We start from the raw sequence: 55976 nt of genomic DNA, 5'->3' as shown, positions 1-55976 counted from the left end.
ACCACGGCTTCGGCGCGGGCCATGGGCAGCCACAGGCTCATGCAGATACTGGCCAGTGCCGCGAGGAGGTAACCGCCAAACAGCGCGGCCAGCACCCGCGAGGTGACGGCCAGGCGATAGGAAACGGGGAGGCTTTTCATGTTTCGACCTTGAAACGAAAGGAAATCTGCGCGCGGTCCATGCCAGCGCAGGGTCAACGGAGGCCAATAGTAATGATAAATATTCTCATGTGCAAAAGACTCAGATGAAAAAGCCTGGCTCCGCTGGTCAGCGCTGATTGCTTGATTGCCAGCAAGGCCACTACAATGCGAACAATTCTCGTTATCTAACGCATTCAAATTCTCTCGCAGTGGTCACCTTGCAGCCCGCCAATACCCTCGAAGGTCTCTATCACGCCCACCACAACTGGCTGACCGGCTGGCTGCGGGGCAAGCTCGGCTGTCCCCATAGCGCCGCCGACCTGGCCCAGGACACCTTCATGCGGTTGCTGACCGCTCGGGAAACTGTGCCGCTGATCGAGCCGCGGGCCTTCCTTACCACCGTCGCCAAGCGGGTGCTGTGCAATCACTATCGCCGCCAGGACCTGGAGCGCGCCTACCTCGAGACCCTGGCGCAATACCCGCAAATGACCGCGCCATCGGAAGAAGACAAGGCAATCATCCTGCAGACCCTGATGGAGCTGGACCAACTGCTCGACGGCTTGGCGCCCCAGGTGAAACGTGCGTTCCTGCTGGCCCAGGTCGATGGCCTGAAGTACGCCGAGATCGCCCTGGAACTGGGGATTTCCATCGCCACGGTCAAACGTCATTTGCACAAGGCGGCCCTGCGCTGCTACTTCGCCCAGTGAACGCCAACCTGCACACCCCGACGCAATTTTCCCCACAGGTGGCCGAACAAGCCGTTTGCTGGCTGATCGAAATGCAAGAGGGAGCGCTCAGCCCGCGCCGGCAACAGGCCTGGCAACAGTGGCTGCATGCCCACAGCGAACATCAACGGGCCTGGGAACATATTCAACGGGTCAACCAGCGCCTGAGCGGCCTGTCCTCACCCCTGATGCATTCGACCCTCAATGCGCCGAAGTCCGCCAGCCGGCGCCAAGCCCTGAAACTGCTGCTGATTCTCGGCGCCGGCTCAGCCGCCACCTGGGGCCTGCGTGAGCACAATCCCCTGACCCCGCTGCTGGCCGACTACCGCAGCCCGATCGGCCAGCGGCGCAGTGAGCAACTGAGCGATGGCAGCCGGTTGATGCTCAACACCAACACCTCGGTGGATGTGCGGCCAGGGCTGGTTCATTTGCTCGAGGGCGAGATCCTCCTGACCCGCAGCCAAGGCGCCGGACCGCTACACCTGCAGACCGCCCAAGGTGTCCTGCGTCTCGCTGGCGCGCGCCTGAACGTGCGCCAACTGAGCACTCGCACCCAGGTTGCGGTGTTCGATGGCCAGGTCGAACTGAGCGCCAACAGTGGCGCGAGCCTGCTGTTGGAACCGCACCACCAGTTGAGTTTCACCGAGCGCAGCTGGGACACGCCCCGCGCCCTGGATGCCAACAGCGGCGCTTGGGTCGACGGCATGCTGGTGGCCGCGCACATGCGCCTGGCGGACTTTCTCGAAGAACTCGGCCGTTATCGGCGTGGTCAGCTCAACTGCGACGCTGCGGTCGCCGACCTGCTGATTTCCGGCAGCTACCCGCTGGACGACAGTGAACGCATCCTCGACCTGCTGGAGGTCAGCCTGCCGGTCACCGTCAAACGGTTTACCCGCTACTGGGTGACAGTGCAGGCACGGGTGTAGGTTTTTTTTCATTTCGCGTGAGCCGTTTTTCCGATCTGGCGTGACAGAGAAACAAAGCCACCTTGATTCCCTTCTCTCAGGATCGTCGCCATGCCCGCCCGCCCCACCTGCCTTACGCCCCTCGCCCGTTCGCTGCGTCAGCTCCTGCTCGGCGCCAGCCTGGGATTCGCTGCCGCACCCATGGCACTGGCCGCCGAGGCCAAGCCCTATCACATCGCCCCGAGCTCCCTGGAAAGTGCGCTGAACCAGTTCGGGCGTGAAGCCGGAGTGCTGATTTCGTTCGGCTCGCAGGTCACCCGCGATATCCACAGCCCAGGCTTGGTGGGTAACTATGATCCGCAAACAGGCTTGCAAGCGTTGCTCGAAGGCACCGGCCTGCAAGCCCGCTCCGAAGGCAACAACGCCTACAGCCTGCAACCGGTCAGTGCGCCGGCAGCAGCGCCCACCCTGGAGCTGGGCACCTCCAATGTGGTCGGTGACTGGCTGGGGGACGCCGCCGCGATCAATGTGTTCGAGCATCCGGGCGCGCGCGATGTGGTGCGACGCGAGGAGTTCCAACGCCAGGGAGCCACCCAGGCACGGGACGTGCTCAACCGGGTCCCCGGGGTCAACGCCCCGGAAAACAACGGCACCGGCAGCCATGACATGGCGCTGAACTTCGGCATTCGCGGCCTCAACCCACGCCTGGCGTCGCGCTCCACGGTGCTGATGGACGGCATCCCCGTGCCGTTCGCACCCTATGGCCAGCCACAGCTGTCGTTCGCGCCGATCAGCATGGGCAACATGGACGCCGTGGACGTGGTGCGCGGTGGCGGTGCGGTGCGTTACGGCCCGCAGAACGTCGGCGGCATCGTCAACTTCGTGACCCGGGCCATCCCCGATCAGCCGACGCTCAAGGGGGGCATGCAGACCGAGACCAGCCCGTCTTCCAGCCACGACGGCTTCAAGAGCAGCGCTAATCTGTTGGCCGGCGGTACCGCCGCCAACGGTATGGGTGGGGCGCTCCTGTACTCCGGCACCCGCGGTGGCGACTGGCGCGAACACAGCGACACGCAAATCGACGACCTGATCCTCAAGGGCAAGTACCAACTCGATGACGCCAACAGCTTTAATGCCATGGCCCAGTACTATGAAGGCAACGCCGACATGCCCGGCGGCCTGAATGTGGCTGACTACGCTGCCGACCCGTACCAGTCGACACGCCCCTACGACAAGTTCTGGGGTCGTCGGACGATGTTCAACGTCGGGTATCGCTACGAACAGGATCGCCGCGAATTCACCGTCAACAGCTTCTTCACCAAGACCCTGCGCAGTGGCTACCTGGACCAGGGCAGTTTCCTTTCGCTGTCACCGCGCGAGTATTGGGTGCGCGGCCTGGAAAGCCGTTTTGCCCAGGGCTTCGACCTCGGCCAGAGCAGTCACGAAGTCGGCGTCGGCTACCGCTACATCAACGAAGCCGGCCACGAGTTGCGCTACCGCACACCGATCAGCGCCGATCAGCAATTGCCCAGCACCGACAGCCGCAACGATCGCGACACCCGCGGCGGCACCGAGGCCAATGCGTTCTTCGTCGATGACCGGATCGATATCGGCAAGTGGACCATCACCCCGGGCGTGCGGTACGAAATGATCGATTCGCAACAGTCCAACAACCTGACCGACGTCCAATACAAAGGCGACTACAGAACCACGCTGCCGGCGCTGAATGTCATGTACCACCTGAGCGATACGTGGAACCTGTATGCCAACACCGAAGGTTCGTTCGGCAGTGTGCAATACAGCCAGATGCCCAACCGGGTGACCAGCGGCGAAGTCAAACCGGAGAAAGCCCGTACCTGGGAACTGGGAACGCGCTACGACAATGGCAACCTGCGGGCCGAGATCGGCGCGTTCCTGATCAACTTCGACAACCAGTACGAAAGCAACCAGACCAACGACTCGGTGATCGCCCGAGGTGAAACCCGTCACCAAGGCATCGAGACCAGCATCAACTATGCGCTGGAGGGCTTGAACCCGGCGCTGACCGGCTTTGATGTCTACGCGACCTACGCCTTCGTCGACGCCACCATCCGCGAAGACGGGCCGAACCAGGGCAACCGCGTGCCGTTCTCCTCCCGGCACAAAGGCACCCTGGGTATCGGTTACACCGAAGGCCCGTGGCAACTCAATCTGGACAGCAGCTTGCAAAGCGACCAATACGCCGACAACGCCAACACCCAGGCCGAAAGCGCCGATGGCAGCACCGGCAAGATTCCCGGCTACATGCTGTTCAGCAGCCGCGCGGGCTACGACTTCGGCCCGCAGCTGTCTGACCTGACGGTCGCGGTCGGCGTGAAAAACATCTTCAACACCCAGTACTTCACGCGCTCGTTCGACGACAACAACAAAGGCAAATACGTGGGTGAGCCGCGTACGGTGTATGTGCAGACGTCCATCGCGTTCTGATCAACTGCCCGCCAGGCACGACGGCGTGCCGGCCACCAAGGCGTCGATGGCACAGCGCGTCTTGGCCGGCATATGAACCGCCGTGGGCCAGATCACATGGATCGGTGAAGGCTGCTCACGGTAGCTGGGCAACACGGCTTCCAGTTGTCCACGCAGCACATAGTGCGCCACCAGCCAACTCGGCAACCAGGCCAGGCCCACGCCCGCGATAGCGGCGTCGGCCACGGCCTGGAGGTCGTCCATCAGCAGCGGCGAAACCACCCGGGAACGGTGTGGGGTATTGCAGCGGTAGGCGATGCCGCGGTGGCCGGCGAGGTCGTCGATCGATTCAATTGGCCCCACACGTTGCAAATACGCCGGTGCCGCCGCCAGGCACACGGACTGTTCACCCAGGCGACGCGCGCTGAGGCGGTCGGTGTCGGGCAGCGGGCCGATTCGCACGGCCACGTCGAAGCCTTCCTGGACCAGATCCACCAGCCGGTCGGCGAAGCAAATCTCGATTTCCAGCTCTGGATAACGCGCCATCAAGCCCCACAGTGCGGGCGCCGCGTAGTGATGTCCGAACGCCAGCGGCAAACTCACCCTCAAGCGTCCGCGTGGCTGTTGGCGGCCACTTTCCAACACCGATTCGGCTGCCTCCAGTTCCGCCAGTGCGCGCAGGCAATGTTCGTAGTAGGCCTGGCCGTCTTCGGTGAGCCGTTGGCGACGGGTCGAACGCTGCAACAGGCACGTGCCAAGCCGCGCCTCCAGCCGCGCCAGACCCTTGCCCACCGCCGAGCGCGTGAGATTGAGCCGTTCGGCGGCCTCGGTCAGGTTGCCGCTTTCGACGATCTGCAGAAAGAGTTCAACGCCATCAAAACGTGGTGTGGCCATGGTGCAATTGTCGCCCTTGAGTCCCCTATCAAAAGAAAATTTATCACGAATAAAGAACCAGGTTCCCGCGAGAATGACTCCCATCGTTTATCCACAGGAGAATCCCATGCCACCCGCCGCCAGCTTATCGGCCGCCAGCACACCCAGCACCGCCAGAAACAACCTGGCCCTCACCGCCGTGTGCCTGGTGGCACTGATGTTCGGCCTGGAAATTTCCAGCGTGCCGATCATCCTGCCCACCTTGGAACAGCAACTGGGCACCGGTTTCCAGGACGCCCAATGGATCATGAACGCCTACACCCTGGCCTGCACCAGCGTGCTGATGGCGGCAGGCACATTGGCTGACCGCTTTGGCCGTCGACGCATGCTGGTGCTGTGCCTGTGGGTATTTGCCGTGGCTTCGCTGGTGTGTGGGCTGGCCGGCAGCGCCTCCACACTGATTGTCGCGCGGTTTGTCCAGGGCATTGGCGGTGGGGCGATGATGATTTGTCAGTTCGCCATCCTCTCGCACCTGTTCCGCGACCCGGCAGCGCGGGCGCGGGCATTTGCCATATGGGGCGTGATTGCCGGCGTGGGCCTCGGCTTCGGGCCGATGGTCGGCGCATTGATCCTGGCCGTGGCGGATTGGCGCTGGGTGTTCCTGGTGCATGTGCCACTGACATTGTTCACCTTGGTACTGCTGCGCGTCAGCGTGGAAGAATCCCGCGACCCGAGCGCTCATCGCCTCGATATCGCCGGCATGCTGACGTTGACGCTGTCGGTGTTTGCCCTGGTCTACTTCATCACCCAAGGCAGCGAAAATGGCTTTGTACCGGGCTGGGCGGGCCTGGCGCTGGCTGCGTTGCTGTTGTTTATCGTGATTGAGCGCCGCAGCGCGCACCCGATGTTCGACTTCGCGGTATTTCGCATCCACCGTTTCAACGGTGCGCTGATGGGCTCGATCGGCATGAACTTCAGCTTCTGGCCTTTCATGATCTACCTGCCGTTGTACTTCCAGGCCGGCCTGGGTTACGACACCCTGACCACTGGTGCGGCCCTGCTCGCCTACACCTTGCCGACCCTGCTGGTTCCGCCGCTGGCCGAGCGCCTCGCCCTGCGCTACGGCGCCGAAGGCGTCATCCCCTTGGGCCTGGGACTGATGGCTATAGGGTTTCTGGCCATGGCCGCCATCAACATGGCCGAACACCCGGATATCGGGCTGATACTGGCTAGCTGCGTGCTGACGGGCGTGGGCCTGGCGCTGACCAACTCGCCCACTACCAACACCACCACGGGCTCGGTGTCCGCCGACCGCGCGGGCATGGCGTCGGGCATCGACCTGAGCGCACGATTAATTACCTTGGCAATCAACATCGCGCTGATGGGCCTGGTGCTGTTGCTGGGCATCAGCCATCAACTGGCTGAGGTGTTGCCTGCGAGCACTGCACTGGACTGGCCGGCCATCAGCCAAAACATTGCAGCGGGCAAGTTGGATTCGCCAGGGCTGGCACTCGACGATGCCCAGGCAGCACTGCGCCATGGCGCCGGTTGGGCCATGTTGTTTGCAGGGTTGGGGGCGTGTGGGCTGGCGCTGCTGAGTCGGTATTTTTTCCGACGCAGCTAAATGAAATCGGGCCTGCAAATGCAGGCCCGCTTGTAGAGGATGAAGAACCGGTCAGCCGTTGATCACAGCATTTTCGTTTTCCAGGAATTCCTGTTCCAGTGCGTCTTCATTCACTTTGTTGATTGGCTGGTTTTTCCCGGCAGCGCGTGGCTTGCCTTGCAGTCGACCAAACAGATGTTCCAGCGCGTGTTCCAGTTTGGTGGCTGCGCTGTCGATCGCCTGTTCCAGGGTATCGCCCTTGGCGGACACCGACAGTGGTTGATGGCCTTTTGGCCGTGCTTCCAGGCGGCAACTTAAATCGTGGGGACCGGGCTTGTCGCCGTTCTCATCCCGCAGGTAGACCTCAACGCGGGTCAGGTCTTCTTCATAACGTTCGAGCGTGCTCTCAATGGTAGTACGTACCCACTCCTCCAGTCGGATGCTGCTTTCAATATGGTTATCGCTGTTGACTTGGATTTGCATAGTTCATCCCTTATTTCAGCTAGCTCGCGAGAGGTCCGGTGTAGCGTTGAATCTTCAGTGACCGTGACCTCTTACTTACAGAGTTGGGCAGACGGTGAAACAATTCAACCCCTAAAAAAAGATAAATTTTCATTGCTGAAAAAGTCGGACAACGGACAAAAGCGCTGTTAAGGTCGGGAGTTGGGTCGCCTGGTAACACTGCAACAATTACTCACATCTGCCCCTCACCCAAAGGGTGCATTCCGCGAAAGATCTGCGCCTCTTCCACCAGCCAGTCGTGCACCGCGCGTACGCCCGGATGGCTCAGCGCACCCGGTGCATACAGCAGCACGTAACGTTTGTAGTTGGGCACCGCAACACCAAAGGGCACGATCAGGGTGCCGCGCTCCAGTTCATCATTGAGCAGCGTGCGCCGGGCAATGGCCACGCCCATGCCAGCAATCGCCGCCTCGATGGTCAGGTGGTTGCGATTGAACGTATGCCCACGCCGTACATCTGCACCGTCGAAGCCGATGGCGTTGAGATAGAACTCCCATTCCGCGTATTCGTAGCTGCCCCGCCAGGCGGTGATGTCGTGCAACAACGGAAAATGCACCAGGTCCGCCGGGCCGTGCAGCGGGGGGCGCCCACGCAGCAGGCTGGGGGCGCAGACCGGAAAAATCTGTTCATCGAGCAAGGCTGTGGATAACAGCCCCGGGTAGCTGCCATCGTTCAGGTCGATCGCCAGGTCGAAGTCGCCCTCGTGCAGGGCCACGCTGCTGTCCTCGGCCACCAGGCGCAACTGGATGTCCGGGTAGCGCTGTTGCAAGCGCGGCAGGCGCGGGGTCAGCCATTTGCCGAGGAAGGACGGGATCGAGCGCAGGCGCAGGATGCCGCTGATCATGCCGGCGTCCAGTCGGCGCAACTCTGCGTCGATGCTGCCATAGGCTTCGCCGACGGTGATCGCCAGGCGCTGGCCTTCGGCACTCAACTCGACGCCACGGGCGCGCCGATGGAACAGGCGGAAACCCAGGCGCTCTTCCAACTGACGGATCTGCTGGCTGACCGCCCCGGGGGTGATGTGCAGCTCTTCGGCACAACGGGTGAACGACAGGTGCCGCGCCGCACAGGAAAACACATGCAGCCAGACGTAGGTCTGGGCGTGAAATTGACGACTCATCGTTTAGTCCTGCTAAAGCCTGTCTTAGGAAGTTTCGTTGGTCACCGTGGACCGAGGTAGGCAGTATCGCCGACATTGCGCTCGTCCTACAAAAAATGGCAGCGATTCCTACTCCATTGCTTGTAAGGCTTTAGCATGGCTATCAGTGTTTTTGATCTCTTCAAGGTCGGCATCGGCCCGTCCAGTTCCCACACAGTCGGCCCGATGCGCGCCGCCGCCACCTTCGCCCAGGCGCTGTTCGACCAAGGCCTGCTGAGCCAGGTCTGGCGCGTCGAAGTCCGCCTGTATGGCTCGCTGTCTGCCACCGGCGTCGGCCACGCCACCGACCGCGCCTGCGTCATGGGCCTGATGGGCGAATGGCCGGACAGCATCGACCCCAACAGCATCGGCCCACGTATCCAACAGCTACGCGACAGTGGCGAATTGCAACTTGGCGGCCGCCTGAACATTGCCTTCGACTGGCAACGCGACCTGCTGCTGCTCGATGAGAGCCTGCCCTACCATCCCAACGCCATGGCGCTGAGCGCCTTTAGCGAAAGTGGCCTGCTGTTCGAGCAGACCTACTACTCGGTGGGCGGTGGTTTTATCGTCGAGGCGGCCGAGGTCGAGTCCGGCACAGCAGCAAGCGATGACGTGCAGTTGCCGTACGACTTTTCCAGTGCCGCCGAACTGTTGTCGTTGTGCAACCAGCACGGCCTGCGGGTTTCCGAATTGATGATGGCCAATGAACGGGCCTGGCGCAGCGACGCGGAAATCCGCCAGGGCCTGCTGCATATCTGGTCGGTGATGCGTGAGTGTGTCGAGCAGGGTTTGCGCCACGAAGGCATCTTGCCCGGTGGCCTGGATGTGCCACGACGCGCGGCGAAATTGCACCGCAGCCTGTTGGAAATCGGCAAGCCGAACGTCATCAGTTCGACCCTTTCGGCGATGGAATGGGTGAACCTGTTTGCCCTCGCCGTCAACGAAGAGAACGCCGCCGGCGGGCGCATGGTCACGGCACCGACCAACGGCGCGGCCGGGATCATTCCGGCGGTGCTGCATTACTACATGAAGTTCAACCCCGAGGCGTCGGATGACGATGTGGTGGCGTTTTTCCTCGCCGCCGCGTCCGTAGGCATCCTGTGCAAGAAGAACGCCTCGATCTCCGGCGCCGAAGTCGGCTGCCAGGGTGAAGTTGGCTCCGCCTGCGCCATGGCCGCGGCCGGCCTGGCCGATGTGCTGGGCGCCACGCCCGAGCAACTGGAAAACGCCGCCGAGATCGGCCTGGAACATAACCTGGGCCTGACCTGCGACCCGGTCGGCGGCCTGGTCCAGGTGCCGTGCATCGAGCGCAACGCCATTGCTGCGGTGAAGGCGATCAACGCCACCCAGATGGCCCTGCGCGGCGACGGCAAGCATTTCATCTCCCTCGACCGGGTGATCCGCACCATGCGCGATACCGGCGCCGACATGCATGACAAATACAAAGAGACTTCACGGGGCGGCCTGGCTGTCAGCTGGGTGGAATGCTGAGGAGCATTCCCTGCCGCCCGTAACACGTGAGCCTGAGCAAAAATAATAACGAGGCCAAAACGATGACCGATGTACGTACACCTGCTGCCGAAAACCCCGCTGTAGATCTGACCCACGCTACGCAAACAGCCCACAAGGGCTGGAGCAAACACGACAGCACCTGGATGCTCGGCCTTTACGGCACGGCCATCGGTGCGGGCACCCTGTTCCTGCCGATCAATGCCGGCGTCGGCGGCTTCTGGCCGTTGCTGGTACTGGCAGTGCTGGCCTTCCCGATGACCTTCTTCGCCCACCGCGGCCTGACCCGTTTTGTCTTGTCGGGGCGCTCCGGCGATATCACCGAGGTGGTGGAAGAACACTTCGGCGTCGGTGCCGGCAAGCTGATCACCTTGCTGTACTTCTTCGCTATCTTCCCGATCCTGCTGGTCTACAGCGTGGCGTTGACCAACACCCTGGGCAGCTTCATGGAACACCAGTTGCACATCACCCCGCCGCCGCGGGCGGTGCTGTCGCTGGTGCTGATCCTCGGCCTGATGGCGATCGTGCGTTGCGGCCAGGGCGTGATCGTCAAGGCCATGAGCGTGCTGGTGTACCCATTTGTCGCGGCCTTGCTGTTGCTGGCCCTGAGCCTGATCCCGAACTGGAACGGCGCGTTCTTCGCTTCCGCCAGTGAGGGCATGCCGCTGCCGGTGTTCTTCAAGACCCTGTGGCTGGCGATCCCGGTGATGGTGTTCTCGTTCAACCACTCGCCAATCATCTCGGCTTTCGCCGTCGACCAGAAGCACCGCTACGGTGCCCAGGCCGAAGCGAAAAGCAGCGGCATCCTCGCCGTCGCCCACAGCATGATGGTGCTGACGGTGATGTTCTTCTGCTTCAGTTGCGTGCTGGCCCTGTCCCCCGCTGACCTGGCGGCTGCCAAGGCGCAGAACATCTCGATCCTGTCGTACCTGGCCAACCACTTCCAGACCCCGGTCATCGCCTACGCCGCACCGTTGATTGCGCTGGTGGCGATCACCAAATCCTTCCTGGGCCACTACATCGGCGCCAGTGAAGGTTTCCAGGGCCTGATCGTCAAGAGCCTGCGCGGCCGTGGCCGGGTGATGTCGGCCAACTGGCTGAACCGTGCCACCGCACTGTTCATGATTCTCAGCTGCTGGGCCGTGGCGACTTTCAACCCAAGCATCCTGGGCATGATCGAAACCCTCGGCGGGCCGGTCATCGCGTGCTTGCTGTTCCTGATGCCAATGTATGCGATTCGTCGCGTGCCATCTCTGCGCAAGTATTCGGGCCAAGTGTCGAACGTGTTCGTGGTTGTGATCGGCCTGATTGCACTGTCTGCGATCATCTACTCCGTTCTGCCCTGAAACGGACCGTTGGAGGCTGAGCGGCTGATGCCGCTCATCTGCTCCATGTGGGAGCTGGTGCCCGCTTGCGGCTTGCCAGCGATAGCGCAGTATCAGGCGCCGCCGATGCTGGTTGTGCCGGCCCTATCGCGGGCGAGCCCGCTCCCACAGGATGGGGTCAGGCTCGCTGATCTTCAGGTGATCACCCCCGCGGGCATGCCCCTTGCTACGTCACTGCTATCTGCCGACGGTCCGGAACTGCGAACAATTGCGGGCGCAGTCGGTCAATGACTGCACGATCCAATCAAGCGGTGACGCATTATGGACAACCCCTTCCAACTGATTACCGACACCTTTGCCGCCGATTATCAGATCAACCTGAGCATTCAGGGGCTGGACGGCGGCATCATGCTGACCCTGTCCAACGCCGGGCGCATCGTCGCCAAGCGGATGATCAGCGTCGCCCAGCGCAACGATCCGCAGCGTTTGAAACGGCTGGTGCAAAGCATTCAGTTCGGCATCGCCATCGAGCAAGGGCATAGCGCCATGGCTATTCTCGAAGCCATGACCGACAGCGACAACCTCAAGTTGCCGCCGCCGCTGGCCAAGGCCGCCCTGCCCCTGTCAGCCCGGCCTTAAAGCTCGCCCTTCTCGACTTCCGGGTGCTCACTGGAGCCGGCACCCACCTTGCGTTGCGGGTGCTCGATCTTCACCGAGGGGAACTGCGAAGAGGCATAACGCACCACCAGGATGGCAAACGCCAACAGCAGAATCCCGCCGCACAGGTAGATGATACCCACGTCCGGCGGGTTGTGGTGCGACACGTTGGAGATCAGCAGGCGGGTCAAGGCGGTGATCGCCACGTAGATCAGAAACCGCACGGGCATGTGGTTGGTCTTGAAATAAATCCCGACCATCGCCCCCAGTTCCAGGTAGATGAACAACAGCAAGATGTCGTCGATCTTGATGTGTCCCTCTTCGATCATGCCAAGAAATTCCATGACCGCCGCCCAGGCCGTGACCGCGCCAATGGCGAACAGGGCCAGGTAATGGAAGGTTTCGACGAACAGGTTGCCCAGGGTTTCCGCCAGCTCATGCACGTTCTGGCGAATTCGCTCCGCCCAATGGATTTTCACGGTAATTGTTCCTTAGGTCGGTTCGACCGGATGATGCGGGTTCGATATGACTGTTGTTCTGCATGCAGAAAAAAGGCCAGCGGCTGTGATGTGAGATGACGGTGGACCGGGATTGGACACTTTGTGTGTCTGAGCACTGCGCGGAGCATGGCATAGCGCCACCTGACAAACCGTGAAACCGGTCTAGATTAAAAAGCGACTACCCAAAGGACCGGGATTGGCTTATCCTTTCGCTGTATATAAATACAGTAGTCGCAATAGACAACTAATGTGAAGGCATGTGAGGTGGTAAATGGCCGTCGAAGTGGTATACCGCAGCAGCCGAGATCTGGAGCGCTTGTTCATGGATAAAGCCGAAGCTGACCGTCATGACAAAATGCTCGAACTCGCCGAGTTTCTGGCACAAGTGCTGCAAAAAGCCGTTCCGTCCCTGACCGAACAGCAAGTGGAAGAAGCCGGTATCTACATGGCGAAGAATCGCGATGTGTTCGCCAAGGCGTTCAAGAGCCAGCCGGACGCCCTGACCGAACTGCTCAGCGCCCCTGCCCCGGCTGTACCAGCGGTCGAGCCTGCTGAACCCGCCGCAGAGGTCGAGCCAGGCGAACCCGCCAAGGCTGCCAAACCGGCCAAGGCGGTCAAAGCCGCGAAGTAATTACCGGCAGAATTGAACAGGCCCTGAATCACTGATCCAGGGCCTTTTTCATGCCTGTAGCGATTAGAAGGCGAAACTGGTTTCGGGCATCGCCATCAGCGACTCCGCTCCCGCCAGGACTGCCTCGCGATGGGCACTGGCCCGAGGCAAAATCCGGTCGCTGTAGAACCGCGCACTGTTCAACTTGGCCCGGTAGAACTCGACTTCCTCGGTGCCGGCGGCCATGGCCGCTTCGGCACAGGCTGCCGCCTGCAACCAGAAGCCGGCCAACAGCACATAGGCCGAGTACTGCAGGAAGTCCACGGAGCAGGCACCAATCTCCTGCACATTGACCGCACTGGTGGCGATCACGTGAGTCGTCAGCGTTCGCCATTCCAGCACCCGCGTCTCAAGCGCCAGGACCAGCGTGCTCAACTCGCTCGACAAGGCGTGACGGGCGCACCATTGATCCAGTTCGTCCTGCAGCGCAGTGAGCTGTTGGCCGCCATCGGCGAGCAGTTTTCGACGGATGAAATCCAGCGCCTGGATGCCGTTGGTACCTTCGTAGATCTGGGTGATGCGACTGTCGCGCATCAACTGCTCCATGCCCCACTCGCGGATAAAACCGTGGCCACCGTAAATCTGCACTCCGAGGCTGGCGACTTCCTGGCCCATGTCGGTGAAAAACGCTTTGACGATCGGGATTAGCAACGCCGCGCGCTGGCTCGCTTGCTTGCGCGCCTGGGCATCCGGGTGGGCATGTTCCAGGTCCAGTTGCTGCGCGGTGTAGGCCGCCACCATGCGGCAGCCTTCGAGCAGGGTTTTCTGGGTCAGCAGCATCCGCCGCACGTCAGGGTGGACAATGATCGGGTCGGCGGCTTTGTCCGGCGCGGCAGAGCCTTCCAGCGCTCGCGACTGCAAGCGTTCGCGGGCGTAGCTCAAGGATCCCTGGAACGCCCGCTCGGCAATGCCCAGGCCTTGCAGGCCAACCTGGAAACGCGCGTCGTTCATCATGGTGAACATACAGGCCAGTCCCTGGTTGGCCGCGCCGATAATCCAGCCGCTGGCACCGTCAAAGTTCATCACGCAGGTCGAGGTGCCCTTGATCCCCATCTTGTGCTCGATGGCCCCACAACTCAGGTTGTTGCGCCGCCCCAGGCCGCCGTCGGCACCGGCGATGAACTTGGGCACCAGCAGCAGGCTGATACCCTTGACCCCGGCCGGGGCATCCGGCAATCGGGCCAGCACCAGGTGCACGATGTTCTCGGAAAGATCCTGCTCGCCACCACTGATGAAGATCTTGCTGCCGCTCACCGCATAACTGCCGTCCGCCTGGGGTACGGCGCGGGTGCGTAGCAGTGACAGGTCGGTCCCGGCCTGGGGTTCGGTCAGGCACATGGTGCCGGTCCAGGTGCCGCTGACCATTTTTTCCAGGTAGAGGTTTTTCAGCGCCTGGTCACCGTGTTTGTACAGGGCCAGCACCGCGCCTTCGGTTAGTCCGGAGTACACCCGAAACGACAGGCTGGCGGCCATCAGCATTTCATGAAAACTCGCCGCCACCATCTGTGGAAAACCCTGTCCGCCGTATTCGCTCGGCCCGGTCATGCTGGCCCAGCCGTTGTCGACGTACTGTCGATAGGCCTGGGGGAAACCGTCGGGGGTGCTGACCTCACCGTTGGCCAGGGTGGCGCCTTGTTCGTCGCTGTTGCGGTTGAGCGGCGCCACCACCTGCGCGGTGTAACGCGCCGCTTCGTCCAACACGCCATCGATCAGTTGCCGATCAAGGCCGTTACCCAGCAACTCACAATGGGCACTTACATCGAATAGTTCATGCAGGACAAAGCGCATGTCCCGCAAAGGTGCTTGAAAGCTCATCTACGACCCTCTCGTCCATCGGCAAAATTTAGCCAGCCTCTACCTTGCCGAAAAAACCGCGGACGGCCGCAAGCCCGGCGTGACAAAAAATGCTCACCGAGCGGCTCTTGCTGAAAATAGCGCGAACAATACTGGCCCGCCTTGAACACGGGCAGGCCTGGGGAATGGGAGCTCAGCGATAAAGCAGGCGTTCCGCCAGTTCGTCCGCCACCCGCGCTGGCGAGCGTTTTTCCGCCTGGGCATGGGCGAAGACTTCAGTCAGGCGCGATCTGATTTGCGACAGATGCCCGGTGATGCTCGACAACTCATCGCCGCGGTGCTTGAGCACCACGTAGATCAGCCCACCGGAGTTGATCACATAGTCCGGCGCATAGAGGATGCCACGCCCCTCCAGTTGGTCGGCGACGCTGAGGTTGGTCAACTGGTTGTTGGCCGAACCGGCCACCGCCGCACAGCGTAACTGCGCCACGCTGTGGCTGTTGAGTACCCCGCCCAGGCCGCAGGGCGCAAGGATGTCGCAGGGGGTGCTGAGCAGTGCCTCGTTGGCAATCGGATGGGCGCCCAACTGCTCCATCGCCAGTTGCACCTTGCCCGGGTCGATATCGCTGACCAGCAACTCGGCCCCCGCGGCATGCAGTTGCTCAGCCAGGGCAAAACCGACATTGCCCAGGCCCTGGATCGCAACGCGCAAGCCTTCCAGGTTATCGCTGCCCAGGCGCGCCATGGCGGTCGCACGAATACCGGTGAACACGCCCATCGCTGCATGTGGCGATGGGTCGCCTGAGGCGGTGGTGCTGGTGACATGCTGGGTTTGCTGGGCGATGCAGTCCATGTCAGCCACCGAGGTGCCGCTGTCGATGGCGGTGATGTAGCGGCCATCGAGTTGCTCGACACAGCGCCCGAAAGCCTCGAACAGCGCCGCGCGGTTTTCCACATGCGGCGGGCGGATGATCACCGCCACTCCGCCACCCTGGGGCAAGCCCGCCAGGGCCGCTTTATAGCTCATGCCCTGGGCCAGGCGCACAGCATCCGTCACGGCGCTTTCATCGTCGGGGTAGGCAAGGTAACGGCACCCACCCAGGGCAGGTCCCAGACGGCTGCAATGAATGGCAATCACGGCCTTCAACCCGGTGGCTGGGTCGACGCTCAGGTGTAGAGATTCAAGGCGAGTGCTTTGCATGAGAGCGAACATCGTGGGGCTCCCGAATCACTTCCAGTAGTCGCCAGTATAGGCGCGCGGGCAAAAATTGCTGGAGCGCACCGGAATAAGCAAAGCCCCGCGCCAAGGCTTTCCGGCATAACTTGCACGCCCTCGCGCGCGGCACTGGACGAATGCTTGCGACGGGGCTAAAACGGGGCATTCGCCGGAGATTTCAATGAACCCGCGCCACGCTTTTTTCGCCTGCCTGCAACGCTCGCCCCCGGCGCTTTTTGAAGCAGCGCTGTGGATCGCGGCCGAGCACGATGCGCAGGTGCAACCGCCGGTATTGCTGGAACAGTTCAAGGATCTGGTGCAGCGGGTCAGCAGTGGCCTGCCGATGTTGCCGGTCAGCGAATTGGCGCAACCGCTGCTGCGCCTGCTCAACGACCTGGGTTACCAGCAGGACGAAGCCACCCCGTTGCGTCCACAGGCGGCCTTGCTCAACAAGGTCCTGGAGCGGCGCCGCGGGCAGCCGCTGGCGCTGGGCCTGATCGCCCTGGAACTGGCTCGCCGCCTGGAGATCCCCATGGTCGGGGTCAACTTCCCCGGACACTTCCTGCTACGGGTACCCGGCGCCGATCATCTGCTCGACCCCTGCGGCGGTCGACGCTTGTATCCCAACGATTGCCGGGAGCTGCTGCAGCGCCAATATGGCCCGAACATGCCCCTCAACGCCGAGCACCTGCTGACCAGCGAGCCGCTGCAGATGCTCCAGCGCCTGTCACGCAACCTGCGCCAGTTGTACCTGGCCAACGACGACTGCATCGGCGCGCTGATCGATGCCGAGCGGGTGCTGGAACTGGGCAATGCCAACGCCAGCGACTACCTGGCCCGCGCCAGCCTTTACCAGCGCCTGGACTGCCCCAACGCCGAACGTTTCGACCTGGAGCACGCCCTGCTGCTCAGCGACGACCCGATCCAGCGCCTGCGCCTGACTGAACGCCTGGGGCATCTGCCACCCAACTCGATTGTGCATTGAAGCGATGGATGGTCCACTGGCGCCCTGGATTTTTTGCGCCACCACGGACGAGGCTGTCATGCACTTACCTTCACCTGCGGAACGTTTCCTGGAAGATTTCCACCAGCGCCGACCTGGCACCACCAGCGTCGCGTTTGCCCACTTGTGCAGCGAACAGCATGCATCGTCCTACGCCGCGCTGACAGCCACCCTACCGAGCTCGTCCGCCAGCCTGAGCGTACTGGACCTGGCGTGCGGCAACGGCTATCTGCTGGAACTGCTCGAGCAACTTTATCCGCAACGACTGCAGTTGACCGGCGTCGACCTCAGCCAGGCTGAATTGGACGAAGCCCGCGCGCGTTTGCCCGCCAGTGTCAGCCTGATCAAGGAGCGGGCACAGGCGCTGTCGCTCGGCACGGCGAGTGTCGACGTGGTGGTGTCGCATCTGGCCCTGATGTTGATGGACGACATCGAGCAAGTGCTCAGCGAAATACGCCGCGTGCTGCGCAAGGACGGCAAGGTTGCGACGATCGTTGGCCGGGGGTTTCTGTTGGGTGCGGTGGGCGAGGCGTATCTGCAGGTATTTCGCCAGGTGGCGCAGCAGGACGCCTTGGCGCATTTACCGATGGGTGATCCGCGCATGCGTACCGAGGAGGGTTGGCGAGCGCTGTTCAGCGCCGACTTCGAGCAGGTGACGGTGCAAGACATCGATGTGGCTTGGCAGCCCGACTTCGCCGAGCTCTGGCAATCACTCAGCGCCACCTACGACGTCGACCGGCTGACACCCGCCGCCCGCGTGCAATTGCAGGAGCGGTTCAAAACCGCAATCGATCACCTGCCACACACCGACGGCACCTTCGCGACCGGCTGGGGGTTGCGCCTGATCCAGGCACACCCCCGCCAGTATTGAATGCTTGGAGCCGCCGTTACGGAGTATCCGGCTGATTGGCCGGATGGGCCTGGATGAACGCCGGGTGTAGGGCTGCCAGCGCGGCGACCCGGCGAATCCGTGGATAGGCTTCAAGGCTTAAGTTGAAACGCTCGGCTGCATACAGCTGAGGGATCAGGTACACATCCGCCAGCCCCGGTGCGCTGCCAAAGCAGTAGCCCGCGTCGCCGATCAACTGCTCGACGGCCGCCAGCCCCTGGCTGATCCAGTGGCCGATCCACTCCACCACCTGTGGCTCGTCGTGGCCCAGCTGACGCAGCTTGTTGAGCACGCTGACGTTGTGCAGTGGATGAATGTCGCAGCCAATCAACGCCGCCACCGCACGCTCGTGCGCACGCTGGGCGAGGTCGCCGGACAGTAGCGGCACCTGTGGATAAGCTTCTTCCAGGTACTCGATGATCGCCGGTGACTGGATCAGCAACTCGCCTTGATCGGTGCGCAAGGCCGGCACCCGGCCTTGCGGGTTGATCTGCAAGTAGGCCGGCTGACGGTGTTCACCACCTTGTGGGCCGATCAGGTTGACCGCCAGCGCCTGGTAATCCAGGCCCTTGAGTGCCAGGGCAATGCGCACCCGGAACGACGAGGTCGAGCGGTAGTAGGTAAAGAGCTCCATTGGCCGATCCTCTCAGCGCGCTGGCAGGATCTTGCCCCGGCATTCGCCGAAGCCGATGGACGCAAAACCGTCACGGCTGCAACGCGCGCGCAGGATGATTTCGTCGCCGTCCTCGAGGAACTTGCGCACTTCGCCGGATGCCAGCTCGATCGGTTTTTTGCCGCCCTCGGTGATTTCCAGCAGGCTGCCGAACTGACCGCTCTCAGGCCCCGACAAGGTGCCCGAACCGAACAGGTCGCCGGCCTGCAACTGGCAGCCGTTGACGCTGTGGTGCGCGACCATCTGCGCCACGGTCCAGTACATGTGCTGGGTGTTGCTCAGGGTCAGGCGGTGCGCCGGCAGATTCTGCTCGCGCATGGCTTCGGTCAGCAACAGCACTTCCAGTTCGATATCAAAGGCCCCCGCGGCCTGGTCGCGGTTGTCGAGCAGATACGGCAGCGGTTGCGGATCGCCCTGCGGACGCGCCGGCTGGGCAAGACGGAAAGGCTCCAGGGCCTCGGCGGTAACGACCCAGGGCGAGATGCTGGTGATGAAGCTTTTGGACAGGAACGGCCCCAGTGGCTGGTACTCCCAGGCCTGGATATCGCGTGCCGACCAGTCGTTGAGCAGGCAGAAACCGGCGATGTGCTCAGCGGCGTCGCCGATGGCAATCGAGTCGCCCATGGCATTGCCCTGGCCGATCCAGATCCCCAGTTCCAGCTCATAGTCCAGGCGCGCGCACGGACCGAAAGTCGGCTCGCTCTGACCGGCTGGCAGGGTCTGGCCTTTCGGGCGACGGACCTCGGTGCCGGACGGGCGAATGGTCGACGCGCGGCCGTGGTAGCCAATAGGCACGTACTTGTAGTTCGGCAGCAGCGGGTTATCTGGACGGAACAGTTTGCCGACGTTCTGCGCGTGCTCGATGCCCACGTAGAAGTCGGTGTAGTCGTTGATTCGGGCCGGCAGGTGCATCTGGCAGTCGGCGGCCAGGTGCAGCAGTTTGGCGCCCTGGGCTTCGATCTTGCCGCGCAGGGTGCTGCCTTCGGCCAACAGTTCGAGCAAGCGCTCGCGCAGGGCAACACGGGGGCCCCGACCGAGCTCGAAGAAGGCGTTCAACTGACCGCCACGGGTGGCTTGCACCGCCGTGCGGGCCGCGCCGTCAAACAGGCCGGCGTCGAGCGCTGCCTCGAGGTCGAAAATCTGCTCGCCGATCGCCACACCGCTGCGCGGCGCCGAACCCTGGGTGCTGAACACGCCCAGCGGCAGGTTCTGCAATGGGAAATCCGCGTGGCCGTTGGCACAGGCAACCCAGCTACGAGTGGGGGTGGTCTGGGTCATGGGTTATCTCCGGTTCGGGTTGAAAGTGGCGGGCAGCGAGGCCCAGCAAGCATCGTAAGTGTTTTGCAGTTGCGGGCAATCGAGGGCGAAGCGGCTTGGGCGCAGCACCTGGCTGGTCTCGAACATAAAGGCCATGGTGTTGTCGATCTTGCTCGGCGCCAGCTCGGCGTTGATCGCCTTGGTACAGGTTTCGCCGTCCGGGCCATGGGCGCTCATGCAGCTGTGCAAGGACGCACCGCCGGGCAGGAAGCCTTCGGCCTTGGCGTCGTATTCGCCCTGGATCAGGCCCATGAACTCGTTCATCAGGTTGCGGTGGAACCAAGGTGGACGGAAGGTGTTCTCGGCCACCATCCAGCGTGGTGGGAAGATCACGAAGTCGAGGTTGGCCAGGCCGTGGACGCTGGTCGGCGAGGTCAACACGGTGAAGATCGACGGGTCCGGGTGATCGAAGCTCACCGTACCGATGGTGTTGAACCGTCGCAGGTCGTATTTGTACGGCACGTTATTGCCGTGCCAGGCCACCACGTTCAATGGCGAATGATCGAGCTCGCAGGCCCACAACTCACCGAGGAATTTCTGCACCAGGGTGGTCGGTTGCTGGAGGTCTTCGTAGTGCGCGACCGGGGTCAGGAAGTCCCGCGGGTTGGCCAGGCCATTGCTGCCAATCGGCCCCAGGTCCGGCAGGCGCAGAGGCGCGCCATGGTTCTCCGCCAGGTAGCCACGAGCCTGCGGATCGAGCAGCTCGATACGAAATTTCAGGCCACGTGGCAGCACGGCGATTTCCAGTGGTGCAAGCTCCAGCACACCAAGCTCGGTGGCGATGCGCAAACGCCCCGCCTGCGGTACCAGCAACCACTCGCCATCGGCGTTGAAGAACACCCGCTCCATCGAGCGATTGGCGCCGTAGTGATAGATGCTGATGCCGGCCGGTTTCTCCGCCCCCGAGTTGGCCGCCATGCTCACCAGGCCGTCAATGAAGTCGGTCGGCTCGGCAGGAATGGCCAAGGGGTTCCAACGCAGGCGGTTGGGCGTGACCTCGCCCAGCGGGCCACCGGCCAACTGCCGCTCCAGCTTGACGAATGCCGGGTGATTGGCCGAGGGCTGGATGCGGTACATCCAGGTCCGCCGCGCTTCGCTGCGCACCATGGTGAACGCGGTGCCGGAGAACAGTTCGGTGTAGAGGCCGTAAGGGGCTTTTTGTGGCGAGTTCTGGCCGACGGGCAAGGCGCCGGGCAGGGCCTCGCTGGAAAATTCGTTGCCAAAGCCTGACTGGTAAGCCAGCGCTGGCGCCGTTGAATCGAGGTTCATGGAGCCTCCTGAACAGGGAGTAGGCCGTGGCCATGGCTCCGCTTCAGAGTTTTGGCACGTCCAGGTTATTTTTATCGTAATTCGATTACGCATAACGTAATTTGATTGGTATTGACCGTCAAGCTATAAAGACGCCCATTCATCTATAGATACGACCCCACCATGGAAAAGCCGCGCGCCACCAGCGACAGCAACGGTAAACAGAAAGTCCGCTCGGCTGAGGTGGGCACCGACATCCTCAAGGCCCTCGCCGAGCTGTCGCCCTCGACCTCGTTGTCGCGCCTGGCCGAACATGTGCAGATGCCGGCGAGCAAGGTGCACCGCTACCTGCAGGCGCTGATTGCCAGCGGTTTCGCCGAGCAGAACGCCGCCACCAATCACTACGGCCTGGGACGCGAGGCCCTGCGTGTCGGCCTGGCCGCACTGAACAGTATGGACGTGCTGAAAGTCGCCGCCCTGCCCCTCTCGGAGCTGCGCGACGAACTGAACGAGACCTGCTTCCTCGCGGTCTGGGGCAACCAGGGCGCGACCGTGGTGCATATCGAGCCGGCGGTGCGAGCAGTCACGGTGGTGACCCAACTCGGCTCGGTCCTGCCGCTGTTGAGTTCGTCCACAGGACTGGTATTCAGCGCCTACCTGCCCCACCGCGAAACTGCCGAGTTGCGTGAGCAGGAAGTCGGCGCAGCCCAGTCCCATCCACTGGCCAGTGAACTGGCCTACGCCAGTTTGTGCGAACAGATTCGCGGACGCGGCCTGCACCATGTACACGGTTTGCTGATGCCGGGGGTGGATGCGCTTTCGGCACCGGTGTTCAACGCCGTCGGGCAGGTCGCCGCAGTGCTGACCATCGTCGGTCCGACCTCATTGTTCCATGCCGACGAAAACGGCCCGGCCGCCCAGCGCCTGCTGGCCGCGACTCGGGCCGTAAGCTGGCGCATGGGGCATGACGGCGGCACCCACCCGGCCTGAGCTCAGGCGAAAAAGCCCAGCGCCTTGGCCTTTGCCACGGCCTGGGTGCGCCGCTCGACCGCCAACTTGCCGTTGATCCGCCGGGCGTGGGTCTTGACCGTGTGCAGGGAAATGAACAACTGCTCGGCGATTTGCAGGTTGGAGTTGCCTTGGGCGATCAGGCTCAGCACTTCTATTTCGCGCTGACTCAGGGGATTGTCGCGAACGCACGCCGGCGCCGGCTCCGGTGTTGTCGCCTGGGTCTGCGGCGCAACAAACAAGCACGGCAGGCTGCGTTGCAACTCTGCCAGTACCTGATGCAGGTTGCAGCGTTCGACCAGCACCTGCGCAGCCTGCAGCGCCGCCCTGGCCTCGACGGGCTGGCCCGACAGCCACGCCACCTGCGCCACGCTCAGTTGCAGCACGGTTTCCAGCCCCAGCATCCCGCATTGACGCGCCTGCAGCAGTTGGGCATTGAGCTGCGCCAACGGCTGTGAGGCCTGGTGCAGATACACCTGGGCGACGACCAACAGGTATTCCAGGCGCGGAATCAGTTCCAGGCTCGCCGGCGGGGCCTGTCGGGCCTGCGGTCCGTGGTAATGGCGCAGCACCCGGGTCAGGGCTTCGTGAGCCAGTTCCGGGCGCCCCTGTTGCAACCAGAAGTGACTGCTGACTTGCAGCAGTACCCCGCGATACACCGTGTCGGGAATATGCCGGCGCTGCATCATGCGTTCAGCGTCGCGCAAATGGATAAAAGCCTGGGCGAAATCCCCCTGGTTGGCGGCCACCTGCGCCAGGCCCAGGTACCCATACAGCACGCGTTTGTCGTGATTGCGCAAACAAGCCTCGAGCCCGCTTTCGAAAAACTCGATGGCCCGAGCCTCCTGCCCCTGGCACAACGCCAACCGACCGCGCCGCAGGGCAATTCGCCCCAGCAACGGGGTGGCGGACCTGGCATGCTGGCACAGCAACTGGTGAATGCCGCTCAACAGGCTTTCCGCGCGATGGGGCGCACCGCGCTGCTCGAGCAACTGCGCGTGATCGAGCTCCAGCAGGCCCTCGAACAGCAACGCGCCCTGGGCTCGCGCCAGGCACAGCGCCTCGCGATTGAGCGCCTGCGCGACATCCAGCTCGCCACGCAGCAAGGCCTGTTGGGTCAGGCCGGATAAACACAGCAAGCGAGCGGGCCAGGCGCTGACCGGCAGGTCCTCCAGGGCTTCGAGAAAATGCCCGCGGGCCGGCGCCATCCGCCCCTGCAGGTGCAGCAGCCAACCCTGTTGCGCCTGCCAACGCGCCACCAGTTCGCGCTGCTGTGCGGCGGACGGCTGCGGCGCAAAACGCGCCATGTGCTCGATGCACAGGCCAGCCTCTTCGAAGCGCCCGGCAAACAGCAAGGCAGCCGTGATCAACCCGACCAGTTGCGCACTGCACAGCAGCAAATCCGCGCCTTGCTGTTCATACAGGCGCAACAACAACACCACGTTGTGCTGCTGGAACAAATGTTCGAAGCCAAAGTGTTGCAACAGACTGATAGCCATTTCGTATTCGTCGGCCAACAACGCCTGTTCGAACGCCGCCTGCCAGTCTTGCCCAGCGACGAACCACTGGCAGGCCCGCCGATGCCATGAGCGACCGGCTTCCCAGGCCTCATCGCGCACCAGTTGCGCCACCGGTGCAAAGACCTGCAGCCACTCGGCGGAGTCTTCCCAGGGTTCGATGAAACACCCCAACTCCTGCAGGGTTCGCATCAAGTGCCCACCCTCGCCCGCGCCGAACAAATGCTCGCACAACCCCAGGTTAAATCGCGGCAGATGGGCCAGCACTCGCCAGGCTTCGACCCACTCCGGTGCCAAGCCGCTGAACAGCTCATGCTGCAGGTAATCAAGCATGATCGCCGAGCGCCCCTCCTTGAGCTCGCTGGCACTGCGGCCGTTACCATCTTGCAAAGCCACGCGCACGCTGGCACACCAGCCACCGCTGCGCTGGAAGATCCGTTCGCTGGCATTGGCGCACAACGAATGGGGAAGCTGGACGATCAATTGCTGGATTTCGCCACGACTGAACGCCAGCTCGGGGCCGGCGCCCTCGTACAGGTCATCGTTGAGCAATAAGCGTGGCCAGTTGCAGTGCGGCCGCCTACGCCCACCCAGCCACCAGGTCAGGGCCGGGCTGCTATGGGTCAACAGGCGATCGAGCAGGGCATCGAGCTGCGGGGCGGGCACACGGCAGTAGTCATCCAGAAACAACCAGGTGGGTGTCTGCCAACGAGCCAGGCAGGCCAGCAACTGCGCCTCGTTGTCGACCACCAACCCGAGTGCCTGGGCCACCGCCCGAGAAAACTCCTCAGGACTCGAGGCGACCCCATTCAACGCCAGCCAGTGCACCGTACACGTCGCCGGGGCCTGCAACAGGCACTCGGCGAACAACGCGCTCTTGCCGCTGCCTGCCGGCGCGCAGAGCAACCTCACCCGGGCGGGCGAGGTCAGCAACGGCTGCGCCAGACGCTCGCGGCGTACGTGCAGGGAAGACAGGCGGGGCAGGAATCCCGGGCGGTCCAGACAGTGCGTCATGGCGGTCATTGCAGCGGACCTTTTTATATTTGTGAACCCACCCTAGCCCTCTCTCGCGGCCTTGTTGAGAAACATTCAGAAGGCTGATTGCTAGCCATAAAAAAACGACCCAGAGGTTAATGCCGATCAATCAGGGCGACAGCTCGCACCAGGTGCCTAGCTCGCTTGAATGACTGGCATCAACCCGTGGGTCGTCCTCGCCACAGTGGCCTTAACGCACGCCTTCAGCGCGCAATGCCGCTGGTGTGTAGTCCGCCGCCTTGGCATCGAAGCCGAAGACGAAGCTGTGCTTCTCTTCGTTTTTCATGCCCAGGGCGATGTAGCGGCCGGCGATGATGTCGTACAGCGCTTCCAGGGTGTACGCCTGGGCCTGGTGATCGTAGTAGTACTGGGAATGTCCTTCTGCCACACGCCACAGTTGGCCGCGACCGTCGTAGTGGTCGACCAGCGCCACCTGCCAGCTGTCTTCATCGATGTACATGTGGCGCTTGGCGTAGATATGCCGTTCGTTGGGTTTGACCGTACCGACCACTTCCCAGACCCGGTGCAGTTCATAACGCGTCAGGTCCTGATTGATGTGCCCGGCCTTGATCACGTCGTCGTATTTCAGGCTCGGCGAATCGAGCTTGTAGCTGTTGTAGGGGATATAGACTTCTTTCTTGCCGATCAGCTTCCAGTCATAACGATCCGGCGCACCGGAGAACATGTCGAAGTTGTCCGAGGTACGCAGGCCATCAGCGGCCGTGCCCGGTCCGTCGTAGGCCACTTGCGGCGCACGACGCACGCGACGCTGGCCGGCGTTGTAGATCCAGGCCAGGCGCGGTTCCTTGACCTGGTCGAGGGTCTCATGGACCAGCAGCACGTTCCCCGCCAGGCGCGCCGGCGCGGTCACCGACTGCTTGAAGAAGGTCAGCACGTTGGCGGCTTTTTCCGGGTCCAGGTCCTTCATCAACTGGGGTACGGCGATTTCTTCTTCAAAGCGAATCGGCGTGTAGGCACCGTTGGTCTGCGGTGTCACCTGGGTGATGATGCGCTTGAGGTTGCCACCGTGGTAGCGGGTGATGTGGTTCCACAGCACCTCGACCCCGTTCTTCGGAATCGGGAAGGCGTAGTAGCGATTACCGGTGAAATTGGCCAGGCCATTGCCGTCGTTGATGCTGTTCACGTTCAGCGCGCTGCGCTTGGCCGACTCGTAGATCTCGGGCGGCACGGCCACGGTACGGTGGGTCGGGTAGACGGGAATCCGGTAGGTCTCGGGGTAGCGCTTGAACATTGCCACCTGGCCGTCGGAGAGCTTGGCCTTGTATTTGTCGACGTTGGCCGCGGTGATGGTGAACAGCGGTTTTTCACTGGCGAACGGGTCGGCCAGGAAACCCTTGCTGTCGACCGCACCGGCATTTTTGGGAATGCCGCCGGTCCAGGCCGGGATCGAGCCGTCGGCATTGCCGGCCTTCTCCGCGCCCAGCGGGGTCAGGGTGGTGCCGAGTTTGTTGGCTTCTTCCGGCGACACTGCCGCCATCACGTTGGCCGCCAGCAGGCTCAGGGCCAGGGCACCGCATTGCAGAATCATCTTGCGCATAAGGTCATCCTTTTCAGCCAGATCAGAAGTTCACGCCGAAGCTCAGGGCCAGGAAGTCGCGGTCTTCGAGGGTGTTGTAGTCGCCCCCGAAAAAGTCGGTGTAGCTCAGGCTCGCGGTATAGGTGTTGCGATAGTCGGCATCGACCCCGACGCTGATCGCCTTGGCGCCCTCGTTGAACAATCCGTTGGGGCCATAACCGGCAACGTCGTGGGACCAGGACAGGTTGGGCTTGAGGTTGATCCCGCCGATGACGTTGGCGTAATCGAGGATGGCCCGTGTGCGGTATCCCCAGGAGGTGGAGGTGACAAAACCTCCGGTATCGCCGCCAAACCCGTACTGGCCGTAGACCGAGTCCCGGCCATAACGCAAGGTGCTGCGCGACTCCAGGCCACCGACCCGCACGACTGCCGCCTCACCGACCAGGGTCAGGCGTTGGGCGCCGAGGACCTGGTCAAAGAAGTGGGTCAGGGTGCTTTGCACCTGGGTCACTTCCTTGCGCCGATAGCCTTTGTTGTCGGCCCCCGGGGTGGTGCTGATCGGCGACGCAGCGCCGCCGGCAATCGGGTTGAGCAAGGCCAGGGTCAGGTCATTGGTACTGACCTGGACCGGTGCGTTGGGCCGATAGCTGATTTCCCCGGTCCAGGCCGTGCCGGTGGGCAAGGTGGTGGAGAAGCTGGCGCCGTACAGGCGAATGTCTTCCGGATAATCGAGATAGTACTGGCCGCGGCCGAGCATCACGCTTTGCGCCAATCCCGAACCAGTGCCGGGTGCGATGGCATTGGCGGTGCCGACGATGCCCGGCAATGCCGACAGGGTCGAAAGGCCCGCCGTGACAGTGCCGACCGTGGGCGTGCGGCTGTGGTAGTTCATGAAATACAGGCCGTACTCGGTGTCGTCGCCGAGCCAGCGCAATGCGGTGCCCCATTGCCCGGAATCACGCGCATCACGGTCGCCACCCCGTGGCACCACCACCCCTTCGCGAGTCACTTCGAAGCCTTGGCCAAATGCCGCGGCAACCGGTTGCAACGGAGCGATCGCCGGGTTGGCCACCGTGTAGTTGTTCACGCAACCATCGGCTACCACATCGTTGCCGAAGAAGGTCCCGCAGTTATCCACAACCGTCTGGTCCCATTCCAGTTGATAAAAACCTTCGACGGTCAACTGGTCGGTCAGGCCCTGGGTGGCAAACAGCATGTTGACCGGGATCAGGCCCTCCTTGATTTCGGCACCCGGGCGCCGGAATGCCGAGACGTCGACCGGGTTGATGCTGTTGATCGAGTTGCCAATGAAGGTGCTTTCGCCCCAACTGACCACCTGTTTACCGGCGCGCACGGTGCCTGGCAGATCGGCGATGGAATAGTTGTGGTAGACGAAGGCATCGAGGATCTGCCCACCGGAGGATTTGGCGCCTTCCTTGCGATTGGTGTCGCTGATGTCCTTGAACGGCCGGCTTTCGTCCTTGAGCTCGAAGTCGTACCAGTATTTGCCGCGGACAAATACCCCGGTGTCGCCATACTTCAGTTCCAGGTCGTGGATGCCCTTGAAGATCTTCGAAAACGTCTCGCCCTTGCTGAAGTTCAAGCGACCATCGTCACCGGTGGAGGACTGTCCGGAGCCTCCGTTGACCGTACCCACCAACGCATCATCGGCATCGCGCATGCCCCAGCTCGCACCAATCGACAGCGACGAATCGAATGTCCCCTCGATTTCGCCAATGTTGAATTCAACTGCCTGCGCCTGGGCACAGCAGCCCAAGGCAACCGCGACGGCCAGCGTCTGCGGCTTGAAGATGGCGCGCATTGTTGTTTTTGTCATGCGTCTTCCCCGGTGAGTGACTTGAAGGCCCCACCCTACTGCTGCCCGCCGGGAGCGATAAGCGCACCAAGGAGGTATTCGTGGTGTCGCTCCAAAGGATGAATACCCGTACGGGGCAAGGCTTTGCGCCGGGCATGGGCCGGCTGGATGAGGGGTTATCAATCAAACCGATGATCCGGGCGACTGTTGCCGATGGCGTAACAGTGCATGTCTTGAAACGCTATTTTTCCTTTGCCAAGAAGGACTTATTCTAATCGGGCTTCCACGGTAATAAGCCTCGAAGCCCCGCCAGCCGAGTGTGAATTGCCCACTTGAGCGGCGACCTGTTCAGATGCGCCGAATGCCCATCATTCAGTTCATCACCCTGGGTTCACTGACGTTGATTTGTAGCTCCTTGATCTAACGTCTTACTTTGGCCGCTGCGTTTGCAGCGGCCTTTTTTATTGGAGTTTTTTTACATGGCAGGTAGCGAAGGCTTCCTACAAAACAACAAGAAAGCCACTACAAAACTCGCTTACAGGCGCTGCTACCTTGCTGTGAATGGACGATTACGATTCACACAACAAGGTAGTTAAATCATGTTCCCAACCAACAACAACTATCGCGCAAAGGCTTATAACAGCCGCATTCGCTTCTTGGTCCTGCATTACACCGCCGCCAACTTTGCCAGTTCGATTGGCGCACTGACCGGGCCCAATGTCAGTGCCCACTACCTCGTTCCGGATATCAGCGACATTACTTATATCAAGGCCGGCTTCAGCGACCAGCAGATCTTCGGCCTGGTCGATGAAAACCAACGGGCCTGGCATGCCGGGGTCAGCCAGTGGGCTGATCGCAGTAACCTGAACGACACCGCCATCGGCATCGAAGTGGTCAACCAGGCCACCGACAACCAGGGCAAGTTCACCTTCCCGCCGTATCACCCCCAGCAAATAGCCGCCATTGAGCAACTGGCAAAAGACATCCTCAAGCGCTACCCGGACATCACTCCGCGTAACGTCGTGGGCCACTCCGACATTTCCATCGGCCGCAAAAGCGACCCCGGCGCGGCATTCCCCTGGCATGCGTTGTACTTGAAAGGTGTGGGGGCCTGGTTCGATGAGCGACAGCGCGACGCCTTCCTGCGCCAATACAAGGATTCAGGAGTGCCGAACCGTGCGACGTTGCTGGACCAGTTCAAGAAGTATGGCTACAAAACTTCGCAAGCCACTAACGAGTCGGGCTTCCAGCAACTGGTGCGGGCGTTTCAGTTGCACTTTCGTGCCGAGAAGTATGACGGCGTGATGGATGTGCAGACCGCAGCGAACCTGGCGGCACTGGTGCGTAAATACGCGCCCTGAGCAATCCCTCCCGTAGCTAAGACAGAGCGCAAGCCGCCAGCCTTGCGCTCTGTACCTGCGTACTTACAACGAGTACTTCTGCAAATTCCCCATCATCTCCTTCAGCGCTTCAATGTTGTCTTTGGGGTGCGCCGCCCCTTCGAAATCGCAAATCTGCTGCCAATGCGCCGCCACATCCTCAGGCGAGAAACCCTCCCGCGGATCAAACCCCGCCCCCAGGCTGCGCTCCCATCGCACTTTGCCCATCCAGCCGCCGCCGACTTCAAACAGCCCCGAGGTTTCCTGGCAGTTTTCGCTGGCCAGGTACACCACCAGCGGGCTGACCAACTCCGGCTTAAGTTGCTCGAACACTTGCGGCGGGATCAGGCCTTCGGTCATGCGCGTGCCGCCGGTGGGGGCGATGGCGTTGACCAGGATATTGTTCTTGCGCCCTTCGATGGCTAGGGTCCGGGTCAGGCCATAGAGCCCGAGCTTGGCCATGCCGTAGTTGGACTGGCCGAAGTTGCCGTAGATACCCGAGGTCGATGCGGTGAAGATCACCCGCCCGTAGTTTTGCTCGCGCATGTGCGGCCAGGCGGCGCGGGTGACTTTGTAGGCACCTTCGACATGCACCCGGTACACCAGGTCCCAGTCGCTGTCGTCCATTTTATGGAAGGTCTTGTCCCGCAGGATTCCGGCGTTATTGACCACCACATCGATCCGGCCAAAGGCATCGAGGGCGTGCTGGACGATTTTTTCGCCATCGGTCACCGAGTCATGGTTGGCCACGGCAGTGCCGCCGGCCTCACGAATCTCTGCCACTACGCGGTCGGCGGCCGAGGCGTTGGCGCCTTCACCCTGCGCGGAACCACCCAGGTCGTTGACCACCACCCGGGCACCCTGCCTGGCGAACAACAGTGCATGGGCCCGTCCCAGGCCGCCGCCCGCACCAGTGACGATCACGACTTTATCTTCGAAGCGCACAGACTCATTCATTACCCAACTCCAGCAGGCCAAGGACAGTGAGGCCGAGTGTCAGGCACGAGGCCTGGGCTCACAATCAACTGGGCTGGGGCTGAATGGTGCGCGATAAGGCACGGGGATGATTGCACGGCAGGCGCTCATCGATCCGCAAGGCCTGGTTAGCTGGAAGTCACCTCAGGAACAGGCAATTTTCAACGCCGGGGAGTCCTGCTGGTCACGAAACGCCAAGTAGTGCTTGAGCACCTGCACCGGGGCTTCGATCTGTGGGTAATGACCAATCCCGGGCAAGAGCACGGTATCGGCATCTGCGATCAATTGCCGATAACGCTCGACCATGTGGGCACCGGAAACCGGGTCGACTTCGCCGTCGATCACCCGCAACGGTACTTCGCCCGATTGCATGGCTTTGAGCCAGCGATCGCGCTGTACGCGGCGCTGGGGCACGTACTGGATCAGCTTGTGCATGATCCGCGTCCCGCGGTTGTTGTCGATCAGGCTCCAGAAATCGTCCAGCTCGCTTTCGCTGGGCCGAGTCTGCGGGCCGAAGATCTGCCGGAAGCTCTTGACCAGGGCATCGCGGGTAAAGGCACGACCGATCATCCAGCCCAAGGGGCTGAGCAACAGCTTCTGCATCAGTACCGGACGGTGCGTCTCGGGAAACAGGCCGCCATTGAGGAACACACAACTGGCGATGTTGCTGCGCGCCTCAAGGTGCCTGGCGAGCAACTCCTGGGCGACGCTGTCGCCATAGTCATGGGCCAGCAGGTGCACCGGCTGATCGATGCCCAGGTGTGCCAGCAACGCCTGCTGCAAGTCGGCCTGCTCCAGCAGGCAGTATTCATGGCCCACGGGTTTGGCCGAATCGCCGAAGCCCAGCATGTCGCAGGCAATCACCCGATAACGCTGGGCCAGGGGCTGCCACAGGTAGTGCCAATCCCAACTGGCGGTAGGAAAACCGTGGATAAGCAGTAAGGGCTCACCCTGTCCGGCCACCCAGTAACGAATGGTCTGACCCCGGAATACAAAGCTCTGGCCGCGTTTGCGCCAGACGCACAGTGGAATCTCGGCGAGTGGCATTAGAGTTTATAACCCGGGTCTTGTTTATCGAGTTTACGCAGCAGCGCCGGCCAGGCCAGCGCGCCTCCCATTCCTTGTGCACTTTTGGTCACGCCGGCAATCATCGCCTTGGCCCCCGCGAGGATCTGCGGCTCGATGCTGATCAGCTCGGCGCCACCGTTCTGCGCCAGCACCTGGATATCGCAGGCCCGCTGGAAGGTAAACATCATCAGAAACGTATCGGCGATGGTGCCGCCACAGGTCAACAACCCATGGTTGTGCAGCATCAGGAAATTCTTGTCACCGAGGTCGGCCTGCAACCGCGCCTTTTCCTCGTGATTGAGCGCCACCCCTTCGTAGGCGTGATAACCCAGGCTGGAAAGGACAAACAAGGATTGCTGGCTGATCGGCAGCACGCCTTGTTTTTGCGCCGAAACGGCCACGCCAGCTGCGGTGTGGGTATGCAGGACACAGACCACATCGTGACGCACTTCGTGCACGGCGCTGTGAATGGTGTAGCCGGCGGGGTTGATCTCGTAGGGACTGTCCATCAGCTTGTTGCCGGCCTGGTCAACCTTGACCAGGCTCGAGGCGGTGATTTCGTGAAACATCATGCCAAACGGATTGATCAGGAAATCTTCGGTGCCGGGGACCTTGGCCGAGATATGCGTGAAGATCAAATCATCCCAGCCATGTGCGGCTACCAGGCGATAACAGGCGGCCAGGTCCACTCGGGCCTGCCATTCGGTGGCACTGACCTGGTCTTTCACGCTCTGGCTTGACTGGACGGGGGCTACGCTCACGGCAAGGACCTCTGGTTTTTATTCTTTTGGGGGTGTCAAAGCAGTCTAGTCAGCTGCCGGGATTCGGGTAGTTGCATTGGCAGCCAGCTTACTGACCCAACGAGTCAGTTGGCTTTCAAGCAAAATCCACTGTGCAGTGAGTCACAGTATGTGCGTCAGCAATGGCGCCGCGAACAGGTTCATCAAGCCCGTCAGGACCATCACCAACCCCGCCACCGAACCTTCTTCGCCGCCCACCTCATGGGCGCGACTGACCCCGGCGCCATGGGCCCCGACCCCGAACAACGCGCCGCGGGCCAAGGCGCTGCGCAGTGGCAACCACTTGAGCAGGATCCCGCCGAGCATGGCGCCAAATACTCCGGTGAACATGACGAACACCGCCGTCAGCTCCGGTACGCCCCCCAGGTCGTGGGCCAGCGGCATGGCGAATGGCGTGGTGATCGAACGAGGCAGCAGCGACAGGGTCACCGAACTGTCCAGCGCCAGGAGCCGAGCCAGGCCAAACGAGCTACCCATCGACGCGGCGCTCCCGGCCAGCATCCCCACCAGCAACGCCGACCAATGCCGCGCCAGCAACTGACGCTGCTGCCAGATCGGCACCGCGAACGCCACGGTGACCGGCCCCAGCAACGCCATCAACCAATGGGTATTTTGCGCATACTCGCTATAGGCCGTGTGCAGCGGCACCGCCACCAGCAGCAACAGCACGGGCACCAGGATCAGCGGCGACACCAGGTAACGTCCGCTGCGTCGATACAGCCAGCGACTCAATACATAGGCGGCCAGGGTAAAGACCAACCAGAACAGCGGCATCCACTCACTTCTCATGAGCCAGCCTCCAGCGGCAGACCCATTCGACCGTGAATGCCGTCACCAGCATGACCAGCAGGGTACTGAGCGCAATCACCACGAGGATCCGCCAACCTTCATCGCGCAATAGGCCGCCATAGTCGAGCAAACTCATCAAGGCTGGAATGAAGAACAGCAGCATCTCGGCCATCAACAGCCCGGCCCCCATTTGCAACGCCGCCGGCTTGACCCACCCCAGGGCAAATACCAGCAGCAACAATGCCAGGCCCATCACCCCGCCCGGGATCGGCCAGGCCAACCATATGGCCAACTGGCATCCGAGCAGATAAATAGCCGACAACACCAGCAGTTCAGCGAGCAGGCGGGCGAGTTTTTTAACGCGTGTTACGTTCATCGGTTGGCTCCTCACAGGAAGCCATTTTAAAGAGCGGGCTGTCATCACCGAAGCGAATTGTTAGACTCAAGACTATTCCAAAATGGAATCAAATCATGGAATTCAAACAACTGCGCAGCTTCATTGAAGTCGTTCATCAGGGCGGCTTCACCCAGGCCGCCAAGACCTTGCACATCAGCCAATCGGCGGTCAGCAAACAAGTGGCACAGCTGGAGCACAGCCTGGGCACGCTGCTGCTGGAGCGACTGGGTTCACAGGTGCGGTTGACGGCGGCCGGCACGGTGGTCCTGCAACGCGCCGAGGGTATGCTGCGCTTGCGCAATGAACTGCTCAGCGAACTCGACGACCTGAGCGACCTGCGCCGTGGCGAACTGCGCCTGGGCCTGCCGCTGCTGGGCAGCGATGCGCTATTCGCTGGTTTGTTCGCCGAGTACCGGCGGCGTTATCCGAACATCAGCGTGCAGTTGCTGGAAGGCGGCAGCCTGAACATTGAGCAGGCAGTGCTCAGCGGTGAACTGGAACTGGGCGGCAGCCTGCTGCCCCAGGACCCGCAGTTCGCCTGGCAACCGTTCTGCGACGAACCCCTGGATGCGCTGTTGGCGGCGGACCATCCATTGGCCGGCAAGACCAGCCTGCGCCTGGAAGAACTGGCCGACACTCCGTTCCTGCTGTACCAGCGCAGTTTTGTGCTCAATGAACGCTTGCTGCAGGCGTGCCAGCAAGTGGGCTTTACCCCCAAGGAGGGCGGGCGTAGCGGGCAGGCGGATTTTCTCGTGGCCCTGGTGGCCGCGGGACAAGGCGTGGTGCTATTGCCACGGGTGGTCGCCCGCGGGCTGGTCCGCCCGGGCGTGGTGCGCCTGGGATTGCAGGCGCCCCGTGAACTGCGCTGGGATATCGCGTTTATCTGGCGTCAGGGCGCCTATCTGTCGAAAGCCGCCCAGGCTTGGCTCGCGTTGTTGCGCGAGTTTCCGGTCAGCCGCGCAGAGCCGTGATCAACTGCTCCAGCCAAGGCTCGGCATCACTTTCCGGGGTCACGCTTTCACTGGCGTCCAGGCGCAGCATTGGCAGCACTTCGCGCACACCCAGTTCGCCGAACAATTCACGCAGTTGTTCACCGCCGCCACAAAAAGTATCGCCGTAGCTGGCATCGCCCAAGCCGATCACCGCCCCGGGCAAGCCACGCCAGGCGCCTGGCAGTTGATCACGAATCATCGAATACAGCGGTTGCAGGTTATCCGGCAACTCGCCCATGCCAGTGGTGGAGGTCACCGCCAGAAAGGCTTCGGGGGCAAATGCCTGAAGTTCGTCGAGGGTGGCACGCGGGTTATACAAGGTCTGAAAACCTGCCGCGTCGAGAAGTTTCGACGCGTGCCGGGCAACTTCTTCTGCCGTGCCGTACACCGAGCCGGAAATGATGGCGACTTTCATCAAACTGATCCTGCACCTGAGTCAAAGACCGAGATCTTAACAGCAGACGACAAAAAACCGCGATTGACTCTCATCGACACCGAGGGCAAGTGGACAGCCGAGCAGCCTGTCTTAGAATGCAACGCATTACACAACACAGAAAGGACTCGCACGATGATCAATGCGCAATTGCTGCAACTGGTGATCAACGCTTCAAACGACGGCATCGTGATCGCAGAAAAGGAAGGCGAAGATAACATCCTGATTTACGTGAACCCGGCCTTCGAAAAGCTCACCGGCTACAGCGCTGACGAAATCCTCTATCAGGACTGTCGTTTTCTCCAGTCTGGCGATCGAGACCAGGCCGGCTTGGCACCGATTCGCGAAGCCATTCAAAGTGGCGGATCCTGTCGAGAGATCCTGCGAAACTATCGTAAGGATGGCACTCCATTCTGGAATGAGCTGTCACTTTCAACGGTCTACAATGAGAGTGACAAGCAGACCTATTTTGTCGGTGTACAAAAAGATGTCACCACCCAGGTCAAGGCGTTGCAGCGCGTTGCGCAACTGGAGGCGCAGTTGGCAGCCGCTCAGGCTGAGTTGCAGGCAATGAAAACGACCAACGGTCAGAACCTGTAAGCGAATTAGCGGTCACTAACTACAATCACCAGTGACTTTGTAACTATATCTTTCGAGCTAGCCATGCAGCACGATGCCCTCCTCACCCAGGATGAGCTGGATTTTATCCAGACCATGCAACATAACCCGCAGCTCAACGTGCGTGATGCGACGTCGAGCCTGCTGGTTAATGGGGGTTCGCAAATCCGTGACCTGCTGACACGCCTGGCGGCCAACGAACAGGTGACTATCCAGGCACAGTTCGAAAACCAGCAGATGACCTTCCCGCTGCACCTGGTGGAAGATGAGTTCCATGCCCTGCATCTGCGCCTGGGCGTACCGAGCATTTATGAAAGCGGGCCGAAGGTGCGACCTTGGCGCCTGCCCCTGGAAGAGCCGGTTGCCCTGGAAAACGCCAAAGGCCAGGCGGGTACACTGTGGGTCCACGAAGTGTCGTTCAAGGGCATCTTGCTCGAGGTGCGCAACCGGACCAAACCGCCGAAGAGTTTCGCACTGTGGTTCAGCCCTTCTGGTTATGAGCGCATTGCCTTGCGCGGCACTTTCGAGCGGCAGACCGAGCAGGGTTATTACGCCTACCAACTCAACCAAGGCAACTCGGTCGAAACCGAGCGCCTACGCCAGTACATCCTTCAGCAACATCGCCTGACCCACCCCGCCATGCACGTCTGAATTTCAGGTATCCAGCGTTCCGCCAAGAAAATGCTGCAGGCGCTGGCGCATCAGGCCACCTTCATTGCCCAGGCAACCGATAGACGAACCGGCCAGGCTGTCCTGCGCCAGCTCCGACGCATCGCCGCACAACAACAGACGACACTGCAGGCTCATCGCCAGCCGATTCAGACGCCGGGCAAAGTCAGCGGCCGGCGCCCGATTGGAAACCAGCACCAGCACCTCGGGCCGGATTTTCTCACAGACCAGGGACAGCTCCTCGAAAGGCTTGCCCAGCGCCAGTACCCGGACGCCCACCGCGCCACCGCTCAGGAACAATGCCGCCAGCAGCAGCTCCAGTTCATGGCAATGGCCTTCGATTGCCGCCACCGCAGCCCGAACCGGCTGTGAGCCGCGCAACATAATCAGTCGTTGCAACACCCGTGACCGCAGGAAGGCGTCGAGCATCACCCATTCACTGGTTTGCCCGAAGGTCTCTTTTTGTTGCAGCGCCTGAGTCCACAGCGGCATAAAAATGTCCTGGAACACCACATCCAATGAATAAGTGGAGAACACTTGGCCGTAGATCCGCGCCAGTTCCAGATCATCATAATTGCTCAATGCCGTGCGAATCTGGACCTGCCACTGGACATAGTCAGCCTGGACCAACGGGTCCGGAACAATGCTCGACAGCGCCTGCGCGGCCTGGCTCCTGGCCAGAAGCCGGCCGATCTTGCTGACCGCCACCCCCCGAGCGATCCAGCTCAGAATGCTGCGAATCTGCTCGATATCGGTCAGGGAATACAGTCGATGCCCGCTTTCGGTGCGCACTGGCTGGATCAAACCGTAGCGTCGCTCCCAGGCACGCAACGTCACTGGGTTCACGCCGGTCAGGCGTGCCACTTCACGAATGGGGAACATTTGCGCTTGGCTGGTGGCATCAACAGCCTGCAACGGCTCGGAAGACTCAGTGATGACGGGCATCGGTGCGTAGACATCCATTTCAAGTTGGATCCATTTTATCGCGCAAGCATGGACGATGTTCAAGTATTGCCTGATCGACGAAGGTCACTGGCGTATTTCGCAAAATCAGGAATAATCCTTGCTTGTTGTAACCCAGCCCTCCACCCCGGGCTGAGTTTGGCGTGCCTCCTACCCGGAATCGCGCCCCCGTTTTATGGAGATACATAATGTCTACCTCACCTGTCACCTTGATGGTGGCGCGCCGCGTTGCCAGCGGACGCTATCAGGAACTGATCGCCTGGTTGCGCGAAGGCGAACAACTGGCCACTGACTTTCCCGGCTACCTGGGCTCCGGCGTACTCGCTCCGCCGCCTGGTGATGACGAATTCCAGATCATTTTCCGTTTCGCCGACGAACCGACCCTGCACGCCTGGGAGCACTCCGCCTCGCGCACGGCCTGGCTAGGGCGTGGCAGCGAACTGTTTGCCCATCCTTCGGAACATCGAGTCAGCGGCATCGATGGCTGGTTCGGCGCCGCCGGCCAGCGTCCACCGCGCTGGAAACAGGCCGTCGCCATCTGGCTGGCATTCTTTCCGGTCTCGCTGCTGTTCAACTTTGTCCTGGGCCCATTGCTCAGCGACCTCGACATGCTGCCCCGGGTGTTCATCAGCACCCTGGCCCTGACCCCCTTGATGGTCTATTTCTTCATCCCGCTGTCGACTCGCCTGCTGGCCAGTTGGCTGAGCAGCACGCCCGCACCGTCGTTGCCGGCCGAGGCGGCTGCGCAAAACCGCTAAAAGGGGCATGGCTCGTGCAGTCGCTGGTATAGTTTTGCCATACCCGCGATGCGAGCCATTCATGACCTCCTCCCCCGCCCCGATCCTCATCACCGGCGCCAGCCAGCGCGTCGGCCTGCATTGCGCGCTGCGGTTGCTGGAGGCCGGGCAGCCGGTGATCATCAGCTACCGCAGCGAACGCCCGGGCGTGCAGACCCTGCGCGACCTGGGGGCAACCGCGCTGTTTGGCGACTTTTCCACGCAAGCCGGAATCCTCGCCTTCATCGCCGAGCTCAAGACTCACACCCAACAACTACGGGCCATCGTGCACAACGCCTCGGCATGGACTGCGGAGACTGCCGATAACGAAGTCGCTGCCTTCACCCAGATGGTCAATGTGCACATGCTTGCGCCTTACCTGATCAACCTGCAGTGTGCCGAGATGCTGCGGCGCTCGACCCCCGCCGATATCGTGCACATCAGCGACGACGTCACGCGCAAGGGCAGCAGCCAGCACATCGCCTATTGCGCCAGCAAAGCCGGGCTCGATAGCCTGACCCTGTCGTTCGCCGCCAAGTACGCGCCGCACATCAAGGTCAACGGCATCGCTCCCGCCCTGCTACTGTTCAACCCCGACGACGACGCGGCGTACCGCGCCAAGGCCTTGGCCAAGTCGGCGCTGGGCATCGAACCCGGCAGCGAAGTGGTCTACCAGAGCCTGCGCTATTTGCTGGACAACCCCTATGTCACCGGCACGACCCTGACCGTCAACGGCGGACGGCACGTCAAATAGGCCGCCCCCGCGAGGATGTTCCATGCCATTTTCCCTGCCCCAGAATTACCGCGAGATCCTCATCGGTCTTGGCGAAGACCCAGACCGCGAAGGCCTGCTCGATACCCCGGCCCGCGCGGCCAAGGCCATGCAGTATCTGTGTCATGGTTACGCGCAAAGCGTCGATGAGATCGTCAACGGTGCCTTGTTTGCCTCTGACAACGATGAAATGGTGATCGTCGACAACATCGAGTTGTACTCACTCTGCGAACATCACTTGCTGCCCTTCATCGGCAAGGCCCATGTGGCTTATATTCCTACCGGTAAGGTACTGGGCCTGTCGAAGATCGCCAGGATCGTCGACATGTTTGCCCGACGCCTGCAGATCCAGGAGAACCTCACCCGGCAGATTGCCGACGCCGTGCAGCGCGTGACGGGGGCCGCCGGCGTTGCGGTGGTGATCGAGGCCCGGCACATGTGCATGATGATGCGCGGCGTGGAAAAACAGAATTCGACCATGAACACCTCGGTGATGCTCGGCGCCTTTCGCGACTCGAGCAACACTCGCCAGGAGTTCCTGCAATTGATTGGACGGAGCAAGTAGCAATGCCACAACTTCAACCAGGAATGGCCCGCATCCGGGTCAAGGACCTGTGCCTGCGGACCTTCATCGGCATCAATGAAGACGAGATCCTCAACAAGCAGGACGTGCTGATCAACCTGACGATCCTCTATGCGGCACAGGAAGCGGTGCGCGATAACGACATCGACCACGCGCTCAACTATCGCACCATTACCAAGGCGATCATCGCGCACGTGGAAGGCAATCGTTTTGCCCTGCTCGAACGCATGACCCAGGAATTGCTGGACCTGGTGATGGCCAACCAAAGCGTGCTGTACGCCGAGGTCGAAGTCGACAAACCCCACGCCCTGCGTTTCGCCGAGTCGGTGTCGATTACCCTCGCAGCAAGCCGCTAGCTTCAAGCGGCAAGCTGCAAGCGCTAAACTTGCCGCCACCGCCATCCAACTTGCAGCTTGAAGCTTGCCGCTTGAAGCTGTCTCGCAGAGACCGCCATGACCGAACAACAACGCCTGGAACTCGAAGCCGCCGCCTTTCGCCGGCTGGTTGCCCACCTGGACAGCCGCAAGGACGTGCAGAACATCGACCTGATGAACCTCTCGGGTTTCTGCCGCAACTGCCTGTCCAAGTGGTACAAGGCTGCGGCCGACGATCGCCAGATCGACGTCAGCCTCGATGACGCCCGCGAAGTGGTCTACGGCATGCCGTACGCCGAGTGGAAAGCCCAATACCAGCAAGAAGCCAGCGCCGAGCAGCAAGCCGCGTTCGCCAAAGGAAAGACCCATGACTGACCTGAACACCCTGCGCGCCAGCCTCAAGACCGGTGAACATGCATTTGCCCAGACCCTGGCCTTCATCGGCGCGAACTACGACTACCAGCCACAAGCCTTCAATAACGGTGGCGTGGAAAACGCTGCCGGACAGAACGAAGGTTCGTGCAAGACCCTGGGCCTGGCTGTGCTGGAAGGCTTGAGCGATGAAGAAACCCTGCTGGCATTCGGTGAGCACTACCGTGCTGTGCTGGCCACCCCAGAGGGCAGTGACCACGGCAATATCCGTGCGCTGATGATCCATGGGTTGGCGGGGGTCAAGCTCTCGGCACAACCGCTGGCACGGCGCTGACTGCACCGCTGGAGCTTTTTCAGCGCTACAAAAAAACCGGCCGAAGCCTAATGCCGATCAGTTAAGCCCTTTTGTAGGAGCGAGCTTGCTCGCGAAGAACTCAACGGCGCCGCGTTTATACTGAATACACGCGTTATCGTTGACGTTTTTCGCGAGCAAGCTCGCTCCTACAATTGACAGCGTCGCTTAACTGATCGGCACTAGGCCGAAGCCGGTTTTTTCATGCCCAAAGAATCAAGCGTTCTTCAGGTTGTCCAGGTAACGCTCTGCGTCCAGTGCGGCCATGCAGCCGGCACCGGCGGAGGTGATGGCCTGGCGGTAGACGTGGTCAGCCACGTCGCCGGCGGCAAAGATACCTTCGATGCTGGTGGCAGTGGCGTTGCCGTCACGGCCGCCCTGCACAACCATGTAGCCGTCCTTGAGGGTCAACTGGCCTTCGAACAGCGAGGTGTTCGGGGTGTGGCCGATGGCGATGAACACGCCGTCGACTTTCAACTCGTCGAAGCTGCCGTCGTTGTTCTTCAGGCGCGCACCGGTCACGCCCATGTTGTCACCCAGCACTTCGTCCAGGTTGGAGTTGAGCTTGAGGATGATCTTGCCTTCGGCCACACGGGCGTTCAGCTTGTCGATCAGGATCTTCTCGGCGCGGAAGGTCTCGCGGCGGTGCACCAGGGTCACGGTGCTGGCGATGTTGGCCAGGTACAGGGCTTCTTCCACGGCGGTGTTACCGCCACCAACCACAGCGACCGGCTTGTTGCGATAGAAGAAACCATCGCAGGTAGCGCAGGCCGAAACGCCCTTGCCCATGAACGCTTCTTCCGACGGCAGGCCCAGGTAACGTGCGCTGGCGCCGGTGGCGATGATCAGCGCGTCACAGGTGTAAGTGCCGCTGTCGCCAGTCAGGGTGTAAGGCTTGGCTGCGAAGTCGACGGCATTGATGTGGTCGAACACGATTTCGGTCTCGAAGCGCTCGGCGTGCTCTTTCATCCGCTCCATCAGCGCCGGGCCGGTCAGGCCATGGACGTCGCCAGGCCAGTTGTCGACTTCGGTGGTGGTGGTCAGTTGACCGCCAGCCTGCATGCCAGTGATCAGCAGCGGCTTGAGGTTCGCACGGGCGGCATAGACCGCGGCGCTGTAACCGGCAGGGCCGGAACCGAGAATAATCACTCGCGAATGACGTACATCAGACATGACTCACTCCTATCGACCGGCCGGTATTACCTGGCGCGGGTGCCGGATTGCCGGCTGGAATAAAAAAGGACCGTGACAGCACTTGGGGAAGTGCATCGCGCGACAGTCCTGAAAAATAATGGGTGCAGCGTATCGAGGAGGCGAAGATTAAGGAAATACCGTTTAACAATCCAGCTCATAGGCGGTCTCTATCTCCAAGCGGCCGATTTAACGGCGCCTTTGTTACAGTTAATGTCGATCCGCTTGCCACGCTTTCGCCTGTGGGGCAAAGCCGGTAAGGTCGGCGCGTTTTCCCCTTGCTCGGAGCACCTTATGCCCGCCCCCGTTCTGTCCGGCCCGCAATACCTGCGCGAAGGCCTCAAGCTGGTCCTGAGTCCCGGCCTGCGCTTGTTCGTGCTGCTGCCGCTGGCCATCAACCTGGTGCTGTTCGTCGGCTTGATCTACCTGGCCGGCCACCAGTTCAGCCTGTGGGTCGACACCCTGATGCCGTCGCTGCCCGACTGGCTGAGCTTCCTCAGTTATGTTCTCTGGCCAATGTTCGTGGTGTTGGTGGCGCTGATGGTGTTTTTCACCTTCACCCTGCTGGCCAACGTGATCGCTGCGCCCTTCAACGGCTTTCTTGCCGAGAAAGTCGAAGTGGTGGTCCGCGGCACCGATGACTTCCCGGCCTTCAGCTGGGGCGAACTGATGGCCATGGTCCCACGCACCCTGGCCCGGGAAATGCGCAAACTGGGGTACTTCCTGCCCCGGGCGTTGGCGCTGTTCATCTTGTCGTTCATTCCGGTGGTCAACCTGATCGCCGCACCGCTGTGGTTGATCTTCGGGGTGTGGATGATGGCGATCCAGTACATCGACTACCCGGCAGACAACCACAAGCTGGGCTGGAACGAGATGCTCGCCTGGCTGCGGGAAAAACGCTGGCAGAGCATGAGCTTTGGCGGGATCGTCTATCTAGTGCTGCTGATTCCGGTGGTGAACATTCTGATGATGCCGGCCGCAGTGGCGGGGGCGACCCTGTTCTGGGTGCGTGAGCGCGGTGCGGAAAACCTGGTAACCAGCCAGGGCTGAGCCGGTCATCAATTCATCATCACCCTGACACAATGACGACATGACCCCAACTGACACTGGGGTCATGACGACAACTCTGCATATCACCCTGATCACCGAAACCTTCCCTCCGGAAATCAACGGCGTGGCCAATACCCTGGGCCGCTTGTGTGATGGCCTGCGCGCCCGTGGGCACCAGGTCGAACTGGTGCGCCCGCGCCAGGACGGCGATCAGGCCCTGGCCAGCGACGACGCCCTGCTGCTCTGCCGTGGCTGGCCGCTGCCCGGTTATCCGGGGTTGCAGTGGGGTCAGTCGTCGATGCACAAACTGCTCAGGCGCTGGAAACGCCAGCGCCCGGACGTGCTGTACATCGCCACCGAAGGCCCGCTGGGCCTGTCAGCCCTGCGGGCAGCGCGGCGCCTGGGGATCTCGGTGGTGAGCGGTTTTCACACCAATTTCCAGCAATACACCAGTCAGTACGGTCTCGGTTTGCTGACCCGGATGCTGACGCATTACTTGCGCTGGTTTCATAACCGTTCGACGCTGACACTGGTGCCGAGCGTCAGCCAGCGACTGGAACTGGAACGCCGGCATTTCGAGCGCCTGGCGCTGTTGTCCCGGGGCGTCGACAGCCAGTTGTTTCATCCGACCAAACGGCTGAACGCCTTGCGTGAGCAATGGGGCCTGGCTGAGGGAGACATCGCGGTCATGCACGTCGGTCGGCTCGCCCCCGAAAAAAACCTTGGCCTGCTCAAACGTTGTTTCGAAAAGCTGTGCAGTACTTATCCACAGCGCAATCTGAAATTGATCGTGGTCGGCGACGGGCCGCAACGCGTGGCACTGGAAAAGGAGCTGCCGCAGGCGATCTTCTGTGGCTCACAGCGCGGTGAGGCCTTGGCGGCGCACTATGCGTGCGGGGATGTGTTTGTGTTTCCGAGCTTGACCGAAACCTTCGGTAATGTGGTGCTGGAGGCGCTGGCCTCCGGGCTGGGCGTGGTGGCTTATGATCAGGCCGCGGCGGCGCAGCATATTCGCCATGGCTATAACGGCGTGTTGGCGATGCCGGGCGATGAAGAGGCGTTCTGCGATGCGGCAGCGTGGTTGCTGGAGGAGGATGAAACCCTGCGCTGCGTGCGCCTGAATGCGCGACAGCACGCGAGCCGCCAGGGTTGGGCGGCGATCATCGAGCAGTTCGAAGACCAATTGCGCGGGGCCTGTCAGGTCCCCGCGCCAGAGAAGGTTGCGGTGGCGCTTAAACCAGCGTCATCAACGCTTCGCGACTGAACGGCAGAATCTCGCCTTCACGGCCATCGCGGACTTTCTGCGCCCAGTCCGGGTCAACCAGCAGCGCCCGCCCTACCGCCACCAGATCGAACTCATCGTTGTTCAGGCGCTCCAGCAGGTTTTCCAGGCTGGCCGGCTGCGCCACCTTGTCAGTGTTGACCATGAACTGCAGGAATTCGCCGTCCAGGCCCACGCTGCCCACGGTGATGGTCGGCTTGCCGGTCAGCACGCGAGTCCAGCCGGCCAGGTTGAGGTCGGAACCGTCAAACTCCGGCTCCCAGAAACGCCGTGTCGAGCAATGGAAAATGTCCACACCAGCGTCGGACAACGGCTTGAGGAACTCACCCAGCGCCTCGGGCGTCTGCACCAGGCGCGCGGTGTAGTCCTGCTGCTTCCACTGGGAGAAACGGAAAATGATCGGGAATCCTTCGCCGACCGCTGTCCGCACCGCCTGGATCAATTCGATGGCAAAGCGCGAGCGGTTGGCCAGACTACCGCCGTACTGATCGGTACGCTGGTTACTGGTCTCCCAGAAGAACTGGTCCAGCAGGTAGCCGTGGGCGCCGTGGATTTCCACGCCGTCCATGCCGATGCTCTGGGCATCCTTGGCGGCCTGGGCGAAGGCAGCGATTACTTCCTGGATATCCTGTTCGGTCATGCCGTGCACCACGACCTGGCCGTCCTTGAGCTTTTCCGACGGACCATAGCCCGGAACACTGGCGTCCGGCTCGGTGCCGATGCGCCGCACGCTACCGACGTGCCAGAGTTGCGGAACGATCTTGCCACCTTCGGCATGCACCGCGTCCACGACCTTTTTCCAGCCGGCCAAGGCCGCTTCACCATAGAACTGCGGAACGTTCGGGTAACCGTTGGCCGCCTTGTGGCCGACCGTGGTGCCCTCGGTGATGACCAGGCCCACGCCAGCCGCCGCGCGACGACGGTAGTACTCGATGACTTTCGAGTTCGGCACGCCGCCCGGGGAAAACGAACGGGTCATGGGTGCCATGACCACACGGGTCGGCAATTGCAGGGTACCCAGGGAAAACGGCTTAAACAGGGCTTGTACAGGCATGCGGCACTCCACAGGGATCCAAGGTTTATGACGGGGATAATATGGAGTGAGCGCGCGCTTGAATAGCACTATTGATTGCAGTGATTAAGGACCAAAAGATAGGAAATATTGTAGGAGCGAGTGCCCGCTTGCGGCTCGCTCGCGATGGACTGGAGAACGCCGCGCCGTATCAGGCTTGCAGCGTTATCGTTGACGACCATCGCGAGCAAGCCGCAAGCGGGCACTCGCTCCTACAGGGGGGAGATATCAGCTCAGCGCTTTTTCAATCGCCTGGACGACCGCAGGATCATCCGGTGCCGTACGCGGCGAAAAACGCGCCAGCACCCGGCCGTCCTTGCCCAGCAGGAACTTTTCGAAATTCCAGGTGATGTCGCCAGGAAACTCCGCACCCTCGCCCGCCAGCAGACGGTACAACTGATGGCGCTCATGGCCGTTGACTTCCAGCTTGCTGGACAACGGAAAGCTCACGCCGTAGTTGAGGCTGCAGAAATCCTTGATCTCGTCTTCAGTGCCCGGCTCCTGGCCGGCGAACTGGTTGCAAGGCAAGCCCAGCACGCTGAAGCCTTGGCCTTTGTACTGCTGGTAGAGGCTTTCCAGGGCGGCATATTGTGGGGTCAAACCACACTTGGAGGCCACGTTGACCACCAATACGACATGCCCTTTGAAGGGCGCCAGCGGTAACGCCTGGCCGTCCAACGCTTTTAAAGTAAGGTCGTGAAAAGCACTCATGATGAACTCCAGATATCCCGTGTTTTTCTCGAAACGCCCTTCAACCGCACTCTCGCCCGGCGCCCTTTAACCGGCGCCGACTAAAAAGGCGCCCAAAGGCGCCTCTCCAGATACCTGAGCTTAGCGCAGAAATCAGTGGTGATGACCACCTTCGCCATGGACGTGACCATGGGCGACTTCTTCTTCGCTGGCGTCACGGATGTCGATGATCTTCACTTGGAAGTTCAGGCGCTGGCCGGCCAACGGGTGGTTGCCGTCAACGGTCACGTCGTCGCCGTCCAGGTCACGGATGGTGACGATCTGCATTTGGCCGTCTGGCGCGGAAGCGTGGAACTGCATGCCCACTTCCAGTTCGTCGACGCCTTCGAACATGCTGCGGCTCAGGGTGCTGACCAGCTCGGCGGCGTATTCGCCGTAAGCGTCTTCAGGTTCAACAGCTACGGTCAGTTCGTCGCCGACAGCTTTACCTTCCAGGGCTTTTTCCAGGCCTGGAATGATGTTACCTGCGCCTTGCAGGTAGACCAGCGGCGCGCCGCCGGCGGAGCTGTCGATGACCTCACCAGCGTCGTTGGTCAGGGTATAGTCGATGGAGACAGCCTTATTGGCGGCGATCAGCATGGGGCGAGACCTTTTGCAGAAGAATAAAGAATGGACAAGTTTAGCGAAGCAAACGCCCGAAAGCGAACGGAACCCTGACCAACGGCCCGCTTCGAAAGCTTCGATCATTACCGGTTTCCATCTGGACGAGGATGGGCACTGGGTGGCCGAGCTGTCCTGTGGTCATACCCAGCACCTGCGCCACCAGCCTCCCTGGCAATCCCGGGCCTGGGTCCTGGACCCGTTGCAGCGCCAGGAAAAAATAGGCCAGGCCTTTGATTGCGGTTGGTGCGCTCAAGGCCCGGTTAGCGATAACCTTGGCGTCTGAAATTTCGGTAGGAGGCCAGTCATAGGCCTTCACCTTGCCATGCACCTCTAGAGAATCCGCATGCAAACTTTTTTTATCGCACCCACCGATTTTGGTGTGGGCCTGACTTCCATCAGCCTCGGGCTGGTGCGTACCCTGGAACGTGCTGGGTTGAAAGTCGGCTTCTTCAAACCGATTGCCCAGCCGCACCCCGGCGACACCGGGCCGGAACGCTCCACCGAACTGGTGGCCCGTACCCATGGCCTGAAGCCGCCTCAACCGTTGGGCCTGGCCCATGTCGAACGGATGCTCGGCGACGGCCAACTGGACGAACTGCTGGAAGAAATCATCACCCTGTACCAGCAAGCCGCCATCGGCAAGGACGTGCTGATCGTCGAAGGCATGGTGCCGACCCGTAGCGCCAGCTATGCCGCCCGGGTCAACCTGCACCTGGCCAAAAGCCTGGATGCCGAGGTGATCCTGGTCTCGGCGCCGGAAAACGAAGTGCTCACCGAACTGTCCGGGCGCGTCGAGTTGCAGGCGCAACTGTTCGGCGGCCCGAAAGACCCGAAAGTCCTCGGCGTGATCCTCAACAAGGTCAAGACCGAGGAAAGCATGGAGGCCTTCGCCGCGCGCCTGAAAGAACACTCGCCGTTGCTGCGCAGCGGTGACTTCCGGCTGCTCGGCTGTATCCCGTTCCAGCCGGAGCTCAACGCCCCGCGTACCCGCGATGTGGCCGACCTGATGGGTGCGCAAGTGCTCAATGCCGGCGACTTCGAAACCCGGCGCATGACCAAGATCATCATTTGTGCGCGGACCATGCGCAACACCGTGGAGCTGCTCAAGCCCGGCGTGCTGGTGGTGACCCCGGGAGATCGCGACGACATCATCCTGGCAGTCAGCCTGGCGGCGATGAACGGCGTGCCGCTGGCCGGCCTGCTGCTGACCAGTGACACCCTGCCCGACCCGCGCATCATGGACCTGTGCCGCGGTGCATTGCAGGCCGGCTTGCCGGTGCTGTCGGTGAGCAGCGGCTCCTACGACACCGCCAACCAGTTGAACGGCCTGAACAAGGAAATCCCGATCGATGACCGCGAGCGCGCGGAAATCATCACTGACTTCGTCGCCAGTCACCTCGACGCCAACTGGCTGCACCAGCGCTGTGGTACGCCGCGAGAAATGCGCCTGTCGCCCGCGGTGTTCCGCTATCAGTTGATCCAGCGCGCCCAGGCAGCCAACAAGCGCATCGTCCTGCCCGAGGGCAGCGAGCCCTTGACCGTGCAGGCGGCAGCCATCTGTCAGGCTCGCGGCATTGCCCGATGCGTGTTGCTGGCCAAACCGGCGGACGTCGAGGCTGTGGCGCGCGCCCAGGGCATCGAGCTGCCGCCTGGCCTGGAGATTCTCGACCCGGACCTGATCCGCGACCGGTATGTCGAACCAATGGTTGCCCTGCGCAAGACCAAGAGCCTCAACGCGCCGATGGCCGAGCAGCAACTGGAAGACACCGTGGTGATCGGCACCATGATGCTGGCGCTGGACGAGGTCGACGGGCTGGTGTCCGGAGTCATTCACTCCACCGCCAATACCATCCGCCCTGCCCTGCAACTGATTAAAACGGCACCGGGCTGCACCTTGGTGTCCTCGGTGTTCTTCATGCTGTTTCCAGAGGAAGTGCTGGTCTACGGCGACTGCATCATGAACCCGCACCCCAGCGCCAGCGAGCTGGCGGAAATCGCCCTGCAAAGCGCCGACTCCGCCGCCGCCTTCGGCATCACGCCACGGGTGGCGATGCTCAGCTACTCCAGTGGCGACTCGGCCAGCGGCGAAGAAGTGGAGAAAGTACGCGAGGCCACGCTATTGGCCCACGAAGCGCAAAATTCGCTGCTGATCGACGGGCCGCTGCAGTACGACGCCGCTGCCAACGCAGACGTCGCGCGACAACTGGCCCCCAACAGCCAGGTAGCCGGGCGCGCCACGGTGTTCATTTTCCCCGACCTCAACAGTGGCAACACCACCCACAAGGCCGTGCAGCGCAGTGCCGATTGCGTCAGCCTCGGACCGATGCTGCAAGGCCTGCGCAAACCAGTGAACGACTTGCCGCGCGGCGCGCAGGTCGACGACATCGTCTACACCATCGCCCTGACCGCGATTCAGGCCGCCAACCGACCTATGGATCTCTAAATGCTGGATTTTCTCCCTGGCGCCGTGCGTGGCGTGATCGCTGCGCTGCTACTGGCACTCAACACCCTGCTGTTGTGTTCGTTCCTGTTCTGTGTGGCGATCTTCAAGGTCCTGCCGTTCGCCCTCACCCAGCGCTTCACCGCCTGGCTGATGAACCACACCCATGAGGCCTGGATCAGCAACAACAAAGCCTGGATGCGGCTGGTCTGCCGCACCCGCTGGCACCTCAGCGGCCTTGAAGGCCTGGACTACCAGCACTCGTACCTGATCACCAGCAACCACCAGAGCTGGGTCGACATCATGGTGCTGCAGTACCTGTTGAACCGGAAAATCCGCCCGCTGAAATTTTTCCTCAAGCAGGAGTTGATCTGGGTCCCGGTAATTGGTCTGGCCTGGTGGGCCCTGGGCTTTCCGTTCATGAAACGCTACTCCAAGGCCTACCTGGAAAAACACCCGGAGAAGAAAGGCAAGGACCTGGAAACCACCCGCAAGACCTGTGCGAAATTTCGCAACAATCCGGTGGGCATGTTCAACTTTGCCGAGGGCACGCGCTTCACCGAGGCCAAGCACAAACAGCAGCAATCACCGTTCCGCTACCTGCTCAAGCCCAAGGCCGGCGGGATTGCCTTTGTGCTGGACGCCATGGGCGAACAGCTTGAATCAGTGGTCAATGTGACCATTCACTACCCCGCCGGGCGCCCGGGTTTCTGGGACCTGCTGTGTGGCAACGTTAGGGAGGTGGTAGTGCATTTCCAGGAGCTGCCGATCCCGGCGCAGTTCATTGGCAAGAACTACGAGCAGGATGGCGCCTACCGCCTGCAGTTCCAGGGCTGGATCAACCAGTTGTGGGAAGACAAGGATGCGCTGCTGGCGCGGATGCATCGCGAGTATCCAGCGAAGTCTTGAGGTGCCTGTACCGGCCTCTTCGCGGGCAAGCCCGCTCCCACAGGGACCGTGTCGTTCACAAATTTTGCGAACACCCTCAAAACTGTGAGAGCGGGCTTGCCCGCGAAAGCGTCGGAACAGACACAAAAAAGCCCCCAGACAATCACTTGTCTGGGGGCTTTTCCTTGCAGCTTGAAGCTAGAAACTTGCCGCTGCTCCTGCCTTAGATCGCACCACGCTCACGCAGCAGATCCAGCACCTGCTTGACGCTGTCTTCCAGCGACAGCGCCTGGGTGTCGACCACCAGGTCGGCGTCCAACGGCACGTCGTACGGGAAGGACTCGCCCGGGATGTTATCCCCGGCCGCCGCATACAGGCCTTGTGGATCACGTTCGGCACAGACCGCCGGCGAAGCCTGGACGTAGACCGTCAGCAGACGGTCCTTGCCGATCAGGTCCTTGGCCTGCTCACGACCTTCGGAACTCGGCGCCACGAAGGCCGCCAGGGTCAGCAGGCCGGCTTCGTTGAACTGCCGGGCAACATGCGCCGCACGACGCCAGTTCTCGGTGCGCCCGGCGCGATCCTGCGGCAGGCCTTTGTTGAGGTCGTGACGCAGGTTCTGGCCATCGAGCACGAACACCGCACGGCCCATGTCGAACAGCTTGCGCTCGACCGCATAGGCCAGGGTGCTCTTGCCTGCGCCCGACAGGCCGCTGAACAGCACGGTGGCCGGCTGCTGGCCGAAGCGCTGGGCACGTTCCTCTGTGGCCACGTGCGCCAGTTTGCCGTGGTGGGTAGCACTGCCGTGCGCCACCGGTTGGGCGACGATCATGCCGGCGCCCACGGTGCCGTTGGTCAAGCGGTCGATGATGATGAACGCGCCGGTGGTGCGGTTGCTTTCGTAACCGTCGAGGGCGATCGGCGCATCGAGCGCGATCCTGACCTTGCCGATTTCGTTCAGTTGCAACGCACTGGCCGGGCCTTCTTCCAGGGTGTTGACGTCGACCTTGTTGACGATGCTGGCAATGGAGCCCGGCACGTAGCTGGTGGCGCGCTTGATGTCGTACTTCTTGCCCGGCAGCATCGGCTCTTCAGCCATCCACACCAGCATGGCTTCGAAGCTGTCGGTCACCGGCGGCACGTTGTCGGCATGTACCAGCAGGTCGCCACGGGAGATGTCGATCTCGTCTTCCATGGTCAGGGTGACCGCCTGGCCAGGACCGGCGTGCTCCAGCTCACCTTCGAAGGTGACGATGGATTTGACGCGGCTGCTCTTGCCCGAAGGCAGGACCACGATTTCGTCGCCTTTCTTGACGATACCGCTGGCCAGGGTGCCGGCGAAACCGCGGAAGTTCAGGTTGGGACGGTTGACGTACTGCACCGGGAAACGCAGGTCGGTGAAGTTGCGGTCGCCCGCCACTTCAACGGTCTCGAGGATTTCCATCAGCGACTGGCCGGTGTACCACGGCGAACGCTCGGACTTGTTCACCACGTTGTCGCCCTTGAGGGCTGACATCGGCACAAAGTGCATGCTGGTGGGCTTGAGCTTCAAGCCTTCGGCGAACTGCAGGTAGTCGGCCTTGATCGACTCGAACACGCCCTGGTCGAAGTCCTTGAGGTCCATCTTGTTGATGGCCACGACGATGTGCTTGATGCCCAGCAGGGATGCGATGAAGCTGTGGCGACGGGTCTGGGTCTGCACGCCGTAGCGGGCGTCCACCAGGATGATCGCCAGGTCACAGGTCGACGCGCCGGTGGCCATGTTGCGGGTGTACTGCTCATGGCCCGGGGTATCGGCAATGATGAATTTGCGTTTGGCGGTGGAGAAGTAGCGGTACGCGACATCGATGGTGATGCCTTGCTCGCGCTCAGCCTGCAGGCCGTCGACCAGCAATGCCAGGTCGATATCGTCACCGGTGGTGCCGACTTTCTTCGAGTCGCGGGTAATGGCTTCCAGATGGTCTTCGTAGATCATCTTGGAGTCGTGCAGCAGGCGCCCGATCAGGGTGCTCTTGCCGTCATCGACGTTACCGCAGGTCAGGAAACGCAGCAGTTCTTTACGTTCGTGCTGGCCCAGGTAGGCGAGGATGTCCTCGCTGATCAAATCAGATTGATGCGACATGACAGCCCCTTAGAAATAACCTTGACGTTTTTTGTCTTCCATCGAGCCTGCGCCATCGTGGTCGATGACACGGCCCTGGCGCTCGGAAGTTCGCGTCAGGAGCATTTCCTGAATGATGTCCGTAAGGCTTTCGGCCTCGGACTCCACCGCGCCCGTCAACGGGTAGCAACCAAGGGTACGGAAACGCACTTTCTTTTTGACGATGCGGGCTTTGTCTTCATCGCTCAGGTGTTCGAGGATGCGCTCGTCGTCGATCATGATCAGCGTGCCATTTTTCTCGATGACCTCGCGTTCGGCGGCGAAGTACAGCGGCACGATCGGGATGCCTTCCAGGTAGATGTACTGCCAGATATCCAGCTCGGTCCAGTTCGACAGTGGGAAGACGCGGATCGACTCGCCCTTGTTGACCTTGCCGTTGTACACGTTCCACAGCTCGGGGCGCTGGTTTTTCGGGTCCCAGCGGTGCTTGCTGTCGCGGAACGAGTACACGCGCTCCTTGGCGCGGGATTTCTCTTCATCGCGGCGCGCACCACCGAAGGCGGCGTCGAAACCATGCTTGTCCAAAGCCTGTTTCAGGCCTTCGGTCTTCATGATGTCGGTGTGTTTGGCACTGCCGTGGGTGAATGGGTTGATGCCCTGCGCAACACCGTCCGGGTTGACGTGGGTGATCAGGTCCAGGCCCAGCTCGGCGACCATTTTGTCGCGGAAGCTGTACATCTCCTGGAATTTCCACTGGGTGTCGACGTGCATCACCGGAAACGGCAGCTTGCCCGGGAAGAACGCCTTGCGTGCCAGGTGCAGCATCACGGCGGAGTCTTTACCGATGGAGTACAGCATCACCGGGTTATCGAACTCGGCGGCTACCTCGCGGATGATGTGGATGCTTTCCGCCTCCAGCTGTTTCAGATGCGTCAGTTTGTCGACCATGGCTACTCACGAAAACTTTCTTATGAACGGCCACCGGGCCGTGTTCGAGCGGGGAATCCTAGCACAGCGACCCCTTCTAATCAGGACGCCAACTAGATCGAAAGGGTATATCAATATACCGTCGCGTTCGGGTGATCCGCGCCCCTGTAGGAGCGATTCGTCAGATGGGATTCGGGCAGTCGATGAAGATGTGCTCCAGGGCAAACCGACGCGCCAGGTATTCTCCCAGCGCCTGGACGCCGTAGCGTTCGGTGGCGTGGTGACCGGCGGCGATGAAGCTGATGCCGTTTTCCCGGGCGCTGTGGAAAGTCTGCTCCGACGCTTCACCGCTCAGGTACAGGTCGACGCCGGCCTGCACTGCCTGGTCGATATAGCCCTGCCCGCCGCCGGTGCACCAGCCGACTCGCCGGATCATCTGCTCGCCTTCGATCAACAGCGGCTCGCGGCCCATGACCTGCTGCACGTGGCGGGCAAAGTCGCGGGCGGTCATCGGTTCGGCAAGGGAGCCGACCAGCCCGACCACCTTGGCATTGTCTGGGTCCAGCGGGCCTTCCACAGTAATCTCCAGTTGCCGGGCCAGTTGCACGTTGTTGCCCACTTCCGGATGCAGGTCCAGCGGCAGGTGATAGGCCAGCAGGCTGATGTCGTGTTTGAGCAGGGTCTTGAGCCGGCGCTGCTTCATGCCGGTGATGCACGGGCTTTCGCCCTTCCAGAAGTAGCCATGGTGGACCAGGATCAGGTCGGCGCTGGCTTCGACGGCGGCATCGAGCAAGGCCTGGCTGGCCGTGACGCCGCTGACGATACGCATGACTTGCGGCCGCCCCTCGACCTGCAGGCCATTGGGGCAATAATCGGCAATCCGCGAACTGCCAAGGTAACGATCCGCTTCTGCTACCAGGGTGCTCAGGGCAACGGCCATAAAAGACTCCTAAATATCCCGTTCAGAGGCACGCGCGGCCTCGTATAATGCGCGACATTATGGGCCGTCGCTGGCCCCTCGTAACCTCCCAGGATTTGTTCAATGCTCAAGGGTCTGCGTTTTTTTGGCTGGCCGCTATTGGCCGGCGTGCTGATTGCGTTGCTGATTATCCAGCGTTACCCACAGTGGGTCGGGCTTCCGAACCTGGATGTGAACCTGCAGCAGGCCCCGCAAACCACTCTGACGCAGCAGGGCCCGGTGTCCTACGCGGACGCGGTAGTCATCGCCGCACCCGCGGTGGTCAACCTCTACACCACCAAAGTGGTCAACAAGACCAGCCACCCGCTGTTCGAAGACCCGCAGTTCCGACGTTTCTTCGGCGATAACGCGCCCAAGCAGAAGCGCATGGAATCGAGCCTCGGCTCGGGCGTGATCATGAGTTCGCAAGGCTATTTGCTGACCAACAACCACGTCACCTCCGGTGCCGACCAGATCGTGGTCGCGCTCAAGGACGGTCGCGAAACCCTGGCCCGGGTTATTGGCAGTGACCCGGAAACCGACCTGGCGGTACTCAAGATCGACTTGAAGAACCTGCCGTCGATTACCGTCGGCCGCTCGGAAAGCATTCGTGTGGGTGATGTGGCACTGGCCATCGGCAACCCGTTCGGTGTCGGCCAGACCGTGACCATGGGCATCATCAGTGCCACCGGACGCAACCAGTTGGGCCTGAACAACTACGAAGACTTCATCCAGACCGATGCGGCAATCAACCCCGGCAACTCCGGTGGCGCGCTGGTGGACGCCAACGGCAACCTGACTGGCATCAACACGGCGATCTTCTCCAAGTCCGGCGGCTCCCAGGGCATCGGCTTCGCGATTCCGATCAAGCTGGCCATGGAAGTGATGAAGTCGATCATCGAGCACGGCCAGGTGATTCGTGGCTGGCTGGGCATTGAAGTGCAACCCTTGAGCCAGGAACTGGCAGAGTCGTTTGGCCTGTCCGGGCGTCCGGGCATTGTAGTGGCGGGGATTTTCCGTGACGGCCCGGCGCAGAAAGCCGGCCTGCAACTGGGGGATGTGATCCTGAGCATCGACGGTGAGCCGGCTGGCGACGGTCGGCGCTCGATGAACCAGGTGGCGCGCATCAAGCCTACCGACAAGGTCAGCATCCAGGTGATCCGCAATGGCAAGGAACTCAAGCTGACCGCAGAAATCGGCCTGCGCCCACCTCCTGCACCCATGGTCAAGGAACAAGAGTAACGCCTGATATAAACCCTTGTAGGAGCGAGCGCCCGTTGGCGGCTTGCTCCTACAGGGGGCAACGGTGCTTTAGAGGTCGCCCAAGCCGTCGATCAACGCCTGGTTCTGCTCCGGCGTGCCGATGGAGATACGCAGGAACTGGGCAATCCGCTCCTGCTTGAAGTGCCGGACAATCACCCCTTGCTCACGCAACTTCGCCGCCAGCGCAGCCGCATCGTGTTGCGGGTGACGGGCGAAGATGAAGTTGGCTGCCGACGGCAGGACCTCAAAGCCTTTTTCCTGCAACTGCGCGACCACTTGCTCACGACTGTCGATGACCAACTGGCAGGTCTTGGTGAAATACTCGCGATCCTCGAACGCCGCCGCCGCCCCGACAATCGCCAGGCGATCCAGCGGGTAGGAGTTGAAGCTGTTCTTGATCCGCTCCAACGCCTCGATCAGGTCCGGATGACCGACGGCCAGGCCAACCCGCAAGCCGGCCAGTGAGCGCGACTTGGACAGGGTCTGGGTTACCAGCAGGTTCGGATAACGGTCCACCAGGCTGATCGCCGTCTCACCGCCAAAGTCGATGTAGGCCTCATCCACCACCACCACGGAATCCGGGCTGGCCTTGAGGATCTGCTCGACGGCGTCCAGGGCCAACAGGCAGCCGGTCGGCGCGTTCGGGTTGGGGAAGATGATCCCGCCGTTCGGCCGCGCGTAGTGCGCCGGGTCGATCTGGAACTGCTCGTCCAGAGGCACCGCGTCAAAGGTGATGCCGTACAGCCCGCAGTACACCGGATAGAAGCTGTAGCTGATATCCGGGAACAGCAGCGGCTTGTCGTGCTGCAGCAGGCCGTGAAAGATGTGGGCCAGGACTTCGTCGGAACCGTTACCGAGGAACACCTGGTTACCCTGCACGCCGTAGTAGCTGGCCACGGCTTGCTTGAGCAGGTCGCTGTTGGGGTCCGGGTACAGGCGCAGGTTGTCGTTCAGCTCGACCTGCATGGCGGCCAGCGCCTTGGGCGATGGACCGTAGGGGTTTTCGTTGGTGTTGAGCTTGACCAGCTTGGTCAGCTTCGGCTGCTCGCCCGGGACGTAGGGCACCAGGTC

Annotated in this window: 55 protein-coding genes and 1 pseudogene (2 of these 56 running past the window's edge); 28 read left to right on the top strand and 28 right to left on the bottom strand. The window is 61.6% G+C overall.

Annotated elements, in window-relative coordinates; all coding sequences use genetic code 11:
• Positions 1-140: the beginning of a DUF3649 domain-containing protein gene (locus tag CKW24_RS17455; protein ID WP_095169412.1), read on the bottom strand. It extends 154 nt beyond the left edge of the window; the window shows 140 of its 294 coding nt (coding positions 1-140); it begins with the start codon at positions 138-140; the stop codon falls past the left edge of the window.
• 218 nt (positions 141-358) lie between these two features.
• Here CKW24_RS17455 and CKW24_RS17450 point away from each other — a divergent pair, with 218 nt between their 5' ends.
• The 3 genes from CKW24_RS17450 (at position 359) to fecA (ending at position 4236) form a co-directional block, all read left to right on the top strand.
• On the top strand, positions 359-847 hold the full coding sequence (locus tag CKW24_RS17450) for a sigma-70 family RNA polymerase sigma factor (RefSeq protein ID WP_095169430.1): 489 nt from the start codon (positions 359-361) through the stop codon (positions 845-847).
• A complete protein-coding gene (locus CKW24_RS17445) occupies positions 844-1791 on the top strand; it encodes a FecR domain-containing protein (RefSeq protein ID WP_095169411.1) in 948 nt (315 codons plus the stop codon). The genes CKW24_RS17450 and CKW24_RS17445 overlap by 4 nt, the downstream gene beginning before the upstream one ends.
• Positions 1792-1881: 90 nt before the next feature.
• Positions 1882-4236, top strand: coding sequence for a TonB-dependent Fe(3+) dicitrate receptor FecA (gene fecA, locus CKW24_RS17440; RefSeq protein ID WP_095169410.1), 2355 nt, complete (start codon positions 1882-1884; stop codon positions 4234-4236).
• Here the strand turns inward: fecA and CKW24_RS17435 are convergent, their stop codons facing one another.
• Entirely contained in the window at positions 4237-5109 is an 873-nt protein-coding gene (locus CKW24_RS17435) for a LysR family transcriptional regulator (protein WP_095169409.1), read from the bottom strand.
• A 106-nt stretch (positions 5110-5215) separates the two neighbouring features.
• Here CKW24_RS17435 and CKW24_RS17430 point away from each other — a divergent pair, with 106 nt between their 5' ends.
• A complete protein-coding gene (locus tag CKW24_RS17430; protein ID WP_095169408.1) occupies positions 5216-6712 on the top strand; it encodes an MFS transporter in 1497 nt (498 codons plus the stop codon).
• Positions 6713-6763: 51 nt separating this feature from the next.
• On the opposite strand, the gene CKW24_RS17425 is transcribed toward CKW24_RS17430, so the two are convergent.
• Both CKW24_RS17425 and CKW24_RS17420 read right to left on the bottom strand, forming a co-directional pair.
• On the bottom strand, positions 6764-7174 hold the full coding sequence (locus CKW24_RS17425) for an HPF/RaiA family ribosome-associated protein (protein WP_027618585.1): 411 nt from the start codon (positions 7172-7174) through the stop codon (positions 6764-6766).
• Positions 7175-7385: 211 nt separating this feature from the next.
• Positions 7386-8333 (bottom strand): LysR substrate-binding domain-containing protein, encoded by a 948-nt coding sequence (locus CKW24_RS17420; protein ID WP_095169407.1) that lies wholly within the window; start codon positions 8331-8333, stop codon positions 7386-7388.
• A 135-nt stretch (positions 8334-8468) separates the two neighbouring features.
• Here CKW24_RS17420 and CKW24_RS17415 point away from each other — a divergent pair, with 135 nt between their 5' ends.
• From CKW24_RS17415 to CKW24_RS17400, 3 genes are all read left to right on the top strand, one after another.
• Positions 8469-9845, top strand: coding sequence for an L-serine ammonia-lyase (locus CKW24_RS17415; RefSeq protein WP_095169406.1), 1377 nt, complete (start codon positions 8469-8471; stop codon positions 9843-9845).
• A gap of 62 nt (positions 9846-9907) precedes the next feature.
• Positions 9908-11209, top strand: a complete 1302-nt coding sequence (locus CKW24_RS17410; RefSeq protein WP_095169429.1) for a serine/threonine transporter — start codon at positions 9908-9910, stop codon at positions 11207-11209.
• 300 nt (positions 11210-11509) lie between these two features.
• Positions 11510-11827, top strand: coding sequence for a DUF3509 domain-containing protein (locus CKW24_RS17400; protein WP_095169404.1), 318 nt, complete (start codon positions 11510-11512; stop codon positions 11825-11827).
• Here the strand turns inward: CKW24_RS17400 and CKW24_RS17395 are convergent.
• A complete protein-coding gene (locus CKW24_RS17395) occupies positions 11824-12324 on the bottom strand; it encodes a phosphate-starvation-inducible protein PsiE (protein ID WP_095169403.1) in 501 nt (166 codons plus the stop codon). The genes CKW24_RS17400 and CKW24_RS17395 overlap by 4 nt on opposite strands.
• 292 nt (positions 12325-12616) lie before the next feature.
• Between CKW24_RS17395 and CKW24_RS17390 the strand changes: the two are divergent.
• Positions 12617-12871 (top strand): annotated as a pseudogene (locus CKW24_RS17390) (YebG family protein); the annotation flags it as partial.
• Positions 12872-13039: 168 nt separating this feature from the next.
• Here CKW24_RS17390 and CKW24_RS17385 read toward each other — a convergent pair.
• Positions 13040-14830 carry an acyl-CoA dehydrogenase C-terminal domain-containing protein gene (locus tag CKW24_RS17385; protein ID WP_095169401.1) on the bottom strand — a complete coding sequence of 597 codons (1791 nt, stop codon included), beginning with the start codon at positions 14828-14830 and terminating at the stop codon, positions 13040-13042.
• A gap of 172 nt (positions 14831-15002) precedes the next feature.
• Positions 15003-16022: a Glu/Leu/Phe/Val dehydrogenase dimerization domain-containing protein gene (locus CKW24_RS17380; protein ID WP_095169400.1), complete on the bottom strand. Its 1020-nt coding sequence runs from the start codon at positions 16020-16022 to the stop codon at positions 15003-15005.
• 184 nt (positions 16023-16206) lie between these two features.
• Here CKW24_RS17380 and CKW24_RS17375 point away from each other — a divergent pair, with 184 nt between their 5' ends.
• Both CKW24_RS17375 and CKW24_RS17370 read left to right on the top strand, forming a co-directional pair.
• Positions 16207-17010 carry a SirB1 family protein gene (locus CKW24_RS17375; protein ID WP_095169399.1) on the top strand — a complete coding sequence of 268 codons (804 nt, stop codon included), beginning with the start codon at positions 16207-16209 and terminating at the stop codon, positions 17008-17010.
• A gap of 58 nt (positions 17011-17068) precedes the next feature.
• Positions 17069-17899, top strand: coding sequence for a class I SAM-dependent methyltransferase (locus CKW24_RS17370; RefSeq protein ID WP_095169428.1), 831 nt, complete (start codon positions 17069-17071; stop codon positions 17897-17899).
• A 16-nt stretch (positions 17900-17915) separates the two neighbouring features.
• On the opposite strand, the gene maiA is transcribed toward CKW24_RS17370, so the two are convergent.
• From maiA to hmgA, 3 genes are read right to left on the bottom strand one after another with little or no spacing between them, the layout of a single operon-like run.
• Positions 17916-18551, bottom strand: coding sequence for a maleylacetoacetate isomerase (gene maiA, locus CKW24_RS17365; RefSeq protein ID WP_095169398.1), 636 nt, complete (start codon positions 18549-18551; stop codon positions 17916-17918).
• Positions 18552-18563: 12 nt separating this feature from the next.
• Positions 18564-19868, bottom strand: coding sequence for a fumarylacetoacetase (gene fahA, locus CKW24_RS17360; protein WP_095169397.1), 1305 nt, complete (start codon positions 19866-19868; stop codon positions 18564-18566).
• Positions 19869-19871: 3 nt separating this feature from the next.
• The gene (gene hmgA, locus CKW24_RS17355) at positions 19872-21176 is read right to left on the bottom strand and encodes a homogentisate 1,2-dioxygenase (RefSeq protein WP_095169396.1); all 1305 of its coding nucleotides are present in this window, start codon (positions 21174-21176) and stop codon (positions 19872-19874) included.
• A 162-nt stretch (positions 21177-21338) separates the two neighbouring features.
• Between hmgA and CKW24_RS17350 the strand changes: the two genes are divergently transcribed.
• Positions 21339-22145 carry an IclR family transcriptional regulator gene (locus CKW24_RS17350; RefSeq protein ID WP_095169395.1) on the top strand — a complete coding sequence of 269 codons (807 nt, stop codon included), beginning with the start codon at positions 21339-21341 and terminating at the stop codon, positions 22143-22145.
• Positions 22146-22147: 2 nt separating this feature from the next.
• Here the strand turns inward: CKW24_RS17350 and CKW24_RS17345 are convergent, their stop codons facing one another.
• From CKW24_RS17345 to CKW24_RS17335, 3 genes are all read right to left on the bottom strand, one after another.
• Positions 22148-24703: a LuxR C-terminal-related transcriptional regulator gene (locus tag CKW24_RS17345; protein WP_095169394.1), complete on the bottom strand. Its 2556-nt coding sequence runs from the start codon at positions 24701-24703 to the stop codon at positions 22148-22150.
• 202 nt (positions 24704-24905) lie between these two features.
• Positions 24906-26273, bottom strand: coding sequence for a DUF1329 domain-containing protein (locus CKW24_RS17340; protein ID WP_095169393.1), 1368 nt, complete (start codon positions 26271-26273; stop codon positions 24906-24908).
• Between the two features lie 22 nt (positions 26274-26295).
• Positions 26296-28089, bottom strand: a complete 1794-nt coding sequence (locus CKW24_RS17335; protein WP_095169392.1) for a DUF1302 domain-containing protein — start codon at positions 28087-28089, stop codon at positions 26296-26298.
• Positions 28090-28169: 80 nt separating this feature from the next.
• On the opposite strand from CKW24_RS17335, the gene CKW24_RS28200 reads away from it, so the two are divergent.
• Positions 28170-28343, top strand: a complete 174-nt coding sequence (locus tag CKW24_RS28200; protein ID WP_159987308.1) for a hypothetical protein — start codon at positions 28170-28172, stop codon at positions 28341-28343.
• A 324-nt stretch (positions 28344-28667) separates the two neighbouring features.
• Positions 28668-29429, top strand: a complete 762-nt coding sequence (locus CKW24_RS17330) for an N-acetylmuramoyl-L-alanine amidase (RefSeq protein ID WP_095169391.1) — start codon at positions 28668-28670, stop codon at positions 29427-29429.
• A 63-nt stretch (positions 29430-29492) separates the two neighbouring features.
• On the opposite strand, the gene CKW24_RS17325 is transcribed toward CKW24_RS17330, so the two are convergent.
• From CKW24_RS17325 to CKW24_RS17305, 5 genes are all read right to left on the bottom strand, one after another.
• Complete coding sequence (locus tag CKW24_RS17325) at positions 29493-30404, bottom strand: SDR family oxidoreductase (protein WP_095169390.1); 912 nt, start codon at positions 30402-30404, stop codon at positions 29493-29495.
• Positions 30405-30566: 162 nt separating this feature from the next.
• Positions 30567-31469 (bottom strand): alpha/beta fold hydrolase, encoded by a 903-nt coding sequence (locus CKW24_RS17320; protein WP_095169389.1) that lies wholly within the window; start codon positions 31467-31469, stop codon positions 30567-30569.
• Complete coding sequence (locus CKW24_RS17315) at positions 31469-32251, bottom strand: class II aldolase/adducin family protein (protein ID WP_095169388.1); 783 nt, start codon at positions 32249-32251, stop codon at positions 31469-31471. Before CKW24_RS17315 ends, CKW24_RS17320 begins: the two co-directional genes overlap by 1 nt.
• A 141-nt stretch (positions 32252-32392) precedes the next feature.
• Positions 32393-33079, bottom strand: a complete 687-nt coding sequence (locus CKW24_RS17310; protein ID WP_095169387.1) for an LrgB family protein — start codon at positions 33077-33079, stop codon at positions 32393-32395.
• Entirely contained in the window at positions 33069-33455 is a 387-nt protein-coding gene (locus tag CKW24_RS17305) for a CidA/LrgA family protein (protein WP_095169386.1), read from the bottom strand. The genes CKW24_RS17310 and CKW24_RS17305 overlap by 11 nt, the downstream gene beginning before the upstream one ends.
• 95 nt (positions 33456-33550) lie before the next feature.
• Here CKW24_RS17305 and CKW24_RS17300 point away from each other — a divergent pair, with 95 nt between their 5' ends.
• On the top strand, positions 33551-34447 hold the full coding sequence (locus CKW24_RS17300) for a LysR family transcriptional regulator (protein ID WP_095169385.1): 897 nt from the start codon (positions 33551-33553) through the stop codon (positions 34445-34447).
• On the opposite strand, the gene CKW24_RS17295 is transcribed toward CKW24_RS17300, so the two are convergent.
• Entirely contained in the window at positions 34428-34883 is a 456-nt protein-coding gene (locus CKW24_RS17295; RefSeq protein WP_095169384.1) for a flavodoxin, read from the bottom strand. The two genes, CKW24_RS17300 and CKW24_RS17295, sit on opposite strands and share 20 nt — an antisense overlap.
• Before the next feature lie 153 nt (positions 34884-35036).
• Between CKW24_RS17295 and CKW24_RS17290 the strand changes: the two genes are divergently transcribed.
• On the top strand, positions 35037-35501 hold the full coding sequence (locus CKW24_RS17290) for a PAS domain-containing protein (protein ID WP_095169383.1): 465 nt from the start codon (positions 35037-35039) through the stop codon (positions 35499-35501).
• 63 nt (positions 35502-35564) lie between these two features.
• A complete protein-coding gene (locus CKW24_RS17285; RefSeq protein WP_095169382.1) occupies positions 35565-36170 on the top strand; it encodes a hypothetical protein in 606 nt (201 codons plus the stop codon).
• Positions 36171-36173: 3 nt separating this feature from the next.
• Here the strand turns inward: CKW24_RS17285 and CKW24_RS17280 are convergent, their stop codons facing one another.
• The gene (locus CKW24_RS17280) at positions 36174-37133 is read right to left on the bottom strand and encodes a MerR family transcriptional regulator (RefSeq protein WP_095169427.1); all 960 of its coding nucleotides are present in this window, start codon (positions 37131-37133) and stop codon (positions 36174-36176) included.
• A 206-nt stretch (positions 37134-37339) separates the two neighbouring features.
• On the opposite strand from CKW24_RS17280, the gene CKW24_RS17275 reads away from it, so the two are divergent.
• From CKW24_RS17275 to CKW24_RS17250, 6 genes are all read left to right on the top strand, one after another.
• Positions 37340-37909, top strand: coding sequence for an antibiotic biosynthesis monooxygenase (locus CKW24_RS17275; RefSeq protein ID WP_095169381.1), 570 nt, complete (start codon positions 37340-37342; stop codon positions 37907-37909).
• Between the two features lie 61 nt (positions 37910-37970).
• Entirely contained in the window at positions 37971-38681 is a 711-nt protein-coding gene (gene folM / locus CKW24_RS17270) for a dihydromonapterin reductase (protein WP_095169380.1), read from the top strand.
• 22 nt (positions 38682-38703) lie between these two features.
• Positions 38704-39264 carry a GTP cyclohydrolase I FolE gene (folE, locus tag CKW24_RS17265; protein ID WP_095169379.1) on the top strand — a complete coding sequence of 187 codons (561 nt, stop codon included), beginning with the start codon at positions 38704-38706 and terminating at the stop codon, positions 39262-39264.
• A gap of 2 nt (positions 39265-39266) precedes the next feature.
• Positions 39267-39638 carry a dihydroneopterin triphosphate 2'-epimerase gene (folX, locus tag CKW24_RS17260; protein ID WP_027618555.1) on the top strand — a complete coding sequence of 124 codons (372 nt, stop codon included), beginning with the start codon at positions 39267-39269 and terminating at the stop codon, positions 39636-39638.
• A gap of 96 nt (positions 39639-39734) precedes the next feature.
• Positions 39735-40031 carry a DUF1244 domain-containing protein gene (locus CKW24_RS17255; RefSeq protein ID WP_095169378.1) on the top strand — a complete coding sequence of 99 codons (297 nt, stop codon included), beginning with the start codon at positions 39735-39737 and terminating at the stop codon, positions 40029-40031.
• Positions 40024-40362 carry a HopJ type III effector protein gene (locus CKW24_RS17250; RefSeq protein WP_095169377.1) on the top strand — a complete coding sequence of 113 codons (339 nt, stop codon included), beginning with the start codon at positions 40024-40026 and terminating at the stop codon, positions 40360-40362. Before CKW24_RS17255 ends, CKW24_RS17250 begins: the two co-directional genes overlap by 8 nt.
• 234 nt (positions 40363-40596) lie before the next feature.
• On the opposite strand, the gene trxB is transcribed toward CKW24_RS17250, so the two are convergent.
• Complete coding sequence (gene trxB / locus CKW24_RS17245) at positions 40597-41553, bottom strand: thioredoxin-disulfide reductase (RefSeq protein WP_095169376.1); 957 nt, start codon at positions 41551-41553, stop codon at positions 40597-40599.
• A 312-nt stretch (positions 41554-41865) separates the two neighbouring features.
• Between trxB and cysZ the strand changes: the two genes are divergently transcribed.
• Together cysZ and CKW24_RS17230 are read left to right on the top strand one after the other, a co-directional pair.
• Positions 41866-42621: a sulfate transporter CysZ gene (cysZ, locus tag CKW24_RS17235; protein ID WP_095169375.1), complete on the top strand. Its 756-nt coding sequence runs from the start codon at positions 41866-41868 to the stop codon at positions 42619-42621.
• Between the two features lie 40 nt (positions 42622-42661).
• On the top strand, positions 42662-43885 hold the full coding sequence (locus CKW24_RS17230; RefSeq protein WP_095169374.1) for a glycosyltransferase family 1 protein: 1224 nt from the start codon (positions 42662-42664) through the stop codon (positions 43883-43885).
• On the opposite strand, the gene CKW24_RS17225 is transcribed toward CKW24_RS17230, so the two are convergent.
• From CKW24_RS17225 to CKW24_RS17215, 3 genes are all read right to left on the bottom strand, one after another.
• The gene (locus CKW24_RS17225; protein ID WP_095169373.1) at positions 43854-44957 is read right to left on the bottom strand and encodes an NADH:flavin oxidoreductase; all 1104 of its coding nucleotides are present in this window, start codon (positions 44955-44957) and stop codon (positions 43854-43856) included. The two genes, CKW24_RS17230 and CKW24_RS17225, sit on opposite strands and share 32 nt — an antisense overlap.
• Before the next feature lie 246 nt (positions 44958-45203).
• Positions 45204-45686, bottom strand: coding sequence for a glutathione peroxidase (locus CKW24_RS17220; protein WP_095169372.1), 483 nt, complete (start codon positions 45684-45686; stop codon positions 45204-45206).
• A gap of 132 nt (positions 45687-45818) precedes the next feature.
• Positions 45819-46304 carry a peptidylprolyl isomerase gene (locus CKW24_RS17215; RefSeq protein WP_095169371.1) on the bottom strand — a complete coding sequence of 162 codons (486 nt, stop codon included), beginning with the start codon at positions 46302-46304 and terminating at the stop codon, positions 45819-45821.
• Here CKW24_RS17215 and CKW24_RS17210 point away from each other — a divergent pair.
• Genes CKW24_RS17210 through CKW24_RS17200 form a run of 3 tightly spaced genes read left to right on the top strand, consistent with a single transcriptional unit; the run spans position 46273 to position 49677 of the window.
• The gene (locus CKW24_RS17210; RefSeq protein WP_095169370.1) at positions 46273-46611 is read left to right on the top strand and encodes a DUF3565 domain-containing protein; all 339 of its coding nucleotides are present in this window, start codon (positions 46273-46275) and stop codon (positions 46609-46611) included. The two genes, CKW24_RS17215 and CKW24_RS17210, sit on opposite strands and share 32 nt — an antisense overlap.
• A gap of 60 nt (positions 46612-46671) precedes the next feature.
• Complete coding sequence (gene pta, locus CKW24_RS17205; protein ID WP_095169369.1) at positions 46672-48771, top strand: phosphate acetyltransferase; 2100 nt, start codon at positions 46672-46674, stop codon at positions 48769-48771.
• Complete coding sequence (locus CKW24_RS17200) at positions 48772-49677, top strand: acyltransferase (protein ID WP_095169368.1); 906 nt, start codon at positions 48772-48774, stop codon at positions 49675-49677.
• A 202-nt stretch (positions 49678-49879) separates the two neighbouring features.
• Here the strand turns inward: CKW24_RS17200 and cysN are convergent, their stop codons facing one another.
• The 3 genes from cysN to CKW24_RS17185 all read right to left on the bottom strand — a co-directional run bounded on the left by cysN (position 49880) and on the right by CKW24_RS17185 (position 53624).
• Entirely contained in the window at positions 49880-51778 is a 1899-nt protein-coding gene (cysN, locus tag CKW24_RS17195; RefSeq protein ID WP_095169367.1) for a sulfate adenylyltransferase subunit CysN, read from the bottom strand.
• A gap of 9 nt (positions 51779-51787) precedes the next feature.
• Positions 51788-52705 carry a sulfate adenylyltransferase subunit CysD gene (gene cysD / locus CKW24_RS17190; RefSeq protein ID WP_060542996.1) on the bottom strand — a complete coding sequence of 306 codons (918 nt, stop codon included), beginning with the start codon at positions 52703-52705 and terminating at the stop codon, positions 51788-51790.
• A gap of 160 nt (positions 52706-52865) precedes the next feature.
• Positions 52866-53624: a Nif3-like dinuclear metal center hexameric protein gene (locus CKW24_RS17185; RefSeq protein WP_095169366.1), complete on the bottom strand. Its 759-nt coding sequence runs from the start codon at positions 53622-53624 to the stop codon at positions 52866-52868.
• 102 nt (positions 53625-53726) lie between these two features.
• On the opposite strand from CKW24_RS17185, the gene algW reads away from it, so the two are divergent.
• The gene (algW, locus tag CKW24_RS17180; RefSeq protein WP_095169365.1) at positions 53727-54884 is read left to right on the top strand and encodes a Do family serine endopeptidase AlgW; all 1158 of its coding nucleotides are present in this window, start codon (positions 53727-53729) and stop codon (positions 54882-54884) included.
• A 69-nt stretch (positions 54885-54953) separates the two neighbouring features.
• On the opposite strand, the gene hisC is transcribed toward algW, so the two are convergent.
• Positions 54954-55976 carry the 3' portion of a histidinol-phosphate transaminase gene (gene hisC, locus CKW24_RS17175; RefSeq protein ID WP_095169364.1) on the bottom strand. The gene runs 30 nt beyond the window's last position, so the window shows 1023 of its 1053 coding nt (coding positions 31-1053); the start codon falls outside the window, past its right edge; its stop codon occupies positions 54954-54956.

The organism is Pseudomonas sp. Irchel 3H3, from assembly GCF_900187635.1.
Taxonomy (GTDB): domain Bacteria; phylum Pseudomonadota; class Gammaproteobacteria; order Pseudomonadales; family Pseudomonadaceae; genus Aquipseudomonas.
This window is presented reverse-complemented; position numbering and strand designations above follow the sequence as displayed.

Bases quoted from the DNA above. Each gene is read 5' to 3' on its own strand.
- fecA (WP_095169410.1), top strand. From the start codon at position 1,882: ATGCCCGCCCGCCCCACCTGCCTTACGCCCCTCGCCCGTTCGCTGCGT.
- CKW24_RS17435 (WP_095169409.1), bottom strand. From the start codon at position 5,109: ATGGCCACACCACGTTTTGATGGCGTTGAACTCTTTCTGCAGATCGTC.
- CKW24_RS17430 (WP_095169408.1), top strand. From the start codon at position 5,216: ATGCCACCCGCCGCCAGCTTATCGGCCGCCAGCACACCCAGCACCGCC.
- CKW24_RS17425 (WP_027618585.1), bottom strand. From the start codon at position 7,174: ATGCAAATCCAAGTCAACAGCGATAACCATATTGAAAGCAGCATCCGA.
- CKW24_RS17420 (WP_095169407.1), bottom strand. From the start codon at position 8,333: ATGAGTCGTCAATTTCACGCCCAGACCTACGTCTGGCTGCATGTGTTT.
- CKW24_RS17415 (WP_095169406.1), top strand. From the start codon at position 8,469: ATGGCTATCAGTGTTTTTGATCTCTTCAAGGTCGGCATCGGCCCGTCC.
- CKW24_RS17410 (WP_095169429.1), top strand. From the start codon at position 9,908: ATGACCGATGTACGTACACCTGCTGCCGAAAACCCCGCTGTAGATCTG.
- CKW24_RS17400 (WP_095169404.1), top strand. From the start codon at position 11,510: ATGGACAACCCCTTCCAACTGATTACCGACACCTTTGCCGCCGATTAT.
- CKW24_RS17385 (WP_095169401.1), bottom strand. From the start codon at position 14,830: ATGAGCTTTCAAGCACCTTTGCGGGACATGCGCTTTGTCCTGCATGAA.
- CKW24_RS17380 (WP_095169400.1), bottom strand. From the start codon at position 16,022: ATGTTCGCTCTCATGCAAAGCACTCGCCTTGAATCTCTACACCTGAGC.
- CKW24_RS17375 (WP_095169399.1), top strand. From the start codon at position 16,207: ATGAACCCGCGCCACGCTTTTTTCGCCTGCCTGCAACGCTCGCCCCCG.
- CKW24_RS17370 (WP_095169428.1), top strand. From the start codon at position 17,069: ATGCACTTACCTTCACCTGCGGAACGTTTCCTGGAAGATTTCCACCAG.
- maiA (WP_095169398.1), bottom strand. From the start codon at position 18,551: ATGGAGCTCTTTACCTACTACCGCTCGACCTCGTCGTTCCGGGTGCGC.
- fahA (WP_095169397.1), bottom strand. From the start codon at position 19,868: ATGACCCAGACCACCCCCACTCGTAGCTGGGTTGCCTGTGCCAACGGC.
- hmgA (WP_095169396.1), bottom strand. From the start codon at position 21,176: ATGAACCTCGATTCAACGGCGCCAGCGCTGGCTTACCAGTCAGGCTTT.
- CKW24_RS17350 (WP_095169395.1), top strand. From the start codon at position 21,339: ATGGAAAAGCCGCGCGCCACCAGCGACAGCAACGGTAAACAGAAAGTC.
- CKW24_RS17345 (WP_095169394.1), bottom strand. From the start codon at position 24,703: ATGACCGCCATGACGCACTGTCTGGACCGCCCGGGATTCCTGCCCCGC.
- CKW24_RS17340 (WP_095169393.1), bottom strand. From the start codon at position 26,273: ATGCGCAAGATGATTCTGCAATGCGGTGCCCTGGCCCTGAGCCTGCTG.
- CKW24_RS17335 (WP_095169392.1), bottom strand. From the start codon at position 28,089: ATGACAAAAACAACAATGCGCGCCATCTTCAAGCCGCAGACGCTGGCC.
- CKW24_RS17330 (WP_095169391.1), top strand. From the start codon at position 28,668: ATGTTCCCAACCAACAACAACTATCGCGCAAAGGCTTATAACAGCCGC.
- CKW24_RS17325 (WP_095169390.1), bottom strand. From the start codon at position 30,404: ATGAATGAGTCTGTGCGCTTCGAAGATAAAGTCGTGATCGTCACTGGT.
- CKW24_RS17320 (WP_095169389.1), bottom strand. From the start codon at position 31,469: ATGCCACTCGCCGAGATTCCACTGTGCGTCTGGCGCAAACGCGGCCAG.
- CKW24_RS17310 (WP_095169387.1), bottom strand. From the start codon at position 33,079: ATGAGAAGTGAGTGGATGCCGCTGTTCTGGTTGGTCTTTACCCTGGCC.
- CKW24_RS17305 (WP_095169386.1), bottom strand. From the start codon at position 33,455: ATGAACGTAACACGCGTTAAAAAACTCGCCCGCCTGCTCGCTGAACTG.
- CKW24_RS17300 (WP_095169385.1), top strand. From the start codon at position 33,551: ATGGAATTCAAACAACTGCGCAGCTTCATTGAAGTCGTTCATCAGGGC.
- CKW24_RS17295 (WP_095169384.1), bottom strand. From the start codon at position 34,883: ATGAAAGTCGCCATCATTTCCGGCTCGGTGTACGGCACGGCAGAAGAA.
- CKW24_RS17290 (WP_095169383.1), top strand. From the start codon at position 35,037: ATGATCAATGCGCAATTGCTGCAACTGGTGATCAACGCTTCAAACGAC.
- CKW24_RS17285 (WP_095169382.1), top strand. From the start codon at position 35,565: ATGCAGCACGATGCCCTCCTCACCCAGGATGAGCTGGATTTTATCCAG.
- CKW24_RS17280 (WP_095169427.1), bottom strand. From the start codon at position 37,133: ATGCCCGTCATCACTGAGTCTTCCGAGCCGTTGCAGGCTGTTGATGCC.
- CKW24_RS17275 (WP_095169381.1), top strand. From the start codon at position 37,340: ATGTCTACCTCACCTGTCACCTTGATGGTGGCGCGCCGCGTTGCCAGC.
- folM (WP_095169380.1), top strand. From the start codon at position 37,971: ATGACCTCCTCCCCCGCCCCGATCCTCATCACCGGCGCCAGCCAGCGC.
- folE (WP_095169379.1), top strand. From the start codon at position 38,704: ATGCCATTTTCCCTGCCCCAGAATTACCGCGAGATCCTCATCGGTCTT.
- folX (WP_027618555.1), top strand. From the start codon at position 39,267: ATGCCACAACTTCAACCAGGAATGGCCCGCATCCGGGTCAAGGACCTG.
- CKW24_RS17255 (WP_095169378.1), top strand. From the start codon at position 39,735: ATGACCGAACAACAACGCCTGGAACTCGAAGCCGCCGCCTTTCGCCGG.
- CKW24_RS17250 (WP_095169377.1), top strand. From the start codon at position 40,024: ATGACTGACCTGAACACCCTGCGCGCCAGCCTCAAGACCGGTGAACAT.
- trxB (WP_095169376.1), bottom strand. From the start codon at position 41,553: ATGTCTGATGTACGTCATTCGCGAGTGATTATTCTCGGTTCCGGCCCT.
- cysZ (WP_095169375.1), top strand. From the start codon at position 41,866: ATGCCCGCCCCCGTTCTGTCCGGCCCGCAATACCTGCGCGAAGGCCTC.
- CKW24_RS17230 (WP_095169374.1), top strand. From the start codon at position 42,662: ATGACCCCAACTGACACTGGGGTCATGACGACAACTCTGCATATCACC.
- CKW24_RS17225 (WP_095169373.1), bottom strand. From the start codon at position 44,957: ATGCCTGTACAAGCCCTGTTTAAGCCGTTTTCCCTGGGTACCCTGCAA.
- CKW24_RS17220 (WP_095169372.1), bottom strand. From the start codon at position 45,686: ATGAGTGCTTTTCACGACCTTACTTTAAAAGCGTTGGACGGCCAGGCG.
- CKW24_RS17210 (WP_095169370.1), top strand. From the start codon at position 46,273: ATGGAGACAGCCTTATTGGCGGCGATCAGCATGGGGCGAGACCTTTTG.
- CKW24_RS17215 (WP_095169371.1), bottom strand. From the start codon at position 46,304: ATGCTGATCGCCGCCAATAAGGCTGTCTCCATCGACTATACCCTGACC.
- pta (WP_095169369.1), top strand. From the start codon at position 46,672: ATGCAAACTTTTTTTATCGCACCCACCGATTTTGGTGTGGGCCTGACT.
- CKW24_RS17200 (WP_095169368.1), top strand. From the start codon at position 48,772: ATGCTGGATTTTCTCCCTGGCGCCGTGCGTGGCGTGATCGCTGCGCTG.
- cysN (WP_095169367.1), bottom strand. From the start codon at position 51,778: ATGTCGCATCAATCTGATTTGATCAGCGAGGACATCCTCGCCTACCTG.
- cysD (WP_060542996.1), bottom strand. From the start codon at position 52,705: ATGGTCGACAAACTGACGCATCTGAAACAGCTGGAGGCGGAAAGCATC.
- CKW24_RS17185 (WP_095169366.1), bottom strand. From the start codon at position 53,624: ATGGCCGTTGCCCTGAGCACCCTGGTAGCAGAAGCGGATCGTTACCTT.
- algW (WP_095169365.1), top strand. From the start codon at position 53,727: ATGCTCAAGGGTCTGCGTTTTTTTGGCTGGCCGCTATTGGCCGGCGTG.